55 protein-coding genes (1 of these 55 running past the window's edge) are annotated in these 57,671 nt (G+C 58.3%); 25 read left to right on the top strand and 30 right to left on the bottom strand.

The window, feature by feature from the left end:
• Window positions 1–657 precede the first annotated feature (657 nt).
• Together LC354_RS08930 and LC354_RS08935 are read left to right on the top strand one after the other, a co-directional pair.
• Window positions 658–855, top strand: coding sequence for a NepR family anti-sigma factor (locus tag LC354_RS08930; protein ID WP_223423055.1), 198 nt, complete (start codon window positions 658–660; stop codon window positions 853–855).
• A 328-nt stretch (window positions 856–1,183) separates the two neighbouring features.
• Window positions 1,184–1,843, top strand: a complete 660-nt coding sequence (locus LC354_RS08935; protein ID WP_223423057.1) for a PRC-barrel domain-containing protein — start codon at window positions 1,184–1,186, stop codon at window positions 1,841–1,843.
• Window positions 1,844–1,850: 7 nt separating this feature from the next.
• On the opposite strand, the gene LC354_RS08940 is transcribed toward LC354_RS08935, so the two are convergent.
• Both LC354_RS08940 and LC354_RS08945 read right to left on the bottom strand, forming a co-directional pair.
• Entirely contained in the window at window positions 1,851–2,210 is a 360-nt protein-coding gene (locus tag LC354_RS08940) for a DUF3140 domain-containing protein (RefSeq protein ID WP_223423059.1), read from the bottom strand.
• A gap of 465 nt (window positions 2,211–2,675) precedes the next feature.
• On the bottom strand, window positions 2,676–3,257 hold the full coding sequence (locus tag LC354_RS08945) for a YqaA family protein (RefSeq protein ID WP_223423060.1): 582 nt from the start codon (window positions 3,255–3,257) through the stop codon (window positions 2,676–2,678).
• A 263-nt stretch (window positions 3,258–3,520) separates the two neighbouring features.
• Between LC354_RS08945 and LC354_RS08950 the strand changes: the two genes are divergently transcribed.
• The 5 genes from LC354_RS08950 to LC354_RS08970 all read left to right on the top strand — a co-directional run bounded on the left by LC354_RS08950 (window position 3,521) and on the right by LC354_RS08970 (window position 8,356).
• The gene (locus tag LC354_RS08950) at window positions 3,521–4,078 is read left to right on the top strand and encodes a sigma-70 family RNA polymerase sigma factor (RefSeq protein WP_223423062.1); all 558 of its coding nucleotides are present in this window, start codon (window positions 3,521–3,523) and stop codon (window positions 4,076–4,078) included.
• A 20-nt stretch (window positions 4,079–4,098) separates the two neighbouring features.
• On the top strand, window positions 4,099–5,805 hold the full coding sequence (locus LC354_RS27880; RefSeq protein ID WP_223423064.1) for a sensor histidine kinase: 1,707 nt from the start codon (window positions 4,099–4,101) through the stop codon (window positions 5,803–5,805).
• A 61-nt stretch (window positions 5,806–5,866) separates the two neighbouring features.
• Entirely contained in the window at window positions 5,867–7,438 is a 1,572-nt protein-coding gene (locus LC354_RS08960; protein ID WP_223423065.1) for a phospholipase D family protein, read from the top strand.
• Window positions 7,439–7,510: 72 nt separating this feature from the next.
• Window positions 7,511–7,663: a hypothetical protein gene (locus tag LC354_RS08965; protein ID WP_223423067.1), complete on the top strand. Its 153-nt coding sequence runs from the start codon at window positions 7,511–7,513 to the stop codon at window positions 7,661–7,663.
• Window positions 7,664–7,717: 54 nt separating this feature from the next.
• Window positions 7,718–8,356, top strand: coding sequence for an HdeD family acid-resistance protein (locus LC354_RS08970; protein ID WP_223423069.1), 639 nt, complete (start codon window positions 7,718–7,720; stop codon window positions 8,354–8,356).
• Here LC354_RS08970 and LC354_RS08975 read toward each other — a convergent pair.
• Together LC354_RS08975 and LC354_RS08980 are read right to left on the bottom strand one after the other, a co-directional pair.
• A complete protein-coding gene (locus LC354_RS08975) occupies window positions 8,353–9,003 on the bottom strand; it encodes a potassium channel family protein (RefSeq protein ID WP_223423071.1) in 651 nt (216 codons plus the stop codon). The genes LC354_RS08970 and LC354_RS08975 overlap by 4 nt on opposite strands.
• 6 nt (window positions 9,004–9,009) lie before the next feature.
• Window positions 9,010–10,482 (bottom strand): TrkH family potassium uptake protein, encoded by a 1,473-nt coding sequence (locus tag LC354_RS08980; protein WP_223423073.1) that lies wholly within the window; start codon window positions 10,480–10,482, stop codon window positions 9,010–9,012.
• Between the two features lie 109 nt (window positions 10,483–10,591).
• Here LC354_RS08980 and LC354_RS08985 point away from each other — a divergent pair, with 109 nt between their 5' ends.
• The 5 genes from LC354_RS08985 to LC354_RS09005 all read left to right on the top strand — a co-directional run bounded on the left by LC354_RS08985 (window position 10,592) and on the right by LC354_RS09005 (window position 15,676).
• Window positions 10,592–11,464, top strand: a complete 873-nt coding sequence (locus tag LC354_RS08985) for a formate/nitrite transporter family protein (RefSeq protein WP_223423075.1) — start codon at window positions 10,592–10,594, stop codon at window positions 11,462–11,464.
• Window positions 11,465–11,491: 27 nt separating this feature from the next.
• Window positions 11,492–12,346, top strand: coding sequence for an SDR family oxidoreductase (locus LC354_RS08990; RefSeq protein WP_223423077.1), 855 nt, complete (start codon window positions 11,492–11,494; stop codon window positions 12,344–12,346).
• Window positions 12,336–13,919, top strand: a complete 1,584-nt coding sequence (locus LC354_RS08995; RefSeq protein ID WP_223423079.1) for an alpha-amylase family glycosyl hydrolase — start codon at window positions 12,336–12,338, stop codon at window positions 13,917–13,919. Before LC354_RS08990 ends, LC354_RS08995 begins: the two co-directional genes overlap by 11 nt.
• 108 nt (window positions 13,920–14,027) lie before the next feature.
• Window positions 14,028–14,990, top strand: coding sequence for an amidoligase family protein (locus LC354_RS09000; protein WP_223423081.1), 963 nt, complete (start codon window positions 14,028–14,030; stop codon window positions 14,988–14,990).
• The gene (locus LC354_RS09005) at window positions 14,987–15,676 is read left to right on the top strand and encodes a gamma-glutamyl-gamma-aminobutyrate hydrolase family protein (RefSeq protein ID WP_223423083.1); all 690 of its coding nucleotides are present in this window, start codon (window positions 14,987–14,989) and stop codon (window positions 15,674–15,676) included. The genes LC354_RS09000 and LC354_RS09005 overlap by 4 nt, the downstream gene beginning before the upstream one ends.
• A gap of 39 nt (window positions 15,677–15,715) precedes the next feature.
• Here the strand turns inward: LC354_RS09005 and LC354_RS09010 are convergent, their stop codons facing one another.
• Window positions 15,716–17,044, bottom strand: a complete 1,329-nt coding sequence (locus tag LC354_RS09010; protein WP_223423085.1) for an MATE family efflux transporter — start codon at window positions 17,042–17,044, stop codon at window positions 15,716–15,718.
• 236 nt (window positions 17,045–17,280) lie between these two features.
• On the opposite strand from LC354_RS09010, the gene LC354_RS09015 reads away from it, so the two are divergent.
• Window positions 17,281–17,544 carry a DUF7218 family protein gene (locus LC354_RS09015; protein ID WP_223423086.1) on the top strand — a complete coding sequence of 88 codons (264 nt, stop codon included), beginning with the start codon at window positions 17,281–17,283 and terminating at the stop codon, window positions 17,542–17,544.
• Window positions 17,544–17,756, top strand: coding sequence for a hypervirulence associated TUDOR domain-containing protein (locus LC354_RS09020; protein ID WP_223423088.1), 213 nt, complete (start codon window positions 17,544–17,546; stop codon window positions 17,754–17,756). Before LC354_RS09015 ends, LC354_RS09020 begins: the two co-directional genes overlap by 1 nt.
• A 299-nt stretch (window positions 17,757–18,055) precedes the next feature.
• On the opposite strand, the gene LC354_RS09025 is transcribed toward LC354_RS09020, so the two are convergent.
• Entirely contained in the window at window positions 18,056–19,030 is a 975-nt protein-coding gene (locus tag LC354_RS09025; RefSeq protein WP_223423090.1) for an SDR family oxidoreductase, read from the bottom strand.
• A gap of 191 nt (window positions 19,031–19,221) precedes the next feature.
• Between LC354_RS09025 and LC354_RS09030 the strand changes: the two genes are divergently transcribed.
• Window positions 19,222–19,377 (top strand): hypothetical protein, encoded by a 156-nt coding sequence (locus LC354_RS09030; RefSeq protein ID WP_223423092.1) that lies wholly within the window; start codon window positions 19,222–19,224, stop codon window positions 19,375–19,377.
• A 134-nt stretch (window positions 19,378–19,511) separates the two neighbouring features.
• Here LC354_RS09030 and LC354_RS09035 read toward each other — a convergent pair whose 3' ends face one another.
• The 10 genes from LC354_RS09035 to LC354_RS09080 form a co-directional block, all read right to left on the bottom strand.
• Complete coding sequence (locus tag LC354_RS09035; RefSeq protein WP_223423093.1) at window positions 19,512–19,775, bottom strand: hypothetical protein; 264 nt, start codon at window positions 19,773–19,775, stop codon at window positions 19,512–19,514.
• 65 nt (window positions 19,776–19,840) lie between these two features.
• Window positions 19,841–21,673, bottom strand: coding sequence for a Na/Pi cotransporter family protein (locus LC354_RS09040; RefSeq protein ID WP_223423095.1), 1,833 nt, complete (start codon window positions 21,671–21,673; stop codon window positions 19,841–19,843).
• A gap of 544 nt (window positions 21,674–22,217) precedes the next feature.
• A complete protein-coding gene (locus LC354_RS09045) occupies window positions 22,218–24,170 on the bottom strand; it encodes a DUF3604 domain-containing protein (protein WP_223423096.1) in 1,953 nt (650 codons plus the stop codon).
• A gap of 256 nt (window positions 24,171–24,426) precedes the next feature.
• Complete coding sequence (locus LC354_RS09050) at window positions 24,427–25,134, bottom strand: alpha/beta fold hydrolase (RefSeq protein WP_223423098.1); 708 nt, start codon at window positions 25,132–25,134, stop codon at window positions 24,427–24,429.
• Window positions 25,124–25,900 carry an HpcH/HpaI aldolase family protein gene (locus LC354_RS09055; RefSeq protein WP_223423100.1) on the bottom strand — a complete coding sequence of 259 codons (777 nt, stop codon included), beginning with the start codon at window positions 25,898–25,900 and terminating at the stop codon, window positions 25,124–25,126. Before LC354_RS09055 ends, LC354_RS09050 begins: the two co-directional genes overlap by 11 nt.
• 11 nt (window positions 25,901–25,911) lie before the next feature.
• Entirely contained in the window at window positions 25,912–27,039 is a 1,128-nt protein-coding gene (locus tag LC354_RS09060; RefSeq protein ID WP_223423102.1) for a cupin domain-containing protein, read from the bottom strand.
• A 21-nt stretch (window positions 27,040–27,060) separates the two neighbouring features.
• Entirely contained in the window at window positions 27,061–28,113 is a 1,053-nt protein-coding gene (locus LC354_RS09065) for an ABC transporter ATP-binding protein (RefSeq protein WP_223423103.1), read from the bottom strand.
• 13 nt (window positions 28,114–28,126) lie between these two features.
• Window positions 28,127–28,942: a carbohydrate ABC transporter permease gene (locus LC354_RS09070; protein WP_223423105.1), complete on the bottom strand. Its 816-nt coding sequence runs from the start codon at window positions 28,940–28,942 to the stop codon at window positions 28,127–28,129.
• Complete coding sequence (locus LC354_RS09075) at window positions 28,939–29,823, bottom strand: carbohydrate ABC transporter permease (protein WP_223423107.1); 885 nt, start codon at window positions 29,821–29,823, stop codon at window positions 28,939–28,941. Before LC354_RS09075 ends, LC354_RS09070 begins: the two co-directional genes overlap by 4 nt.
• A gap of 71 nt (window positions 29,824–29,894) precedes the next feature.
• Window positions 29,895–31,166, bottom strand: a complete 1,272-nt coding sequence (locus tag LC354_RS09080) for an ABC transporter substrate-binding protein (protein WP_223423109.1) — start codon at window positions 31,164–31,166, stop codon at window positions 29,895–29,897.
• Window positions 31,167–31,312: 146 nt separating this feature from the next.
• On the opposite strand from LC354_RS09080, the gene LC354_RS09085 reads away from it, so the two are divergent.
• The gene (locus LC354_RS09085; protein WP_223423111.1) at window positions 31,313–31,966 is read left to right on the top strand and encodes a GntR family transcriptional regulator; all 654 of its coding nucleotides are present in this window, start codon (window positions 31,313–31,315) and stop codon (window positions 31,964–31,966) included.
• 170 nt (window positions 31,967–32,136) lie between these two features.
• On the opposite strand, the gene LC354_RS09090 is transcribed toward LC354_RS09085, so the two are convergent.
• Window positions 32,137–33,288: a S8 family serine peptidase gene (locus tag LC354_RS09090; protein ID WP_223423112.1), complete on the bottom strand. Its 1,152-nt coding sequence runs from the start codon at window positions 33,286–33,288 to the stop codon at window positions 32,137–32,139.
• Window positions 33,289–33,468: 180 nt separating this feature from the next.
• Here LC354_RS09090 and LC354_RS09095 point away from each other — a divergent pair, with 180 nt between their 5' ends.
• Window positions 33,469–34,029, top strand: a complete 561-nt coding sequence (locus LC354_RS09095; RefSeq protein WP_223423114.1) for a hypothetical protein — start codon at window positions 33,469–33,471, stop codon at window positions 34,027–34,029.
• A 15-nt stretch (window positions 34,030–34,044) separates the two neighbouring features.
• On the opposite strand, the gene LC354_RS09100 is transcribed toward LC354_RS09095, so the two are convergent.
• The 11 genes from LC354_RS09100 to LC354_RS09150 all read right to left on the bottom strand — a co-directional run bounded on the left by LC354_RS09100 (window position 34,045) and on the right by LC354_RS09150 (window position 46,777).
• Complete coding sequence (locus LC354_RS09100) at window positions 34,045–34,584, bottom strand: RNA polymerase sigma factor (RefSeq protein ID WP_223423115.1); 540 nt, start codon at window positions 34,582–34,584, stop codon at window positions 34,045–34,047.
• 181 nt (window positions 34,585–34,765) lie between these two features.
• On the bottom strand, window positions 34,766–36,376 hold the full coding sequence (locus LC354_RS09105; protein WP_223423117.1) for a calcium-binding protein: 1,611 nt from the start codon (window positions 36,374–36,376) through the stop codon (window positions 34,766–34,768).
• A 357-nt stretch (window positions 36,377–36,733) separates the two neighbouring features.
• Window positions 36,734–38,212: a sulfatase family protein gene (locus LC354_RS09110; protein ID WP_223423119.1), complete on the bottom strand. Its 1,479-nt coding sequence runs from the start codon at window positions 38,210–38,212 to the stop codon at window positions 36,734–36,736.
• Window positions 38,213–38,214: 2 nt separating this feature from the next.
• Window positions 38,215–39,432, bottom strand: a complete 1,218-nt coding sequence (locus LC354_RS09115) for a sulfatase family protein (RefSeq protein WP_223423121.1) — start codon at window positions 39,430–39,432, stop codon at window positions 38,215–38,217.
• A complete protein-coding gene (locus tag LC354_RS09120; protein ID WP_223423123.1) occupies window positions 39,429–40,268 on the bottom strand; it encodes a formylglycine-generating enzyme family protein in 840 nt (279 codons plus the stop codon). The genes LC354_RS09115 and LC354_RS09120 overlap by 4 nt, the downstream gene beginning before the upstream one ends.
• A 110-nt stretch (window positions 40,269–40,378) precedes the next feature.
• Window positions 40,379–41,383: an ABC transporter ATP-binding protein gene (locus LC354_RS09125; protein ID WP_223423125.1), complete on the bottom strand. Its 1,005-nt coding sequence runs from the start codon at window positions 41,381–41,383 to the stop codon at window positions 40,379–40,381.
• A complete protein-coding gene (locus LC354_RS09130) occupies window positions 41,384–42,874 on the bottom strand; it encodes a sulfatase family protein (RefSeq protein ID WP_223423127.1) in 1,491 nt (496 codons plus the stop codon).
• A gap of 3 nt (window positions 42,875–42,877) precedes the next feature.
• Window positions 42,878–43,708, bottom strand: coding sequence for a carbohydrate ABC transporter permease (locus LC354_RS09135; RefSeq protein WP_223423129.1), 831 nt, complete (start codon window positions 43,706–43,708; stop codon window positions 42,878–42,880).
• Complete coding sequence (locus LC354_RS09140) at window positions 43,705–44,601, bottom strand: carbohydrate ABC transporter permease (RefSeq protein ID WP_223423130.1); 897 nt, start codon at window positions 44,599–44,601, stop codon at window positions 43,705–43,707. The genes LC354_RS09135 and LC354_RS09140 overlap by 4 nt, the downstream gene beginning before the upstream one ends.
• 62 nt (window positions 44,602–44,663) lie before the next feature.
• Window positions 44,664–45,935 (bottom strand): ABC transporter substrate-binding protein, encoded by a 1,272-nt coding sequence (locus LC354_RS09145; protein WP_223423132.1) that lies wholly within the window; start codon window positions 45,933–45,935, stop codon window positions 44,664–44,666.
• Window positions 45,936–45,967: 32 nt separating this feature from the next.
• On the bottom strand, window positions 45,968–46,777 hold the full coding sequence (locus tag LC354_RS09150; protein ID WP_223423134.1) for a helix-turn-helix domain-containing protein: 810 nt from the start codon (window positions 46,775–46,777) through the stop codon (window positions 45,968–45,970).
• A 366-nt stretch (window positions 46,778–47,143) separates the two neighbouring features.
• Here LC354_RS09150 and LC354_RS09155 point away from each other — a divergent pair, with 366 nt between their 5' ends.
• On the top strand, window positions 47,144–47,644 hold the full coding sequence (locus tag LC354_RS09155) for a hypothetical protein (RefSeq protein WP_223423136.1): 501 nt from the start codon (window positions 47,144–47,146) through the stop codon (window positions 47,642–47,644).
• Between the two features lie 372 nt (window positions 47,645–48,016).
• On the opposite strand, the gene LC354_RS09160 is transcribed toward LC354_RS09155, so the two are convergent.
• Window positions 48,017–49,186: a glutamate decarboxylase gene (locus LC354_RS09160; RefSeq protein ID WP_317849284.1), complete on the bottom strand. Its 1,170-nt coding sequence runs from the start codon at window positions 49,184–49,186 to the stop codon at window positions 48,017–48,019.
• A gap of 627 nt (window positions 49,187–49,813) precedes the next feature.
• The gene (locus LC354_RS09165; RefSeq protein WP_223423137.1) at window positions 49,814–50,500 is read right to left on the bottom strand and encodes a fumarylacetoacetate hydrolase family protein; all 687 of its coding nucleotides are present in this window, start codon (window positions 50,498–50,500) and stop codon (window positions 49,814–49,816) included.
• A 180-nt stretch (window positions 50,501–50,680) separates the two neighbouring features.
• Here LC354_RS09165 and LC354_RS09170 point away from each other — a divergent pair, with 180 nt between their 5' ends.
• The 7 genes from LC354_RS09170 to LC354_RS09200 all read left to right on the top strand — a co-directional run.
• Window positions 50,681–51,370, top strand: coding sequence for a FadR/GntR family transcriptional regulator (locus LC354_RS09170; RefSeq protein ID WP_223423139.1), 690 nt, complete (start codon window positions 50,681–50,683; stop codon window positions 51,368–51,370).
• Window positions 51,371–51,559: 189 nt separating this feature from the next.
• Window positions 51,560–52,552 carry a substrate-binding domain-containing protein gene (locus LC354_RS09175; RefSeq protein ID WP_223423161.1) on the top strand — a complete coding sequence of 331 codons (993 nt, stop codon included), beginning with the start codon at window positions 51,560–51,562 and terminating at the stop codon, window positions 52,550–52,552.
• A 1-nt stretch (window position 52,553) separates the two neighbouring features.
• Window positions 52,554–53,339, top strand: coding sequence for a sulfite exporter TauE/SafE family protein (locus LC354_RS09180; protein ID WP_223423141.1), 786 nt, complete (start codon window positions 52,554–52,556; stop codon window positions 53,337–53,339).
• 78 nt (window positions 53,340–53,417) lie between these two features.
• Window positions 53,418–54,419: a tripartite tricarboxylate transporter substrate-binding protein gene (locus LC354_RS09185; protein WP_223423143.1), complete on the top strand. Its 1,002-nt coding sequence runs from the start codon at window positions 53,418–53,420 to the stop codon at window positions 54,417–54,419.
• Window positions 54,420–54,491: 72 nt separating this feature from the next.
• On the top strand, window positions 54,492–55,004 hold the full coding sequence (locus LC354_RS09190; protein WP_223423144.1) for a tripartite tricarboxylate transporter TctB family protein: 513 nt from the start codon (window positions 54,492–54,494) through the stop codon (window positions 55,002–55,004).
• A complete protein-coding gene (locus LC354_RS09195) occupies window positions 54,997–56,511 on the top strand; it encodes a tripartite tricarboxylate transporter permease (RefSeq protein ID WP_223423146.1) in 1,515 nt (504 codons plus the stop codon). The genes LC354_RS09190 and LC354_RS09195 overlap by 8 nt, the downstream gene beginning before the upstream one ends.
• Window positions 56,508–57,671, top strand: partial view of an LVIVD repeat-containing protein gene (locus LC354_RS09200; RefSeq protein ID WP_223423147.1) — the 5' portion only. Its footprint extends 96 nt past the window's final position; 1,164 of the gene's 1,260 nt are visible here — the first part of the coding sequence; the start codon lies at window positions 56,508–56,510; its stop codon lies off the right edge, out of view. Before LC354_RS09195 ends, LC354_RS09200 begins: the two co-directional genes overlap by 4 nt.

The following is a 57,671-nucleotide window of genomic DNA, read 5'->3' on the forward strand; positions in this document are numbered from 1 at the left end:
CATGACCGCTGAGACATAATCAAGGGTGGGTCAAATCTCGGTGAAAATACCGGGTCACTTCTCAGCGAAAATCAACACCAGAGCACCTTCTTGCCGGTGGAGGCAGAGGCGCCGACGATGCTGATGATGGCCCAGATGTTCAGAACCAACAGGATCAGGCCCCCAATTCCATAAATCTCAAACATCTTTTCTCTCCTTGGGTTGTTTCCAGTTCCTCAGAGGAACGTCGCCGCGCGGTCCGGAGTTCCGCTGACGCTTTGTCAAAGTGGTCTTGTCACGCTTGTGTCCGGCAAAGCCGCAACCGCAATCCCGATAACCGTAGGGTCAAATTGGGCTTTCCGGGGCAGGACGCAGACCAAAATCTTTCCGCCGCCAAGGGGTCTTCTGGCCACGATACAGGCAATGCGGCCATGACTGATGGCGATCACAGCGACCGGCGTGCAACCGCCCGGCAGCCACATTCAACATCTGCAATTGTCACCGGATCTGGAAAATTTGCAGACTTACCGCGCCCTGACGCACAGCACGCCTGCACCGCAGAAGCGATAGGCTTGCCATGACCACGTGTTTGCCTTTCTCACCGGCACCCTTGACGGGACATGGGCATTGCAAGGATGATGAGCTCCAAAGTTTCGTTCGGAACACATAGGGCAAACAATGACGCGGCAACGCAAGAAGGCAATCAATCAGGAAATCGATCGCAACATGAAGCGGGCTTTCGAGGAACTTCTGCAAGAGCCGGTTCCCGACCGGTTTGCAGACCTGATCGAGCGTTTGCGCCAGGAAGAGACCACACCGCCCGGTAGCGGAGCCGAAGACATATCCGACACAGGAAATTCATCGACAGATACCTGATGACGCCCAGGTATCCTGGCGCGATCATTTTTGTGGGAACCAACGCTTCTATTTTGCGTTAAATACAAACTGCTTCGGCCACATGCGCCACGTGCGAGGTGCGATCAACGCCGAGCACCGGGCCAGAATTCAAAGCGACCCGTTCGCGTGGAACACTCTGATCTGGATGTGGACATAGCGTGACAAGCGCCCAACGATCATCCGGGGACGTCGCAGTCGAGGGACGCAAATCCTGTTGCTACGCTGCCGAGATCGCACAGAGTTGCATCGTGAGGGGCGGCAAACTGCCCGAGACCATGTGACCTTGGGACTGGAGAAAGGTGATGCGATGAAGATATCCGAAATGATTGACGCCCCGGTTTTTGACCGCGACAGCGACAGAGAGATGGGTTCCGTCACTGATGCCCTGATCGACACGCTTACCGGCGACATTCCTTATGTCTTGATAGACACCTCCATGGGACTGGGGCATGCTCCCGTTCTCGTTTCGCGCGACCGGTTCACACAGCGCGACGGACGCTGGAAAGTTCATATATCGGAGGAAGAGAGCCTGAGAAGCAAAGCTGAGGCTGATGAGCAGAGTACAACGCCACTGGATCTCAGTATGATGCCGCCCGCGCTGGTTGGCCCATTCGGTTATACCGTCTCGCCCGTCATGGCGAGCGCCCTTATCAACACTCTGACCGGCAAGAGCCGAAAAGAACGCCCTGCCATTGATCAATCTCATTCGGATTGGTTCTGGTTCGACACGCTGCATGGTCTACCGCTTTTTGATAGCTCCGGATCACTGGGGAATCTGGCGGATGTCATGGTGGATCCTGTACAGCTCGCCTGTCTGAGCCTTGTCGCACAAGGTGAGGATCGAACCTTGACCACGCATGACATGGGCACGTTGCGCCATGTTACCCGTGACGAAAACAGTATCATTCTCGAACTGTCCGATCCTCCGCCGTACTCAGCGCGCGCGATGATGTCCGGCCCAAGCTGACCCTGCCTCAGGCGCTTTCGCGGCAGCCATCCGACTTGAGCGGATCGTGCCCCCAGTTCATCAGCGAGTAGCGCCAATTGCTACTCTCTGCGTGGTCGTCGGGGCCGCCTTGGGTGCAATGACGTTTGATATACCCTACAACCTTGGCCATGTGAGACCACTGATCCTCTGATAAATCATCCTTATTGGTGCGCTTGATTGTGATTATGCGCTTGCCCGATGCGCGCCCAGTCGAGGAGGCATCACCGGTGTCGCCCACGGACTTGCTTTCCTTTGTCTCCAGCCAATCCTCGATCTGCGACGGACTCATGTTCACAAGCTCCTGGAACTCATTCCAGATTTCCAGGTTCGATTTTGATGAGGACATGGTGATTTTTCCTGAGTTGATCGTCGAGAAACCAACGCGCCCGCGCCCCGGAAGGTTCAACAAACAATCCCGACCCGTTCAGAACCGTAGCGCCGGTAGGATGGTTTGCGGTCCATGGGTACATGGTTTCCAAACCTTGCTGAAAAAGCCCTTGCAAGACACTGCTATGATTTTTTGATTTCGACGGCACACTGATCGACACTGTGGTGGCGCCGGGCGATCATGGTGCCTAGCGGTCTAACAGACCTTCTGCACGGTCTGAACGCGGCGACGGGCGGCGCGATGCAGCATCGCTGACCTCACGTCCGACCTGCCGGACACAGCACACTGGATCGCAGGATGCCATTGGGGGCGAGCGTCGGATACCTGACGGCACAGGGATGCATCTGTTAAGCAACACGCCTGAGGTGCAGAGCATCCTAGCTGCGACTGCGCAACAAGAGGCGTGGCTTGATGCCACGGTGTCTACACCAACTGCATGATGCCCCAGACTACTGCGGCCACCACCACAAGCCAAGGTATCAGGTATCGTTTCGGAATTCCGAATTCCGCGATCCGGGGCCCGACGATCTGGGCCAAAATCGCCAACCCGAAATAACGCAGACCGCGTGACAGCGCGATGGCAGAGATAAAAGTGATCACGTTCCCATGCGCAGCACCTGCTCCCAGTGTTGCCAGTTGCATCGGTGCAGGAGAGAAAGACACGAGAAATACAGTCCAGAACAAACCCTCCGATCCGAGTTTGTCACTCATGTTCACGAAGTCTTCTTCCAGACCAAGCATGGCCAGTGCCGGGCGGACAACCGGCTCCGCCAACCACGCCCCGGCCGCATAGAACAGCAGCGCCCCTCCAAGACATCCAATCCAGATCGCGGTCGCTATCGTCAACGCCTGCCTGGGATGGCCAACCATCAAAGGGGCAACGACGGTTTCCAGAGGAATCGGAACAACCGTACTTTCGGCAAATGACATCGCGGCCAATCCAGTGCGATGCCTTGCCAGGCGGTCAAGAAATCCGTGGTCACTCTCTGCGGTACTATCTGTCACGATATGGCTCCGTCGGATGTACATTTCGGGTCGTCTTCACAGGAACCAAACGCCGAAACATCGCGTTAGGTTCACCACAATCAGATTAAACATGATGGGAAAGATGGAACAGGCGCGCACGTCAAATACGGTACTCGGTCGTTCGGCGGCAATCAGCGCGCCGCTGAAGTCGGCATATTTTGCGTTGTGCAAGGATGCGCCTGTTCCGAAGTGTCTGGCAAAGCGCCTTGCGGCCTTGCGTGCGCGGTCCAAGGCTGCATGACATGCGGTCGGTGCTGGATCCCAAGAAGGAGTTGGTGACCCATCTTGCTTTTCTCCGGGCGTCTGCGCTTTCCATGGTGGATGATGTTTCAAAAGCGGACGACCTGGTACAGACCACCGTCGAAAAAGGCTGGCACAATATCCACCAGTTCGAACCTGGCACGAACATGCGCGCCTGGCTTTTCACGATCCTGCGCAATACTTACTACTCTGCCTTGCGCACGTCAGATCGCGAGGTGTGCGATACCGGTGGCCGCGCGGCGGCAAGTCTGGCTGAACATCCCGCCCATGACGGGCGTCTTGCCCTTGCCGACTTTCGGGCAGCGTTTGTGACCTTGCCAGCCGAACAACGGGAAGTCATCTTGTTGGTCGGCGCGCACGGGTTCAGCTATGAAGAGGCGGCGGAAATCTGTAATGTGGCGGTCGGAACCGTTAAAAGCCGGACAAATCGGGCCCGGCGCAGACTGGCGGAATTGTTGGATTTTGAAATTGGCGGAAGCGTTTTGACAAGAGACAAGATGATGACTGCGGTGCTGAGCGGGCGAAACGCCGTATGGTGACCGAAACAGGCGACGCCCCCGTGCGACCGACTGCGACCGGTACATCCTTGTCGGGCCGGGTCGGAATTCTTCTGACATTGGCGCTTTTGCCCTTGGGATTGATTGCCGTCTTGCAGACGTTTGCCGCGATCGAGAACGCGCATAATACGTACCGTCAAAGCCTGACCGCGCAAACCACGCGCGCCGCACGACCCGAAGCGGCCTCGATCATGCGCGCCTTCGGCGTCGCACGGGGCCTGGCGGATGCAGTTCCCGCATTGCTGGCCGTTCCGGATCTGTGCGTCAGTACGATGCAGCGCGCGGTGGACGAGAGGCCGAGTATGACCTTCGCAGGGTTTATCGACCTTGAACAAAAGACAACGTGCAATAGCCTGAATCGTCTTTTTGATTTCTCTGACAATCCTGACAGCGATCGCGTTTTTGCCGCAGGGCTTCCCGATATCACGTTCAATCCTGAGGGCAACGCGTCGGGGCAGGCGGTCGTCATCGTCAGCCAGCCTGTCCGGGGCGAAGACGGCGCTTTGAACGGTTTTGTCTCCCTGTCGTTCCCCACGATACCTCTTGCAGAAACGCGGGCGCGTGCCGAAGCCAATTCGGAACTGACACTCATCACCTTCAGCGGTGACGGGCGCATCCTGACATCCGGTCGCGACAGGGACGCGATTGCGCCGATGTTGCCTGCGGACGGGGACCTGAGCACGCTTGTCGGCACCGGGCAACGCGTGTTTTCCGCGGTTGCCACGGATGGCAAGCGACGCGATTACGCGCTGGCCCCCATCGTCGCAGGCAGCGCTTATGCGCTGGGGATATGGGACGAACCACGCCTGAGAGGGTCCGACATTCCGGCGGTCCTCCGCGCGGCCGCTTTCCCGCTTCTGATGTGGTTGGCGAGCCTGATTGTCGCAATTGTCGCGTTGCGCCACCAGGTCATCAAACCGATTCATACGCTTCGGATGCAGATGCGGAGCTTTGCTGATGGCCGTGCGGTGTTTCGCGCCAGTGCAATCAAAAACGCGCCGCGCGAATTGCAAGACATTGGCGACACTTTCGAACGTATGGCAGACAAGGTCATGCGCGATGAGGCCGACCTTGAAAACAAGGTATATGAACGTGAAATTCTGCTGCGCGAAGTGCACCACCGCGTGAAGAACAATCTTCAACTGATGTCTTCGATCATCAACATGCAAATCCGCCAACGCATGGGGCCAGAAGCCGAAGACGCGCTGCGCCGCGTGCAGGATCGCCTTGCAAGCCTCGCCAAGTTCCATCAGGACTTGTATGAAAGCTCGTCGCTGTCCCAATTGCGCGCGGATGAGCTTTTCGAAGATCTGGCACGCCAGACCATCAGCCTGAATGCGGACCCCCATAAAAAGGTCGATCTACGTCTCGATCTGGATCAAATCAAACTTGAACCCGATCAGGCCGGACCGCTGGCGATGCTTTTGACCGAGGCCCTGACCAATGCGATCAAACATGCAACCATGGAGTCGGATCGTACCATGTACGTCGCTGTGTCGATGAAATGTGTCGAACAGGACGACAAGGGCATTATCACTCTACTCATAGAGAACCCATTGACCGGTGTAGACGAAAACAACGCACCCGCCGGCAGCGGCCTCGGAAAGCGATTGATCGCCGCGTTCGCCTCCCAGTTGGAGGGGCAGGTCGAGCAAGGGCCCAAGGATAATCGCTATATCGTGAAAGTCGTGTTCGCGCGATCTGTGTGAGAGTTCGGAACCAATCACGGTGGACCACGTTCTTTGATCACACGGAAAGGCGGCAAGCAGAATGTTAAAAGCAAACGACTCAACTGTCAGCGACGCGCAAGGCTTGACAGATGTCGAACTGCTGATCACTGCGGAAGAGGTCTATCCCGCCATGGAGCGCGCCTTTCTGGCGGCGGAGACGGAAATCTGGGCCAGCTACCGCGTGTTTGACCTGTCAACCAAGTTGCGCAGCGACGAAGGCCGCGCGATCGGGACCACATGGTTTGACCTTATTGTGCATATTCTGGAACGCGGCGTATCACTGCACATGGTGCTGTCCGATTTCGACCCGATTATCGGCCCAACCCTCCACTGCGCGTCTTGGAGGGCACGCCGGGCCTTTATCGCCGCAAAGGAAGCGGCAGGGCCGGATGCCAAACTGGATGTGATCAACGCGACCCATTCGGCCCGTGTTGGCTTGCTGCCACGCCTGCTGCTGTGGCCGCGCACCGTGCGCGAAGTGGCGCGCATAGCTCGAAAACTGAATGCACTGCCGTCCGCAGATCGGGAAAAACGACTCGAATGCAGTCCGGGGATACGGCCGTGGCTCAAAGTAGGCGTCGGCGGCACACTCAGCGCGCGGAAATTTCGGCCGCCCCCCTTGGTGCCGGGCACTCATCACCAAAAGCTCGCCGTGTTCGACCGAACCCGGCTGTGTATTGGCGGGCTGGATCTGGATGAACGCCGCTATGATGACAAGGACCACAACCGGCGGCGCGATGAAACCTGGCACGATGTTCAGTTGATGTGTCGTGGTGCGGTTGTCCGCGAGGCACAGCAGCATCTGGAGAGTTTCCTGCGCTCCGTTGCGGATCGGGAACCGGCCCCTCAGATGCGGCACCTGCTGCGCACCATGTCCAAACGCCGACGCATCGAAGCGCCCTTCTTGGGTCCCCGTCCGATTGTCAGCGAACTGGCGGAGGCTCATCACCGTATGATCGGACAGGCGCGCAACCTGATCTATATGGAGACGCAGTTTTTCCGGGACCGGAAGATAGCGGATACCTTGGCAAAGGCCGCTCAGAACCATCCCGACCTTGGCTTGGTCATGGTGCTGCCGGCCGCGCCTGATGACGTCGCGTTCGAGGGCAACACGGGATCGGACGCCCGGTTTGGCGAATATCAGCAAGCGCGCTGTGTCGCGCGCGTGCAGGAGGCCTTTGGTGAACGCCTGGGCCTGTTTTCACCGGCACGGCCCGTGCGCGTCGGCGGGAGTGGGCGCGACACTTTATGTGGCTCTCCCATTATTTATGTACATGCCAAAGTGTCTATTTTTGACGATGCGCATGCCATTGTATCGTCCGCGAACCTCAATGCGCGCAGCTTTGCGTGGGATACAGAGGCGGGTGTCGCATTGGAGCGTACCCAGGACGTCGTGGATCTGCGCAGGCGCACGTTCCGGCACTGGCTTTGGCCTGACGCGGGCAAGGACTACTACGATCCAAAACAGGCCGTCGGGCTGTGGCGCGACCTCGCCCTTGCAAATGCGGAATGCGATCCGTCGGAGCGCAAAGGGTTCATCTTGCCGCATGATCCCGCACCGGCCAAAGCCTTTGGTCGACGGTTGCCCTTTGTGCCCGACGCGCTGGTGTAAAAGCTTTTCCATCGGGAACCCTCTGCCGCATTCAGCGTTGAGTGGTGAACTTGGAAAAAACCGGAGAATATAATGGATATCGGATACCTTCTGGGCATTCTGGCCCTCGGAACAATCGCAGCTGTCATCATTTTCGCACTTGTCAGCAAGTCGCGGACAGAGAAGCGCATGGCGGATGATGACGCACCCAAGTCGCGCTTGGCGAAAGACGCTCCCAACAAGTGAGCAACGAAGGCTCCTCGCAACTTTCTGATCCTTTGACAAAATAAAGGGTGCACCATGACAGACCCGAAAGACTCACCATCCGATCCCACGGCGGATCGGATAAGTCCGACGGACGACGCCTTCCGCGCCGGACGCGTAGCGGCGGAAAATCGGTGGCTTTTGCTGTTGGTCGGATGCGTTACCATTGTGGCGGGCATCATCGCATTGATGATGCCGTTTCTCGCATCCATCACCGCAGCCTTGATCGTGGGTTGGGTGCTGATCGCGAGCGGCGCGGTGGGCCTTGTCACCGCTCTGCGCCGCAAGGCGGGCTGGCCGCTGGCCGCCGCCTTCGCACTGTCGCTTGTCTCGTTGGTCGGGGGTGTGTTGATGATCGTACAACCCATCACAGGCATACTTGCACTGACCACGGTGCTGATCGCATATTTCGCCGCCAGCGGCATTGTGCGCATTTTTTACGGCGCGCGCGAATTGCGCAATGGCGGCGCGTGGATGGTGGCAATCGGTCTGCTGTCATTCCTTTTGGCGGTCCTCCTGTTCTTTGGCCTCCCGTTGAGTGCCGCATGGGTACCGGGTATCATGCTGGGTGTTGACCTTATGGTCTGGGGCGCCTTGCAGATCGCTCTTGCGTTCCGAGCGGGAAAAACTGTGCCCCCTAACAAACAGCGCCCAGAAACCTCTGCCAAAGCCTAACTTTCCTCGAAAAGGGTGTTCAGCGCTTTGGTCTGATCCGCCGCGACCACGAACAGCACACGATCTCCTTCTGCCAGTTTCACGTCCGGATCGGCAAACGTTTCGCAGTCCGATCCTGAATGGGCCACCGGCCGGGCCTGATCCGGCAGATCAAGATCCTTGATGAGTGTCCCGTCCAGCGCCTCGGTGACTGTGTGGTTCGTGATGCGCAACTCCCGGTGCAAGGCAAGGTCGGTTTCCATCTCGCTATGTTGGGTCAGTCCCTTGACGATAGACCGCGCCAGGCTTTCATGCGGTGTTATCACATCGTCCAGCCCAAGCTCGTCGGCAACTGATACCAGTTCGGGTCGCACGATTTGCGGGATGACCCGATCAAAACCGATGGATCGCCCGACCACGGTCGACAGAATGTTCACATCATCTTCGTTGGTCAGTGCAACCAGTGCATCGGACCCGTCGCCATAGGCATCGCGCAAGGTCGACGGTAACGTTCCATCACCACAAATCATCGCGCAGTCCAGACCGTCAGACAGGTCATCCAACCGACTTTCGTCAATATCGATCAGCACGACCTCGTGACCGTCTTCGACCAGTTGCCGCACAGTGGCAACACCGAAGCGAGACGCTCCCAGTACGGTAATATGCATGAATGTCTAACTCCTTGAGATCCAGGTTGAGGGCAAAAACAGAGCGATCAGCACAAAGAATTCGAGCCGCCCGAGCAACATCGCAAAAACAGTCATGATCTTGAGGCCCACATTGAGGTCAGGCCCGATGACACCCGTTGAATGGCCTACGCCGGACAGTGCCGAGACAGCGTCGAACAAGGCAGGCAGGGCCGGATGGCCCGCGATGTACAACGCGCTCCAAAAGATGAGCGCACTCAGGAGGTAGACCACCAGAAGCGCTGCGGAAAACAGGATCGCTTCGGCATCCGCGCGCTTGTTACCGATCTTGAGATGTGACACGGCGCTTGCCGGCAGGCGCAACCGCAAGAATACCAGCGCCACCATACGCGCCAGCATCGTGACGCGAGCCGTTTTTATCCCACCCGTAGTTGACCCGACATCGCCGCCCAGTACCATCGCCACGATCAAAATAAGGACAAGCGGGCTCAGCGGCATGATCGGAGACGTGGCAAATCCGGCCGTGGTCTGCGCGCTGATGTGGTTCAGAACGCCTAGAAACACGGCATTGCTGTCCCATCCCCGGAGCGCCACATGCGCCACTGCATAGAGTAGGCTGCCGATCAGGATAATACCCAGTGTTGCAGGTGCAGTGCCGCGCGACAGTGCGGAGCGCGGGCCAAGCTTGGCAGCAACCGCGTAAGACAGCAGCGACACCGAGGTGGCGATACACAAAATCATCGTAAACACCTGAGCCGCAGCGGAATACTCGGCAAGGCTGCTGTCGCGCGGCGAAAAACCTCCGGTCGACACGGCGGCCAGGGCAATCATCGGACCTTCCCACCAACCGGGAAACAATGGGATCGCGATCAACACACCCAGTGCCGTGATGATTGAATAACCCGTCAGGACAAGCCGTGCCTTGGCGCGTGTCGATGCAAAGTAATCAGTGCCGCCCACCGATTGGCTGCCCAAAATCTTGGTGGCCCGCCCCGAATCCATCAACAGCGCAACCCCGGCAATCGCGATCACGACGCCCCCGCACCATTGCATCCATGCGCGCAGGAAATGCGCCGATATGGGCCAGCTTTCTGCGTCTGTCGCCACGGAAAGACCCGTGGTCGTGATGCCCGACGCGGCCTCGAATGCCGCGTCCCAGACGGGCATGCCAAGGGTCATGAAGGCGGGAACGGCAAGTAGGGTCGAAAACACAAAGATCAGGGCGAGGGTGACGACAGCCTCGATCCGCCGCAGGTCTTTGCGGGTCTCGAACCGTCGCGACCAAGCACCCAGACCACAAAGAACAACCGTCGGAAGCAAAAGCGCGGCGGACAGATCACGTTGTCCATCAAGCAAGGCCGCCACCCCCGGCGCCCCGACGAGAATGGCCAGAACAGGCGTCTGTTTCAGCAACACCTCACCGACGACCGCCACCCGGGCGCGGACGGCGACAGCAGCCTGACCGCGGCGCAGCAGGCTTGACGTGGCGCTACGGCTCATCGGAACGGGACAAGGGCGGGAGCATGACAACGCATGTCTGACAACGCCTGACGCCCGCAGTGGTTCCGCAGATTTTCGGAACCAAACACAACACCGCGCGTTGCGTGATATGTCCGAACAAAACATCCACAACCCGAAAGCCACTTCCGGAGCGGCACACCACGAACATGAAGAGGCATCGGTCAAGAGTGCGACGCGCTTGTCGGCCAGGCTGATCTATGAGGTGATACGCCGTGACGGCGAAGAGGAACTGACGCGCCCGGCCGCATCCCTCGTGTGGTCCGGTATCGCCGCAGGTATCCTGATCAGCTTTTCGGTGCTCGGAGAAGCAATCCTGCGTACGTATCTGCCGCCGACACGCGGTTCTTTCCTGATCGAAAATATCGGATATTCGCGTGGCTTTCTTGTCGTGATCTTGGGGCGGATGCAGCTGTTTACCGAAAACACGATCACAACCGTTTTGCCGGTGATGAAACGCAAATCGCTTGCGTGTCTTGCCTCAATGCTCCGGCTTTGGGCGATTGTACTGACCGCAAATATTGTCGGGGCGTTCATCGCAGGATACTTCATGACGCTGCCCGAAGCTTTCTCCCCCGAGATGCGCGTATCGCTGACCGAATTGTCACAGCACGCTGTGGGCATGGGGGCCTATCAGGGCTTCGTGCGGGCCATTCCCGCAGGTGTCCTGGTCGCGTCAATCGTGTGGATGATGCCGTCTTCGCAAAGTGGTGGGTTCTTTATCATTCTTGCGTTTACCTGGGCGATTGCGGCGGGGGATTTCACGCACATCATCGCAGGCTCCGTCGAAATGGCCTATTTGATCTGGATGAATGAGTTGGCTGCACAACCGGCGATCTTCAACTTTTTCCTGCCGGTCCTTGCAGGGAACATTGTCGGCGGGACGGCTATATTTACCGTGCTGGCCTGGGGGCAGGTGAAAAACGAAGTCGATCATGGAACCGAGGCGGGTGAGGACGGTTGAGAAGGGAACCCTATTAAGGAGCTCGAAATGACCGAACATTTGAAGATACCGCCGCAGGAACAAGACAGCATGCCCGCCCACGAACACAAGATGGACCCGGCCCCGGACTGGAAGCCGCGCCATCCGGGCGTCGGCAAGCTCAAGGATAAATGCGCCATCATCACCGGCGGCGACAGCGGCATCGGCCGCGCCGTGGCCGTGCTCTTCGCCCGCGAAGGGGCCAAGGTCGGCATCATCTATCTGGACGAAGACCGCGACGCGCAAGACACCTGCGCAGCAATCGAAGAAGAGGGCGGCACAGCCTTCGCCGAAAAGGCCGACATCGGTGTGCGCGCAGACGCGTTTGCCGCCGTCGAGGCGCTTTGCAACAAAATGGGTGGTCTGGACATTCTGGTCAACAACGCAGCCCAGCAATATATGGAAACCGATCTGCGCGACATCACCGAAGAACATCTGCGCCGTACGTTCGACAGCAACGTCATGGGCTATTTCTTTTGTACCCAGGCGGCGCTGGGGCGCATTCCCGAGGGCGGCGCGATCATCAACACCGCAAGCGTCAACGCCTTCAAAGGCAACGCAGCCCTGGTAGATTACTCGGCAACGCGCGGGGCGATTACGGCGTTTTCGCGGTCGGTGGCGAGCCAGCTTGCAGACAGTGGCATCCGGGTGAATTGCGTGGCCCCCGGACCGATCTGGACACCGTTCATTCCGGGCACCGTCCCGGCGGACATGGTCGAGGACTTCGGCAGCCAGGTTCCGATGGGCCGCGCCGGGCAGCCTTGGGAAGTCGCAACTTCCTATCTGTTTCTGGCCTGTGACGATGGCAACTACTTTACCGGCCAAACCTTGCATCCGAACGGCGGCATGATCGTTGGAAGCTGATCCGCGGCCCACGCGCGGCCTGTGGCCGAAAAACCCCGTCATCTATCAAATCTACCCCCGCTCGTTTCAGGACACATCCGAAACGGGCGAGGGGGATTTGCGCGGCATCACGACCCGGCTGGAACATGTTGCGTCTCTGGGCGTCGATAGCGTCTGGTTGTCGCCGTTCTTCGCCTCGCCCATGTGCGACGGGGGCTACGACGTGGCCGATCAGACCGCCGTGGATCCACGCTTTGGCACGTTGGATGATTTCGATGCGCTGGTTGCCCGCGCCCACGCGCTGGGGTTGCGGGTGATGATCGACCAGGTGTTCAACCATACGTCAGATCAGCACCCGTGGTTTCAGAAATCCCTGCGCCGGGAACCGGGGTTCGAAGACATGTATGTCTGGCAAGATCCCCGCCCCGATGGCAGTGCGCCATCCAACTGGATCGCATTTTTCGGAGGTGCCGCATGGCGATGGCATCCGCAACGGGCGCAATATTGTTTGCATCAGTTTTTACCGTGTCAGCCCAGCTTGAACCACCGCAATCCCAAAGTGCATGACGCGCTGCGCGAGATAACCGAATTTTGGCTGGCACGCGGTGTGGATGGTTTTCGCTATGACGCGGTGACCAGTTTTTTCTACGACCCGGAGTTTCGCGACAATCCGCCCGCGGGTGATACGCAGGCGCGGATACCCGGACCGGCGAACAATCCGTTCACCATGCAGCGGCACGATAATGACATGCTGCCCAACGACTGCGCGGCCTTTGCACGCGATATCCGCGACTGGGCGGGACCGGACCAGTACCTGATCGGCGAAATCAACGAAGGACCGAAGTCGATCGAGGTATTGCGCAAATTCACCGGGCCGGACAGGCTGGATGCGGGCTATGTCGTCGATCTGGCCGAACGCGGCGTGTCTGGAACAGTTCTGTCCGATATGATCGCTCGTCTTGGCGCGCCGGGCCCACTCGCATGGTGGCTGTCGTCGCACGATCAGGCGCGCCATGTCAGTCGTGACGGCGATGGCAGTGCGCGCGATGCCCGTCTGTTCGCCGCCCTCACGCTTGCGTTGCCCGGACCTGTCTTGCTGTTTCAGGGCGAAGAGTTGGGCATGACGCAATCGGATCTGCCCTTTGAAGCGCTGCATGATCCATTCGACCGCACCTACTGGCCCGATCCACCCGGACGCGATGGCGCGCGCACGCCGATGGTGTGGGAGGACGACGCGCCGAATTACGGGTTCACGTCCGCCGCGCCGTGGTTGCCGATGATCTGCCCGCCGGACGGACCCGCCGACCGTCAGCTGAGCAATGAGGGCTCCGTCCTGCAGTTCTATCGGACGGCGCTGCGCAAGAGAGGCGATCTGAACCTCGCCGACGGGCGCATCGAGGTACTGCTGGCGGAGGACCGGATGTTCATCGCAAGGATTGTCAGTGTCTCGGATACAGTGGTCCTCGCGGTAAACTTGACCGATGGCCCGCAGGATGTACCCTATGCAGGAACGCTGCGCCCTGCATTGCAAAGCGCCGAGCAACCCGTCTCAGATCAGATCGCCCCGCGCAGTGCCATCTGGTATCATGCGTAACGGCCTTGGAGTACGCGCATTCGGGGGACGAAGTGGAATTGCCCGCATGTCGGCGGAACCGATATCGTGCCGATGCGTTGACGCTCGGATCGGCTTGAAGGAGATAACATGGCCGCCAGAACCAGCTTCACACCGCTGCCCTATCCGAACACATCAGAAGGCGCGCCGCGCAAGACGGGTGTCGAGGTCGAATTTTCAGGATTGGATACGGACGAAACGAGCAAGATCGTTCAAACCACGCTTGGTGGTACCCGCGAGGGCGACGATCCGTTTTGCCGTGACATCGTGGGGACCACGATCGGCGATATCACGGTCGAGCTGGACACACCGGCGACGAAGGCAAGCGACAACACGCTTGTGCGCAAGGGGTTGGACGTCGCTGCGGCCGTCGTCCCCCTTGAGATCATAACGCAACCCTTGGACCTGGATGAACTGGCCACCTTCGACGCCTTCCTGCCCAAGCTCCGGCGCGAAGGTGCCGAAGGGTCGCGGTCCGGTGCCTTGCTGGGGTTCGGGGTGCATCTCAACCCCGAGGTCGTTTCAACCACAGACGCGCACACGATGAATACCATCCGCGCCTACGGGTTGCTGGAGGACTATCTTCGCCAGTTGGAAAAGCTCGATCTGACGCGGCGGATGTTGCCATTCGTGTCGCCATGGCCAGACGCATTTACAAGCGATATTCTGGACCCGGGCGTCGAGACGCTTGAAGATCTCATTCCCGTCACCGCCCGCCACATCACCTCGCGCAACCATGGGCTGGACCTGCTTCCACTTCTGAAATTTGCCCATCCGGAGGTATTCGAACAGTGCTTTGCAGATATGAATACCAAGGCCAGACCCGCCTATCATTTCCGTTTGCCGGACTGCCGCATCGACGAGCCGCAATGGACCCTGATGCAACCATGGGCACTGTGGCTTCTGGTTGAAACGGTCGCCGCCCATCCCGAAGCGATGGCGGATTTGAGTGCTGCGTGGCGGGACAGGCAAACGGACCTTCTGAACAGACAAAGCTGGGCCGACGAAACGGCGGCCGTGCTTCACAAGCATGATCTCGAACCCGCCGCATGACCGCTCCTTTGATCGGCGTCAGCGTGTCCAGGCGCACGGGCTGGCGTGTGTTTCCAATCATGGCCTTGAATGTGCGCTGCGTGGGAGGTCGCGCCGTACGCACCGATTCCGTGCGTACGCTTGACCTTGATACGGTTGACGGGGTGATCATCGGCGGCGGCGATGACGTGGGACCAGAGCTTTACGGCGGCAAGATTGGCATCTCCGCGCGGCTCGATCCGGCGCGGGATCGCCTTGAACTGGATCTTGCAAAACGAGCCTTGAGCGAGAACATTCCCGTTCTTGGCATCTGTCGGGGCGCGCAGATGCTGAATGTGGCGTTGGGCGGTTCCCTTGATCAGGATGTGTGGAGCACATTTGCGTCCGCGCGCAAGATCACCACTGTTCTTCCCCGTCGCGAAGTATGTCTGGAAAACGAAACGCGGCTTGAGCAGCTGTGTGGCGACGCACCGATGCAGGTGAATGCCCTGCACTCGCAGGCGATTGATCGCCTCGGGGACGGTCTACGTGTGGCCGCACGGGATACGCACGGCATGATCCAGGCGGTGGAACGCGTCCGTGATCCATTTGCCATCGGCGTACAGTGGCATCCGGAATACCTTATCTATGCGCACCGCCAACGCGCCATTTTTCGCGCCCTGGTGGATGCAGCCCGTGCCTATGCGCAGGAGCGACAGCAAGTCTGAACGGCAAGTCGAAATTCAAACCGCGGCTGTGGTCACCCATCACGCGCGGATCGGGTCAAGCCCCGTACGTCTTGTGCACCAGAACGCGCCGCCAACGGCAAAGACGTTTGCCAGTACAGCCGCGCCGAGAATGCCGGGATAACCGAAGGCCAGGAGGCCGACCCATGCAAACGGAATATAGACTGCGAAGATGCGCGCGAGGCTGAGCCCCATCGAATATCCCGCCTTGGACCGCGCGTTCATCCCGGCGTTTGCCGTGACGAGGATCCCGTAGCCGAACAAGCTCCAACCGACGATGGACAGGTATTGTGCGGCATAGCTGCGCGCATCATCGCTTTCGATGAAAAGCCCGGCAAGCCGGTCTGCGAACACGGTCAGCAGGATGGCAACGATCACACCGTAAACGCCGCAGAAAATCCAGGCGTCTCGCATCCCCTGACGTGCGCGATCCTGTTTCTGTGCCCCCCAATTCTGACCCACGACCGGGCCGATGCCCGCCGACAAAGCGAGAAGCGGCACCAAGGCCACCGACTGCACCCGCGTCGCAGCCCCGAACCCGGCGACGGCCGCATCGCCCAAGGTGGCGGCAGCGGCCGTCACGAGCGACAGGCCCGCCGGGTTGATCGCATTGGAAAACGCCGCCGGGACACCCACCGCCAACACCTGTTTCAAAGAGCCAAGCACGCCTGTGAGTATGTCCGGACACCGCGACAAGACGCCGACATGATAGGCATAGACTACCGCGATCACGGCCCCGAATGCGCGCCCGATGGCGGTCGCCATGGCGGCCCCTTGCGTTCCCAGATCGAAGGTAAAGATGAAAAGCGGAGTGAGCGCAATATTGATGAGCGCCGCGAGCACCATGATCACAGCAGATGTCGCGCCGTCCCCATGTGCCCGGAATGCGGCGTTCGCGATCATCATCACCACAAGGAACGGAAACGAAACAGCCCAAAACGGGGCATAGGCCCGCGCCTCGGTCAAAGCAGCATCACTTGCCCCCATCAGGGTGAAAATCGACCCGGACAGCCACCAGAACCCGAGCGCCGTAATCAAGGCAAGCGCAAGGCCCAGACCCAGCGCATGGATCGCAAGACGCGCCGCCGCCGCGTCGTCCTCTCCTTTGCCAACAGTCTGACTGATGGCGGCATTGGCCCCTGCGGAGAGCCCGATCGACAGGGACGTCAATGCAGTTGTCACGGGGTAGATGAACCCGATCGCGGCCAGCGGTGCCTGACCCAGTTGACCCAGGAAAAAGGCGTCCGCCAAACCTACGCTCAGGACGGCCAATATGCCGAACGACATAGGTGCCGAAACGCGCGCAAGGGCGCGCCACACGGGCCCTTTGGTCAAATTTCTCTGGGCCAAATCGACGTTACCCCTGTTCCTGAATGTCAGCGACGGATACGACCTGACGGCCGTAGCCGGTAAACGCGTGGACGTCGCCACACGTTCCACGAACCCCGCATTATCCCGTGCGCCCTTGGCCATGGCCATGACCCCCCGAGTGACGGGGTGCATTCCTTTGCCGCCAACTTGCATCTTCTAGCCTTTCCCGGGAACCTCTCGGGCTTCGACGCGTTGATGCAAAAAAGGAGGCTTCGATGACGAAAGATCACGGCTCAAGCATCAAGGACGACGACACCTACGAGGCGCTGCGCGACGAAGGGTACGGCAAAACCAAAGCTGCGCGTATCGCAAACGCGCAGGCCAATGACAGTCAGAACCCGTCCCGAAAAGGCGGAAAGGCGTCGCCTTATGAAGAGTGGACCAAGAAAGATCTTTACGAGCGCGCCCAAGAATTGGACATAGATGGACGATCCGACATGTCCAAGGATGACCTGATCGATGCGCTGAGGGCTCAATAATGGCAATTGAAACAGGCGACTGCGTTACTTGGAACTGGGGCAACGGCACCGGGAGCGGGACCGTCACCAAGGTTTATACACAGAAGATCACCAAGACCATCAAAGGGTCGGAAATCACCCGAAATGCGAGCGAAGAAGAACCCGCCTTTTTGATTGAACAGGACGATGGCGACATAGTCCTCAAGAGCCATTCGGAAGTGGAAAAAGCCTGAGACAATCTGGCTCAGGCTATCGTCGGATGTAAAATAACGCGAATGGGTGCGGTGATCTTGGAGCATGTGGGTGCTCAGATCGGTCATGTGCAAACGCGCTATGAGCGTCAAAAATTGTTGATCCCTTCTTGTTCCAATTTCATCGCTGATCGGGTTTATCATTTGGCGCATCGCAGGTCCACGTTCGAAACCGTCGCGCGTTTGAGGATGAGCACGACGAACACCTTCACAGAGTTTCATGGGGCAATTCACGCCAACTTTTTGTTTATAAAACGGTTCGCCACACGTCCGTCGGCCGCTCAGCCAATCAAGATGCCCAGAACAAGTGCCAAAAGCGGCACAGAACCGAACACGACCAAGCGGGCGCGGTCCGCATCCACAATGAGTGCAGAGTCCCGTGCGTCGTCGTCAAACCGACCCTGCGCCTGTGCGCCGATACTACTGACGGGTGATGACAGGTTGTTGGGTCGATTTCCCGGTTCGTCCTCGTCCGACTTTTGCATTTCCGCACCGCTGTCTGCAAGTTTCCGATCCAGCCAGCCAGGCAACAGCATATTGCCGAACACCAATTTCAATACGGATCTGCCCACGAAATATTCGCGCCGCCCCTCTTTGACCGCCCGCATGATGGCGCGCGCCGCCACATCGGGTTGGAAGATCGGCGGGGCCGGTTGCGGTTTTTTCGACAATCGGTTCAGTGCCCAGTCAAACTGCGGCGTGTTGAGCGCCGGTAATTGCACGACGCTGATCGTTATGTTTGACCCCTCGCGAATGAGCTCGGACCGGATCGAAGAGGTAAAGCCGTTGATCCCGTGTTTGGAGGCACAGTAAGCCGACTGATAAGGCACCGACCGGTACCCCAGGCCCGAGCCTACGTTGACGATTCGTCCGCTGTTGCGCTTTTCCATCAAGGACAAAGCGGTTCGGGTGCCGTTGACGACGCCCATCAGGGTTGTGTCGACGATGCGTTGAAACTCGCTGTCCTGCATTGACGGGAATGGGGAAAAGCTGGTCATCATGGCTGCGTTGACCCAGACCGTGACCGGACCCAAGGCCTCTTCGATGGCGGCGCCCGCGCGAGACACCGCATCCGCGTCCGCCACGTCGCATTTCAGCGCGAACACCTTTTCCCCGTAGGTATCTTCCAATTCTGTCAGCCGAGCCTGTCCGCGCGCCAGCACGCCCACCCGGTATCCATCCCCGATCAGTCGCGATACGGCTGCGCGGCCGACCCCGGCGGTTCCTCCGGCTACGATAGCAATTTGATTTGACACAAGCCTACCTCCGTTATTTGTCCGCGTTTATACCCTTCTACGAGCGCTTACCGTCTCAACGTGTACTGGTCTTGTTGTGTTCCAAAAGCCTCTGTTGGAGCGGGAGCAGACGCAGAGGACAAACGCCCGAGTGGGCCTAACGGGACTGCGCGACCGTGTTGCGAAGACAGGTTTGGGGCGGAGTGATGTGTTTGCAGACGATCGCCTCGGATTTGTTCTTGCCACCCGATCTGGTTACCGGCTTGCGAATTCCGCATGTATCCCGTTTTGGTGCGCAGCTGCGTTCCGCCATTTTTATCGAAGGCAAGCGGATTTCGAAGAGCCATCTTGGCGGCTATGTGTTCTGACGCAATACGACCACCCGTTCTTGGGTTAGGTCTTCGACTTCGTGAGATGCCTTCGCCACGCCGTGGCAACAACGGGGTCACGTTTTCATATGGATCAAGCCTGCAGGCGAGGTGTCCCCGAACAGGACAGACCTCTAGTTGCTCGGCTCTGGCCCGATCTTCTCCAACAACCATTCGGCGCGCTCTATTTGCTCACCCACGGTAGACAACTTGCTCTTCAAGCGCTCGATCTTGGACGGTTTTTCTGTGTCACGGATTTCTTCTTGCAACAGCGTTTGTTTCGCCTTCAGCTTGTCAATTACCTTCTCGACATGAGAGCGCTCGATCTTGGCGGCTTTGCCGTCTTCAAGTCGGCCCAAATACGAGTCCAGCTTTTCACTGATTTTTTTAAGTCCCATAATGCTCTCCCGCTATCAGGGCTGTGTAGCACCATGGTGAAACAGCAATGTAACAGTGCCATTTGTCATGGTGACGGCCTTTGCGCATCTTCGTGCGGATCGTTCACAATCATGTCGTGCAATTCATCATCTTCCAATGCCAGAATGCGCTCGACCTCTGCCATCGCGTCCTCGGTTTCGATATAGCTGTCGCGGGCGGCATCCAGCAGGTCACGCATCGCACTGTAGGCATAGTTTGAATCGTTCAGAAATGAGGTGGCTTTGCTTGCAGCCAGTCGCCGGTCACGGATGAGAGCTTCGATCCTGTTATTGGTGTCCTGCGCGTCACTCTCGACCTGAATGCGTTCCTGATCCAGCCAAAGGCTTGAGCGATCTTCGGGATTGGCCAGTTCCAGCTTGTGAATTTCCACTAGGATACGCGCAATTTCAGTGCGTAACCCATTGTACAGATCGGTGATCACGCCCTGGGGCCGTTCGGTATATTGTGTTGCGTTGCGCCTGAGGTGCTTGATCGATTTCACGGCGCGCACGATCCGGCCCGCGGTATCGCGCATTGCGTAGATGTCGTTCATCACGTCCACAGGCATGTCTTTCGCTCCAGCCCTGGTCGCGAACTCGACAATCGCGGAATACAGTGTCTTGACGCGTTTCTCATAGCGTTGGTCAATATCGAATTCGACCGGCGTGCGGCTTCTGGCGACTGTTTCGGCGATATCCTTGGTATCAAACAACAAATGCCGGTGCAGATTGAGACCATGCGTGATCAGTTCTACGGCATTGTCGTACAGGTGTTGCACCTCACGGCGCATCGCAACCTTGGCGGTCTGTGGGAATTCGTCGACCGCTTCAGAGAGATATCTGGGTTGGCTCAGGTCTTCCTTGGGTTGGGCAATTACACGTTCGAGAAATGTGATGAGCCTGCGTATGAATGGCAACATCAAAGCAACACCCAAGACATTGAATATCGTGTGGAACACGGCAAGCTTCAGGGCGTAATCGGTCTCTGAAATGCCGACAGTGGCACTGACATAGTCAACCGCCACACGTATTTGGCTGATGAAAATCAGCGCAACGGCGGCGGTTCCCAAATTGAAAATGACGTGCGCGAGGGCCAGTCGCTTGCCCTGATAATTCGCTGTGAACGACCCGATGACAGCCGTGACCGTCGTGCCGATATTGGCCCCGATCGCCAGGGCGAGCGCATTTTCGTAGCTGATCTGATTTGCCGCCAGAGCGGTGATGATAAGCACCATCGTGGCATGGCTTGATTGCATGACGACGGTCGCTGCTGCGCCGACCAGCGTATAGACTGCCAGCCCAATTAACCCGGTCATCGCAAACCGCGTGAGGTCAAACTGGTCTTTGAATGCCTCGAACCCTTCCTTCATGTGGTGAATGCCCAAGAACAGAAAACCAAGCCCGGCCAAGACATACCCCGCGCCACGCAGATATTTGGATTTCTGGAATACCAAAACGATGGCAATCGCCAGCATCGGCAAGGCATAGGCTGATATGTTTACCTTCAGACCAAATCCGGCAACCAGCCACGCACCAGTGGTGGTGCCGATATTCGCGCCAAAGACAATGCCAACACCGGCCAACAGCGTAATCAGTTCGGCAGACAGGAACGATATGGTAATGACGGAGACCAGAGAACTGGATTGCATGATCGTTGTGGCAAGGATGCCGAACCCAAGCGACTTTGGAATAGAGCTCGTGGCCTTCTCCAAAGCGCGCTCCAGAAACCCACCGCTGAACAGCTTGAACCCATCCTCAAGCATAAGCATGCCAAACAGAAAGATGGCCACGCCGGCAGCGATCTCCTGAAAGTCACTGCTCGCCCAAAACCCGATGGACAGCATAACCAGGATGGAGGGTAGTAGCAGCCGGGTCCACATGGCTTTGCGCTCCCTGTGACATCATCAAAGGCACCGTAAACCCAATCCCCGGGTGCTTGGAATATCCGATTGCGCAGCATGGCATTTTCAATCGGGTTTTATTTTTCGGCCGCCATCGGTTTTCACCGGCCGTCATCACTCAAGCGGTTTGGCCTGATTTGTAAGTCTAAATACCCTACGCACGGGTGGTAACCCTTCTGCAACGTGAAACTCACGTGCTGTTATTGGCCCCTGGCAAAGGATCGACGGGTCGGCATGAGAGGGGCTGTCTCGGAGTGGCGATCCTTGGCCACGCCGCCCCTCCTGCTGATCTTTTGAAGCGTTCAACGCATATAGCTTGCCCGCAATGCTCACGTCCGATTTTGCAGCAGACGACTAGCCTTGCTGGATTCCGTTGGTCTTGACGCGGTTGCCAAGACGCCGGAACTGACGTCTGTTTGTTCCAATCGCTCCGTGAGCTCATCGGTGAATGCGGTTACATACTCTCCCCGGTGGAACCGTCACCCGGTATGAAACTCGGATGACGCGTAACCCCATAGCCGCTTCACTGACTACCAGGCGTGTACCAAATTGGCGAGGTGTAGGCTCTTTCCTGAGCGGTGGTCTGGGCGCCCTCGGGAATATCCTCCCCGAACCTGAAGGCATCGTAGACAATCCACCGTGGCGTCGGGATTTCCAGAACGCGCGCGTAGTACACTGCCAATTGGTCCGGATCGAAATCCGGATCAGTCCAGACAGTGCCCAATTCCGACGCGCCGATCGTGTTCGTCCAGTTGGCATTGGCCACATCCACCGTGTTTCCGACCAACGGCAATACACCATCTGCGTCTGGTTCACGGCCAGATGACCAGGCAACGTCATAAACCTTTTCCTGCGTTTCGCCTTCCGCATCGAGCCATCCCTTCACGATCTGAATACGGTCCAGATTGGCTCCGACGGGATCGCGCAAGGCATAGACCATGAACGTCGGAGCCTCATCGCCGCCATTGGGGCGCAAGTCTCCCCCCATGGGAACACCCTTTTCATAGCCGCGAAACGCCGGTTGCCGGCTGTTCAGATCGCTCGGATCATAGTTCCAGCCGCCGAAAAACCGCACGGCCATGCGCGGCCCGGTCGTGGCATAAACTTCTTTGCGCGCCATCGCGTCGAATATGGCTTCGCGTGTGTTTTCCTGCGCCCAAACCGCGGCATACCCGGACGCGACAGTTTCATACCCCTGGAAGACACCTTTGTCCGTCTCGATGAATGGATGCAGCATCCGACCAGGTTTTGGTTCCATCCCGGAGGTTTTACCGAAAAAATTATCCTCTTCGATGGCAGGCAGCGACGTGTGCGCGTCGGTGGAACCGACAAGGCCGAACTTGTAGGGGTTCGTGCCAAAGCGGGACTGCAACAGCAAGCCGTTCTTCAGGGCTTCGCGTGTATACTCGGTGCTGAGCATTTCAGGTGTCTTGGCTTCGGTGAGATCCAGATTGCCCGCGTCCCACGTCTCGTAGTCCGCAAATGCGTCATCGGGCGACAGCAATGGATGGGACTCCCCGTCGCCTTTGATTTGTGTGGCCTCGTACATCGGCTCCCACCGGGCGCGTTGCTGCACATATTCCGCGTCGATCGCACGGCCGGTGTATTGCGCATCGACCGGAAACATCAGACCATTTGACAGGTTTCCGTTATGTGCGAGGGCCAGCACCGCACCCCCTGTCTTTTCCTCGTAGTTTTCGAGCCACTCATAGAGTTTGAGCGGATCCGTCGACCCTATGGGCGCCTGGGTGGTGTAGGGTACCATTTGCCCCGCCCGGTCCGCGCCATCCCGGAACAATACGTTCCGGTGCAGGTTGTTGCCCGCCACCAGTGAGGTCCACTCGTACCCTATGATCGTGGTAAATGTTCCCGGATCGTTGAAACGTTCGGCGGCGTCGACCACCCGTTCCCAGACCGAGGCATATGCGGTTGCGCCCGGTGAATAGTCATCCAGCATTCCCTCCGGCATGGTGCCCTGAGCGAAGTTCGTAATCAGATCAATCGCAGCCGCCGCACCGGCGTCACCGCCCGCTTGGAAACCGGCATACCATTCGCGCCCCTTTTCAAACGCAAGAATGTTCGGTGATCCCTTGGCAAGATCCTCGGAAAACCCCATCGCGTCGGAATGGTCGGCGATCACCAGCCAATCCAGCGGACGACCCATTTTCGCAGGCTGACCGCTGGATGCGACCACCTGTTCGCCGCGGGCAAAGCGATAGGCGTCGTCCAGCCCAAGCGTATTGCCGAACAATCCTGCATCGGCAGACAGCCGTGTGTGCAAATGTGTGTCGCCCCAAAACACTTTGTCCGGAAAGGCGCGATTGGTGTAGGGCGAATAGGCTCGCCCCGGGTAAGAGTCTGAAAGATCCGAGAGCCTTGGAATACCCGCGTCCTGAGCATCAACCATGCCTGCAGAGGCAGCCAAGAGAATGGCGACCGAGACGCGTTGAGCGGCCTTTGCTGCATTTTGGACCATGATTATTGCGCTCCGCTTTTGAGGTTCGATTCCGGCACCAGCGTGCCAAAGAAATTCGCCAGAGTTAAGACTCATAAAGCCATTCTCCCGGGTACCGTTCTGGAGGCAGCCTAACAGATCATTTTGATCTGGCAAAACCTAACCGCATCCAAGCAGATCGGACTGCCCCGGCTTGGCGTTCAACAGCTGGTTCAAGTGATTGTTTAACTTTATGGGTTCATCTCATTGCTTTTATTTATAAAATTGAAGAAAAATATCAGGCCAAGTTATGCAGGTACTCTTCCATCCGGGCGACGGATGCGGCGCAGGCCATCGGATTTTCGAGAAGGGCGAAATGCCCCAGCCCGTCCAGCGACGCGAATTGGCCCATGGGCGCCGCTTCGGCTGCGGCGCGGCCTTGGGCAGGTGGCGCGGCCAGATCATTGGAGCCTGTCAGCGAAAAAACAGGAGCCCGGGCGCGCGACAGTGCGGGCAGTGCCCCGGGTCTGTTCAGCGCGAGTTGGGTCTGGGCATCGATCAGCGGCGCTGTCTGATCGGCCATGGCCAGCATTTTGACTTTCGCGCTCTTCCGGTCCGGTCCGTGCAGGTCAGGCAGGCGCGACCTCATCGCGTCCGCGCCGCCGAGCAAGGCGACATCGTGGGCCAGATCGCGACGTCCCTTGGCTTTGGCAGGATCGTTCGCGTAGGGATTGATGCCGAAAAGGACGAGGCGATGGGCTGTCATGCGGTCCGCCAGATGCGCCGCCACAATCGCCCCGAGCGAGAACCCGCAAACGACCGTGTCCTGTGATGCCAAAGGACAAAGATCAACGTAATCCTCTACGGAAGGTCGGTCCAGGATCAGGGGATGCCGCTGGGCTGGCGCAACAGCCAAGGCATCAAGGAAATCGTCAAAAACAGCTGCCGTGCAAAGCGTACCTGGCAGCAAGATCCACGGTCGTCCTGTCAGATCGTCAATAGCCATGCGTGGCGGCCACTTCGACCAAGGTGTTTTCAAGAACCACGCTCACAGCGTCTTTCATGCTGCGGGTCAGATGTGCAAAATCGTTGCCCGGGGTGACCAGTCGAAAACCCTGCTCGGCGCGCTTGCGGGCTTCCGAACCCGAGCTGCAAAAAATACCGGCCGGAATGCCACGACGGGTGGCCGCATCCAGGACATCGATCAACGCGGCTTCGGATTTGGGGCGGGGGTGGCCACAGTGGCCATCCAATTCAAATGCCAAATCGTTCGGGCCGACGTAGATCATGTCGACCCCTTCGACATCCAGAATTTCTTCGATCCGCGCGACGGCCTCTGCCGTTTCGATCATCGGGATGGCCATAACGGTTTCGTCGGCACTTGCGACATAATCAGGACCGCCATAAAGCAACCCGCGCGAAGGACCGAAGCTTCGCTGGCCCAAGGGCGGATAACGACAGGCCGCAACCAAAGCTGCGGCTTGTTCAGGCGTTGAGATCATGGGGCAGATGATACCATAGGCCCCCGCATCCAGAAGATGCATGATCTGCGCGGGATCCAGCGCGGGGACGCGAACCATCGGGGTGGCGGGCGTCGCGGAAAGCGCCTGCATCATGGCAAGCGCGTCGGAAAATCCCAACATCCCGTGCTGCAAATCGACAGTGACGGAATGGACGCCACTGTGCCCGACGCCTTCGGCCGCATAGGCGGAGGCAATGGACAACCAGCCGTTTACAACCACTTCGGACGCGGCAAGGCGGGTGCGAACCATGTTCGGCCGCATCAGCCCGCCCGCCCGTAGTTCGGCAGGAGCGATGCCTTGGCGACGTATCCACCCGCATCCAGACCCAGCCCGGCGCTGCGGGCAGCGTCCAGTACTTCCGGTGCGAAGGTCGGCCTTTTTCGATGATCGCCGCTGAGCACGACAAGCACTTCCACCGGGGCTTCTCCGATCGCCGTGAGGGTCCGGAACACGCCGCCCGGGATGGAATAGGTGTCCCATGCGTCGATCTCTACCGAGGCGTTGCCACCGTCTTCATAGTCCAGCCGCACGCGCCCTTCATGCATCATCAAAACCATCTTTTCATCAACTGCAAAGGGGCCCACCGACTGGCCGGGCTCCAGCCGCATCCATTCCGCGGAAAAACCGTGCGGGTTGGTGATGGGGGCTTTGTGATCTCGGTTCTGGGTCATGCCAAAACCAATGACAGGTGCGATCTGCGCGCCGCCTCCGGTCAGTCGCTGGTCGATGAAGGCCGGTTTGAAATCACGGTCCGCGCGGGTCACGACGCGCGACATCATCTCTTCTCGCGATACCTCTCGCAGGCTCGCCACATCGGCGTCGGGCATCGGTGGAATGCGGCCTTCTTCCGGGGGAATTTCGTCGCCGCGCGACACGTCGATCAGACGGTTGTCGGATGAAATATACAGTCCGTAATCCGCAGCCTCGCGAATGATCTCGGGATGGAAAATCACGCCCCCCGTGTTATCGCCGCCCAGAATGGTGAACAGCCAACCATCGTCCGGCCCCGCATTGGTGAAGCCCCGGAAAATCCACGTAGGCACGGAGACAATATCGCCCGCCTTGCCGGTCACCTCGTTTTCACCGTTCGAGCCCCATCGGAAGGTCCATTCGCCCTTTTGGACGATAAACACTTCGGCGGTGAAATGGATGTGCAGGTTGTTGGTGATACCATGCGGCATGGCCGCCGCCCCGATATTGAACCCATGCGCTTCGGGCAGGTTGATGATCTGGTCATCGGACGAGGTGACGCCCGGTCCGATGATGGAATAGTTTTCTTTCTTGTCCGAGCCAGGCTTCTTGCAGTCTATGAAGGCCACGGTGCAGGACACGTAGTCGTCCCGTTTGACGTGGCGTGCTTCGGCGATGTCTTGAGTGATTGGGGTCATGTTCAGGGTCCTTATGTTCCGTCAGCCAAGCCGTTCACCGGACGCACGATCAAACAGATGAAACCGTGCGCCGTCTTTCGGGGTCAGATGACAGGGGGAATTGATGTCTGCTTCAAAATCGGCGTGACCGCGGGCACACACCGAGGTTGGCCCGTTGCGCAACGTCACCAGCGTGCTTTCGCCCGTCAGTTCCAGAGCATAGAGCTTGCCGTTTATGGGCGCGTTCGGGCCTTGGCTGATGTCCAGTTCTTCCGGGCGAATACCCAGCACCACGCCGCTCCGATCTTCAAGCGGGACCGGAATCTCGACGCCATCTGCGCGGAAAACGCCGCCTTTCACGCTGCCGTCAATCAGGTTCATCGACGGAGATCCGATAAAGCCCGCGACGAACAGGTCAGCCGGTTCGGCATAGATTTTCTTGGGCGTGTCCAGCTGGACGATCTTTCCCTCGCGCATCACCGCCACGCGGCTGGCCAAGGTCATTGCCTCCATCTGGTCATGGGTCACGTAGACGGTCGTGACGCCCAATTCGTGGTGCAAATGCTTGAGTTCCGCACGCATCGTGACACGCAGCTTTGCATCGAGGTTCGACAGCGGTTCGTCCATAAGAAAAATCGACGGAGTGCGGACGATGGCGCGGGCCAAGGCCACGCGCTGGCGTTGCCCGCCAGACAACTCGGACGGGCGGCGATCCAGAAGGGCGCCAAGCTCGACCTTGTCAGCGGTCTCCTGCACGCGCGTCTTGCGCTCGCCGCGTTTGACGCCCCGCAGTTTCAGCGGGTATTCGATATTCTGGCGCACGGTCATATGCGGGTAGAGACCGTAGTTCTGGAACACCATCGCGATGTCGCGGTCCTTGGGCGGCTTGTCGTTGATCCGCTCGCCTTTGATCATGATATCCCCGGAGGTGATATCCTCCAACCCTGCGATCATGCGCATGGTCGTCGTCTTGCCGCAGCCCGAAGGGCCGAGCAGAACCAGAAACTCGCCGTCATGGATCGTCAGGCTTTGCTTTGAAACGGCCAGGAAACTGCCGTATTTCTTTTCGATATCGACGAGACGGACTTCGGCCATGTGGAAATTCCTCTTATTTGACCGCGCCGGCCGTCATGCCGCGCGTGAAATGTTTCTGAATGAAGAGCGCCATGATGAAGATCGGCACCGTAATCATGACGCCGGCCGCAGACATCAACTCCCATAGATCGCCCCGCTCGGTTCGGAAGCTGACCAGGCCAACGGGCAGGGTAACCGCGTCACGGCGCGACAGGATCAGGGCGAACAGGAACTCGTTCCATGTCAGGATGAAGCAGAAGATCGACGACGTCAGAATGCCGGGTGCTGCCATGGGCATGACGATATCCTTGATGACCCGCAGGCGCGACGCGCCGTCGATCATCGCGGCTTCTTCGCTGTCAGTGGGGATCGCGTCGATGAACCCCTTGATCATCCAGATGACAAACGGCGTCACGATGGCCAGATTGACGATGATGAGCGCAATCCGCGTATCCAACAGGTCAAGCTGCCGGAACATCAGGAAAAACGGTAACACGATCACGACGGCCGGGATGAACTGCGTCGACAGGATCAGGAAAAACAGGAACTTGCGCCCTTTCACCCGAAACCGGGAAAACGAATAGGCGGCCAACGCTGCGCAGGGCACCGCGATAACCACTGTTACCGTCGCCACGATCACCGAGTTCATGACCATGGACCCCAGATTCCAAGGCTCGGAGAAAACCGTGACGAAATTCTGCAACGTCGGCTCGAAATTCAGCGACAGCGAGTAGGCGTCGCGCGGCTTTTTGAACGCCGTCAGGAACATCCACGCAATCGGGAACAGCACCACGACCGAGATGAAAATCAGAAGGGCGCGTTCGCCCACATATGCGAGGGAGCGTTTCATGCGGTTGTCATCTTTCTTTCGCTCAGCAGCATGCGGACATACCAGATGGAGATAAACATCATGATGGCGGTCAATATCCACGCCAGTGCCGAGGCATAGCCCATGTCGAACCACCGAAAGCCCACGTTGAAGATGAAATAGGCGAGCGTTTCGGTCGAGGTGCCGGGCCCGCCGCCTGTCAGCGTGACGACCTGATCGAACATCTTGAGCGCAAAGATCGTTTTGAGGACCGCCATGACCAGAATGACGCCGCGCATCTGCGGCAGAATGATGCCAAAGACGATGCGCAGATTCGAAGCGCCGTCGATGCGCGCGGCCTCTTCGGTTTCGCGCGGGATCGAGGCGAGGCCGCCAAGGCACATGAACGTCATGTAGGGTGTCCAGTGCCACACGTCCGTCAGCACGAGGATGGCCATGGCCAGATCGGGGTCGGCCAGCCAGGGCACGCCTTGCAAGGCAGGGAAAACCGCGCCCAGACCCTGGGCCAGGACGCCAAATTCAGGGTTGAACATGAAACGATAGCTGACGCCGATCAAGGCAGGGCTCATCGCAAATGGCAGGATCAGAATGATCCGCGTAAAGGTATGCATCGGCCCCTTGCGGCGCAGCAGCAGCGCCAGCGCCATGGCAAGGATCACGGTCAGGATGACGCTGGTGATCACGAAAATGAATGTCACCCAGAGGGAATTCAGAAACGCACTCTCCGAGGCCGCATAGATGTAATTGTCGAAGCCGACAAAATCACCCGGTCGGCGGCTTTTGGTCAGATCCCACTCACGAAAAGAAGTGATGAAGGAATATGCCAGCGGGTAGATGGTCGTCGCCAGCACGATGATAAACGCGGGGATGAGCAACCAATATGGGAGCAGCCGATCTTGCACGCATACACCTCGATTCATAGGGAAGGATGAAAAAGCGGGCCGGACGACGCGCGCCGTCCGGCCATTGGGTCTTAGCGGATCGCGGCGATCTCTTCGGCGGCGTTATCCAGCGCTGCCTGCACATCGGTTGTCTCTCCCGACGCAAGGCTGGAAATCGCGGTTTCGAGGATCAGAGCGATGCGGGGCCAGTTGTCCCCGAATTCGATACCCTCGGCCGTTGCCAGCGCGTCCGCCGCAGCCTGATGCATGCCGCCCCACCTTGCGTTGACCTCAGGGTCCGTCAGATTGGACATATGCACGGCCACCACTTCGGACAGGTCAGGATCCATCAGCACGTCGCGCTCGAGCGCGGGGTCGGTCAGCCAGCCGAGGAATTCCGTCGCCGCACCCTTGTTGTCGGACTCCTGCGTCACACCGAAAATCCAGGTGTTGGTGAATGTCGTCCGGTCCGCGCCTTCGACAGACGGAAGGGCGGTAAAACCGACCTGTTCCGGCGTCAGCGTCGATTGCTCCGGGTCTGTCAACTGAGACCGGACCCACCACCAGACGGGCAACATGGCGGAATTGCCCTGCTTGAAGCTGTTCACCGCATCCTGTTCAACAAAAACAGCCGATCCGGCGGGCACGATCTCTTCGGCCAAATAGCTGATATAGGTCTCGGTCGCGGCCACACCTGCCGCCGAGTTGAAGGCCGGGTTCCCCTCTGCGTCAAACAGATCGCCGCCATTTCCCCAGAGCAGGTTGATCCAGACCATGAGGTTCTGGCCGTTCAACTTGCCATATGGCAGGGCGATACCCGCAGCATCCGTGCTGTCCTGGATTGCTTTGGCCGCCGTGACCAAACCTTCCCACGTCGTGGGAGGCGTTACGCCAGCGGCTTCGAGCAAGTCTTTGCGGTAGAACAGCAATTGCACGTGACCACGGACAGGCAGACCGACCAACTCGCCGTTCAGCATGCCATGACGCATATGCGCGGCCGGGAAGTCGCTCAGATCCGTGCCTTGGGCTTCGATCTCGGGGCCAATGGGTTCCATCAGCATTTGCAGTGACGTCACCCACTGATCCATCACCGACACGACATCATAGTCGCCGCCTGCAACCATTTCGGTGGTCAACGCTTCTTTCATGTTCGGAAAGGGAACGTAGTCGTAAACCACATCGATGCCTGTGGCGTCCTCGAATTCCGCAAGCCGGGCCTCGTGGGCCTCGAACTGGCTGGATTTGACGGCAAGCACATTGACCGTCTGACCTTCATAGGGCCGACCTTCGGTTGCCTCCCATGCAAGCGCCTGGGCGCCATAGAGCGAAGCTGCGATCGCAATCGCACTGGTAAATCGTTTCATCAGTTCCTCCCTTGTCTGCCTTACGCTAATCGCAACGGATAAGTTTCGTCAATAATATTATTGATAATTTGGAGTGGACAAGATTTGGCAGAGTGTTACGCTTGGTTTAACACACTGTTTCCAAGAGCCCGGAGGGATCAGAGACAATGCAAGACACACTGGTTACTGACTTGGAAAATGACGTCATCTTCGGCGTCTACGCCCCCGGGAGCCGAATCGTTGAAGATCGTGTGATGGAGCGCCACGGCGCAAAACGACATGCGGTCCGGAACGCTTTTGCCGAGCTTGAAGCCCGTGGTTTACTTGTCCGTCGGCCAAATCGCGGGGTCGAGGTTGTTGATTTCACGCCGGACGAGGTCGACGCTCTTTATGATGTGCGCATCATATTGGAAACATCGGCGGCCGAACGGACGCCGTTGCCTTGTGCTCCGGATGTCATTGCCACCCTCGAAGATATCGCCCGGCGGCATGAAAACGCGGTGAAGCAGCAGGATTTCCGCGCCGTGTTCTGGCTCAATCTTGAGTTTCACGAGGTGCAGTATGCGTGCTGTGCCAATCCACGACTGGCAGATCTGATCGGCAATCACGCCCGCGCGGCGCAGCCCATTCGCGTCGTGAAATATGATGACGTCGAACATATGCGCCGTGTCGTTGCGCAACACTTTGATATTATCACGGCAATGCGCGGAACCTCCCAAGACGCTTTGGTGGCTGCCGTTCGCGCGCACTTGCCTGCTTCGGCAGAGGCCTACCGCACCTTGTACAACCGTCGTTTCGGGTCGCGCGTTCAGACAGCCTGAACGAAACCGGTATATGTATGCGCCTCACGGTTGATTTCCGCATGCCGGGTGCTTTGACCAAAGCGAGGTTCGGCTGACGTCTTTGTATGATCCTGAAGGCTGCAACTAAGTTGGCAAGGCACTTCATCCATCGGCGCAGAGGCAATCCGAATTCCAAACCAACCAAAAGATCAACTTGGACAGACGTTCTCAGCCAAAGACAGGCCGTAGCCATATATGGCGTCCCTACCCATTGGTCCCAGTTCCGTGCTGGTTTCAGCGAGGCGCGTTCTGACTTGCTCCACCGTGCGAGCACCTGCAAGCGAGGCATCTGCGGCAAGTCTGGCCGTCACGAAAGGCGTCGCGATAGAGGTCCCCGTCACGAAGCGCGTTCGGCCGTCGGATGTCACCATCACGTCCACGCCGGGGGCCGCCACATCAACATGTGGACCCCGCACGGCGTTTCTGTAGATCCGCCCGGTGGCGTCCACGGCTGTGACGGCGATGACGCCGTCAAACCCGGCAGGGTAGAGCGGCGCAACATCCGGCCCGTCATTCCCGACCGCCGCAACAAGGATCAGGCCACGTGCCACAGCCCGTGTCACCGCCAGATCCAGCAGCTTGTTATAAGGCCCGGCGAGGGCGAGGTTGACGAAGCGCACCTCCTCCTCTGCCAACCAGTTCAGCGCCCGTACCAATGCGTCCGCGCCTGCGACCAGCCCCAGCGCGTTTTGCTGGCCAAAGACGTTCGCGCCATAGATTGTGACATCCGACAAGCGGTCCGGGTTTGAAAGAACCGATGCGACGTCGGTGCCATGGGTGGCCGGCCCGGCCCGGCCTGAAAAGAACGCGCGGGTCACGATACGGGCTTCTGCGAGTGCAGGCGCGTTGATGTCGATGCCCGTGTCGATGATGCCCACCGCAGCACGTGCGCGACACCCGCCCTCGGGCCAGCGCATGAGGTCATTCGCATAGTCGAGCGACCTTTGGCCGCTTGTCTCTTGTTGCAATCGGTAGACATGGTTGACGCCAACCGTCGCAGTGGGCACTGCATCTTCCAGCGTGAAGATGGCCTGCGGCGCGGTGATCCCAGCAGGTATCCTGAAATCCAGCATGGTCAGGCCCAGTCCGCGCAGCCGCGCCTCGCGGGTCAGCTCATAGCCACCGGCGTCTGCAAACTGTCGCAAATCAGCGGCAGAACCTGCATCAGGCACCAGCGCATACACCATTTGCGCATCAAGTATGTCTGTCTCCGTGCTCCGCTGGACCGCCGTGCAACCGGCCAACAGTGCCAGCAACGCTGAAACTGCGATGACGTGGCGTATCTTCATCACGTTGAGCATATGCGCCTCCCTTGATCGCCAGAGATCCGTCTCTCGAACACCCTGCTTATTGTCCGTCGTTCGAGAGGCCAAAAAGGTTCAAAAAATTCGATGAACCCGGCGCAACGCATTATTTTTTGAACCTTACCGCAAGACTGTGCGACAAAGATGTAAGTACTGCAACGCTATGGATATCGCGACATGGAACGGGACGACGCAATCCTCGAATACCTGCAAGACCGGATGGGCCGGGACGACCGGGACCTTTTCGAGGCAGACATGGCTGAGGACGCGGCACTCGCAGCCGAGGTCGAGGTCATGCGATCGGTCCGAACGGCACTTGCCTCCGGGCCAATCCATGAAAACAAGGATGCGGTCTGGGCGCGCGTCTCGCGCAGCATTGACCAGATGCAGGAACCCGCCAATGTCAATCGCGCACCATGGGGTGCATTGTTGCGCTACGCGGCTGTGGCGGTCGTCGCTGTTTCGGCGTGGCAGGTGGCCATCGTGCCGCGCATATCCAGCGCACCGGATACATTCCGGCCGGCCAGCGAGCAGACAGCGGGCGTGGCACTACAGGTCAAGTTCACCGACGCGGCCATGTTCACCGATATCGCGGCATTGGTCTATACGTTGAACGGGACAATCATTGATGGGCCCGGCGCACTGGGTATTCTGCATCTGTCCTTTCCAGACACTGACTTGCGTGCACAGGCGATTGACGTGCTCGAACGCTCGGATCTGGTGGAATTTGTTCAATGACGGTGATGCGCGCACTCAGCGTCGCACGGCGGCTTGCAGACAGCGCATCAATGCTTGTTTGGCGTGGAAAATTCGTGTCTTGATCGTACCCACAGGCACGGCTTCGATCCGGGCAATCTCCGGATAGGTCAGATCTTCGAGAAACGCGAGCCGGATGGCCGCGCGATGGACGTCCTTCAGTCCTTCCAGGCATTTGTGCAAACGCTGACTTTCGGATGCGGCGATGGCTGCGGCTTCCGGGTCGGGTGCGGTGTCGGCGGTCTCGGGAACCTCATCGACAAAGGAGAGCCTTCCGCGTTTGCGCAGCGCATCGACAAGCTTGTTGCGCGCGATGGAAAAGAGCCAGGTCTTGACGCTGGACTGCCCGGCAAAGCGTTGCGCTGTGCGCCAGACGTCAAGCATGGTGTCGTGTACGCAATCCGACGCCAATTCGCGGTTGCCGCACTTCGCCATGGCAAAGGCGTAGACCCCGCCGTTATGGCGTTCGTAGAGCTGGTGCATCGCGGTTTTGTCGCCCGATGCGATAGCTGTAATGAGATCGGTGTCATCCATCATGTGCTTGGCGCATCGCTCCGGCGCATTTGTTCAACCAATGAGTGTCACTGGTGCGCCTCTGACACAACAGGCAAGGCGCGAAAAGGCTTTCGGCGCGGGCCGACCCGGCAACTGCCCGCCAAAAAACCCCGCCAGCTTCACAAAGCTGACGGGGCCTCACGCCGAACCGGAACTTTTTACATCATGCAATCATGAAATCATCGGCGTGAAAGTCGGAAACTTCGGCGTTGTCGAAGGTAATGACCTTGTTGTTGAGCGCGAGTTCGACACCGTCCGCGACCTGGGTCAGATTGCCCAAGAGCGCATCTGCCGTCACTGTCGGGTCGTTGGTGACGAAAAGCAGGTTGTCTGTTCCGAATTCGAAGTCGAGGATGATATCGACACCCGCATCTGCCTCGAAGAAGACAAACGTATCGGCGCCCGCTCCGCCGGTCATGGCGTCGTTGCCGGATCCGCCCCGGATCACGTTCGCCTGATCGTTGCCCACGATGATGTCGTCAAAATCAGAGCCGGTGACCTGTTCGAAGTTGGTCGCCATCGAAATTTCACCGCCAGCCGGGATATAGCCCTGTGTGGCGAAGGTGCCTGCCGCGAGATCGACATTAACCGCCGCCGCCGCGCCACTGAAATCAAGCAGATCGATGCCCGCGCCGCCATCAAGATCAAGCTTGATCACATCCGACACATTGCCTTCGATCACCGCGGTATCGTCACCACCCCCAAAATTCGTCTCCAGTGTTTCGGTGTTGCGAATGTCGAGCTGAAACAATCCTGCTTCCGTCTGATCGTTGAGTTCGATCCGCGCGAACGCGACGCCGTAGTCTGTGGTCGAGAACGACGCAACATCTTTGTTTTGCAGGTCATCATTCACCAGATCGGTGTCAAAATTGACCTGCACCAGGTCGTCACCCGAGCCACCATTCAAAAGGTCCGAACCGTCGCCATTGTTCCAGACGAGGCTGTCGTCACCGCCCCCGGCAATGACAACATCATCGCCCTTGTTGCCGACCAGAAGATCATCGCCGCCGCGGCCAAGAATTTTGTCGTCGCCGCTCCCGCCGGATATTTCATTGTCTTGCTTGTCACCCTTGATTTTGTCTTTGAAGTCGGTCCCGACAACGTTTTCAAAGTTCTCAGCTGTGGACTCGTCCAGGGCGTCTTTTTTCAGGTCGACCGAGACGCCGGCCGCGACTTGCGACAGATCAAGCGTATCCACGCCATCCCCCCCATCAAGATTTAGCGCAATGGCCTCCAGTATGGCACCTTTCAGCACGGCGGCGTCGTCTCCGGCGCCGAAATTCGTCTCCAGCACCTCTGTTTCGCGGATGTCGAGTTGAAAGAGGCCGAGTTCGCTCTGATCGTTGAGCGCGATCCGCGCAAACTGAACACCCTGATCGGTTACAGAGTATTCGGCGACATCTTTGTTTTGCAGGTCATCATTCACCAGATCGGTGTTGAAATTGACCTGGACGCTGTCATCGCCTTCGCCGCCTTGCATCAGGTCGGAGCCATCGCCATTGTTCCAGACCAACAGATCGTCGCCCCAGCCTCCAAACATGAAATCGTTGCCTTTGTTGCCGACAATGATGTCACTGCCCAATCCGCCGAACAGGTAGTCTTCTCCGTCGCCGCCTGAGACCGTGTCATGACCTGAGAAAGCAAAGATCAGGTCATTGCCGCCATTGCCATTGATGTGGTCGCTGCCAAACGATCCGAAAATCAGATCGTTATTGTCGGAGCCATCGATCTCGAGGCCGAGTTCGTTTGGGTTGAATTCGCTGAATACGGGCATTGGATACTCCAGTCACAAAATTTGAGTTGCCGCTTCTCCCGACTTTGACGCGTCGGAAAAGGCTCTGATTGGTCCCTCGCAACCAGCGAGTTACCAGTCAGTCGCGCCACCACACGCAAAGGTTCAAATTTATTTTGGAAACTGTTTTGTATGTCCGCTTCGGGTCTTGGATGCGGCATGCCCATTGCCACTGATCAAGAACAAAATCCGGCGCGTCGCCCCATGTGCTTTGCCTTGGCTGACCCGTTGCGGCGTTCGCGGGTGCGTTTGTCAATGGATGGGGTAGGGCGCGTTCCTCTCCGTCAAGCTAACGTCGTACGAAAGCTGTCGGGAAAGGGAACAACAGGGCTTGCGCGCTCACCAGGGCCGGGATTGGTCAGGTGTTCTGTCTTCTGCTTCGGCCATGGCGTCCAGCAGAAGCTGTTTCATTGCCCGTCGTTGATCGGTGTGATCGGAAGACTGATAGAGATTGTGCAACTCACCGGGGTCGTCAGCCAGATTATACAACTCGCCCGCGCGGGTGTTTCCACACGCGGGCGATCCATGCCAGATGATGAGTTTCCAGTCGCCTTGGCGCAGCATCGTCGTCATGATCAGCGGTTCAGTGTGAAAACCCGAGTAGCGGTATTCGCTCAGCGCCCAGGTCCGAAAACCCGCGTCCTCCCCAAAGACCAGCGGCAAAAGGGACTGCCCTTGCACCCCCGCACCCGGCGCGCAGCCCGAAGCGGCGAGGATCGTCGCGCTCAGGTCGATCCACTGCACCGGATTGGCAATGCGCTGCCCCGCGGGGATCTGGCCGGACCAGCGCGCGATAAGCGGCACACGACAAAGATCGTCATAAAGCTGGGGACCCTTAAGCAGCTGTTGATGGTTGCCCAGCATTTCGCCGTGATCCGACGAGAAAATGACCAGCGTGTTTTCCAGTACCCCTGCCTCTTCCAGCGCCCCAAGCATGCGCCCGACTTCATAGTCGATCAGCGCAATCATGGCCCAGTACTGTGCCCGGATCTCGTTGATTTCCGCCCCGGTATAGTCCTGAAAGCCGGGGGCCGTCCCGCTGTAGCTTTTCTCCGAACATGCGCGGTGGTCCTTTGGTTTTTCATCCAACTCGCCGGGTTTGGTGTTGGGTTCCGGGATGGCATCCGCATCAATCATATCCCGGAATTCCTGCGGTGCACCAAAGGAATGGTGTGGATCAAAAAAGCTGGCCATCAGGAAAAACGGTTTGGATTTGGCACGGTCATGGGAGATGAAGTCGATCGCCCGCTCGGCCACCCAATGGGAATAATGTGCCTCTTTCGGGACGTGGTCGATGGGTGTCCCGGTGCGCGCTCGATTGGAGTATTCCGTGTTCTCGTTGGCGCCTGTGTCGGGAAAAATGCCTTGATAGACATCGGGATGCGTTTTGCGCAGCCAACGGTGATAGTCGTTTTCCAAAGCCCGGTGATTTGGTCCATGCGCCCATTCAAACACCCTGTAGCCGTCATTCTGGCGCGGTTCCGTCCGCCACGTGTCGCATGGCGCGAGGTGCTGTTTGCCGATCATGCCACAGTCATATCCCGCATCCGCCAGCGTTCGCGTGAACATGTGCTGGCCCTTGGGCAGTGGCACCCCATTGGCATAAAGACCGTGGTTTGAAGGGTATTTCCCGGTAAAGAGCGAAGCCCGCGACGGGCTGCATAGCGGGTTCTGCACATAGCAGTTTTCGAACAGTGTCCCGCCCGCTGCCAATCTGTCCAGGTTGGGTGTTACCGCCCAGGAGGCCCCGGTGCAGCCCAGACTATCACCGCGTTGTTGGTCGGTGCAGATAAGCAGGATATTGGGGCGATCGCTCATCTTCAGAACTTCGCGATGCGTGGTTCAGTGCGGTCTTCAAGTGCGACACGGGCATCCATCATATGGTCGAGCATCTCTTCAAGCCTGTCTTGATGGGCGGGATCCGCCGCGAGGTTCTTTGCCTCTTTCGGATCGGAACTGAGGTCATACAAGCGTGTTTCCCGGGGCTCGCCATGGGTCAAAACCAGCTTCCAGTGCTTTGTGTTGAGCGCCGTTTGATGCGGGTGCCCGGGGTGGCGTAAACGGCTGAGTGCCCAACCGCGCGGCGTTACTGAGGTGAGGCACTGGCCTTGGAGCCGTTGGGGCCGTCGCACCTGGGCGAGATCACACAGTGTCGGTACAACGTCCATGGTCGACACAAGGCCCCCTATGCTTTGTTGTGCAAGATGTGGGGCACACAGCAGCAAAGGGACGTGGATCGCCGCATTGTTCAAGGGTTGCGCCGCAACGCTGCCGACGCAACCACGCCCTGCCGTCACGACGATCACCGTGTTCTGCGGCACTCCCGACAAGACCGTGGCTAGGGCCGCATCGGCTTGCCGCAGGGCTTTTGGGTCCAATGCCTCAACAAGGGCGGGGCCACCGCCCATGCTGTGCCCTACAACAAACCCCGCCACGCCGAAAAACGGCCCGCCCAGTTCAACACGGCCGCAGACTTTTGTGCCCACCCACGCATTAAAGCTCAGATGATCCGGCACGTTGGCCATCGCCTCATGGTGTGCCTGCGGGATTTCGGTGTCATCCGGGTCCGCCTGTCGCGGGAACACCTCGGTATAAATCGAAGGGGCGGTATGCTCCAGCCAGCTTAGGTAAGCGTTCTGCCGGGACCGATGAAGCGGGCCATGTGCCCAGTCAAAGTGATGATATTCGTTAGGCCGCGCATGTTCTGTCGTCCAGTTCGACACACCGGCCAGATGCCTGCGTCCGACCAGCCAGCTGTCGTATCCGTTCTGGGCGAAAACTTCGGGCAGTGGCGTTTCACGTCCCGGCAACGCGACGCCATCTGTCCAAAGATTGTGGGCCGCGACGTCAAGCCCGGTGAATAGGCTTGCCCGCGCCGGGCTGCTTTCGGGGGAGCAGGTGAAGGCTTGTGAGAAATGCAGGCTGTTGCTTTGCAGTGCACGCAGTGTCGGCAGAACGTCGATGTGCTCTTGCAAAGCCGTTTCACCAAGGCTGTCAAACACCACCATGAGGATGTTGGGGCGGGCGGGCGGGGTCACGGCGCATCCCAAACGATGCGAAAGCCCTGATGTGGCGTCGCACTGTCGGGGGAATTGCCGCTGCGCGCGGCGATACGGTACCGATAGCAATAACTGCGATGGCACAGATAGGACCCGCCCTTGAGCAACCTGAATCCGCGCATGCCCGCCATCTTGCGCTCCACGCTCTTTTTCAGCGATTTGACGCGGTACCGGTCCGCAGTCCATTCCCAGACATTGCCAACCATGTTGTAGAGCCCGTAGCCGTTCGGGGCAAACGAATGCGCCGGGGCGGTATGTGCGAACCCGTCTGCGCCGGTATTTTTCGCAGGAAAAGATCCTTGCCAGATGTTGCATGGCATATGGGTTTCGTCATCAGGCTCCGCATCGCCCCATGGATACCGCACATCACCCAAGCCGCCGCGCGCGGCATGTTCCCATTCCGCCTCGGACGGCAGCCGACCGCCGCACCAGCGCGCAAACGCAACCGCGTCATTCCATGAGACCTGCACAACAGGATGATCGGGCGCGGGCTGCACAGTCCCCGGTCCATGCGGTGCCAGCCAAGTCGCGCCATCGACCCTGCGCCACCATTCCGTGCCCAAAACCGCTTGCGTTTCGCGCACATCCGATGGGACGTCCGAGAAAAAGACAAAGGACCAGCCGATACGCTCGGCCTCGGTGACATAGTCCGTGGCTGCCACAAATTCGGCGAATTCCGCGTTCGTCACGGTGTTCGGAGCCATGCGAAAGGGTCTCAGCTTTTTGCGGCGCAAAGGCCCTTCGCCATCATCGGCAATCAGTGGCGCGCTGGTACCGAGCAACGCCGTACCGCCGGGAATGTCAATTTTCACCATGGGATTTGCTGGCTTGCTCTTGAAAAGCAGGACCTCGGATGGCGCGTTCGTTTTGGTCTCTCTTGCGGGACTGCAACAGCCCTTTTGTCCTGCGTCCATATTCTGCCGCCTTACTTGATCCGTAAGCCTGTCTTATCAAATCTATGCAAGTTCTCCATATCCGGCGTCAGAAAAACGGTGTCCCCCGCCGCAAGCCGCAGCTTGCCCGGCGCGCGGACGGTCATCGTGTCGACGACACCCGCGACGTCAACGCGGATGAACGTATCGCTGCCCAGATGCTCCGATATGCCAACGATGCCTTTCCAGTCGCCACTCCCCGAGGAAATTGTCAGATGCTCCGGTCGAATTCCGATTGAGGTGGCCTGTCTTTCCTCCGCATGCGCACCAGTGATGATGTTCATCTTGGGCGATCCGATAAACTCGGCGACAAACCGGTTGCGGGGGTTGTCATAAAGGTCGAGCGGGCTGCCAACCTGTTCGATGACACCGGCGTTCAAAACGACAATCTTGTCGGCCATCGTCATCGCCTCGACCTGGTCGTGGGTGACATAGATCATCGTGGTCTCGAGACGTTTGTGTAATTCGCTGATCTCAAGTCGCATGCCCATACGCAAAGCTGCATCGAGATTTGAAAGCGGCTCGTCGAACAGAAAGGCAGAGGGTTCACGCACGATGGCGCGCCCAATGGCCACGCGTTGACGTTGCCCGCCCGACAGTTGCTTGGGCCGCCGGTCCAGATAGTCCGTAAGGTTTAGCACGTCGGCCGCATTGTCGATCCGGCGGGCCTGTTCATCGCGGGTGAGGCCCGCCATACGCAGCGGAAAGGCGATGTTCTGGGCAACTGTCAAATGCGGATAAAGTGCATAGGACTGGAACACCATCGCCAACCCGCGCTTGCCCGGCGACTGATCGGTGGCATCAGCCCCGTCAATTTCGATCACACCACCCGTGACATCTTCCAATCCGGCGATCAGGCGCAGTAACGTCGATTTTCCGCAACCCGACGGACCAACGAAAACCACGAATTCGCCTTCGTTGATTTCAAGGTCCAGCGGTGGAATGACCGTGACCTTGCCAAAGTCCTTTTGAACGCCTTTGAGCTGAATACGTCCCATTTACCGGGTTCCTTCCCTGTGCTGGCCGCGGGCGATGTGCAAGGGCGGGGACATCATCGCAAGTGCGCCGCGCACGCAAGCCTGCACGAACCCTTGTGTTTTCAGTCCACTCTCGGAGCGCCATTTGAGGATGTCGGTGATCATACGCGCCTTTGTTACGGCATGGGCGGGATCATCCCACAGGTTGATCTGCTCGCTCGGGTCGGTGGCGAGGTCAAACAGTTGCCCTGCCTCGCTGTCGACGAAATGCACCAGCTTCATTCGGCCATCGAGCAGCATCGTCATCAGCCGTGTCCCGGTCAGTAACGCGTCGTTGGAATGCTCGGCAAAAACCTGACTGCGGACCGGATCCGGTCCGTCGTCAAGATAGGGGCAAAGCGTCTGCGCCTCCATCCAGTCCGGCACGGGAACACCCGCCCAGTCCAGAATGGTCGGCCCCAGATCGAACAGCGCCACATTGTCGGAAACCCGTTTGCCGGCAGGAACGCCCGGACCTGCAACAATGGCGGGCACGTGCACGGTGGATTGATACATGTTCCATTTCTGCGAATGGCCGTGATCACCAAGGGCGTCGCCATGATCGGAGGTGAAGACGATCATCGTGTTCTCCAGATCGCCACGGGCCTCCAGCGCGTCGATGATCTCGCCCACCTGAGCATCGATCATGGTGACGTTTGCATAATAATGCGCGCGTTGCCTGCGTGATTGTTCCGGTGTCGGCGCAGGCAGGTGCACCACGCCGTCCGCATCATCACGCAACATGAACTCGCGCAAGCCTTGCAGGGGCTCCGGCTGGGCTTCGGGGTCAGGTGGGATCACCTCGGGCAGATCCCTCCCGTCATACAAGTCAAGATAGGGCTGCGTCGGATCATATGGCGGGTGCGGTCCGGGCAGTCCGATTTGCAGGAAGTAAGGACCATCGCCGGTGTAGCGGTCCAGCCACCATTTGGCCATTTGTCCGGTGAACACATCCGGGTGGAGTTTTTCGTCGTGCTCCCAGACCCAGGCCCCCAATTGATCACCGTAATCGTTCTTGCGCCGCTGGGTCACGCGCGAGGGTTTTTCCTGACCACTCAGGAAATATGCCTTGTCCCAATTGTCCAGATAGAATGGCAGGTTCGGGTGGTCGCGATCCTTGTTTTCGGTGACATGGCGTTCATGAAAGCCAAAGGCACCTTCGATGGGCATCGTGTGCATCTTGCCGACATTCACGGTGCGATAGCCTGCTTCGGCCAGATCCTTGACCCAGCAATATTGCCAGGGCTCGTCGTTGCGAAAGACACCGTTGGTATGCGGGTACGTGCCCGTGAAAAGTGACGCCCGCGAGGGCGCACAAGAGGGCGATGTGATGTACATGTTCTCAAACGCCGTGCCGCGCTGCGCCAAGCGGTCGAGATTGGGCGTTAACATGTGATCCGCCCCGAGCGCCGCGATGGTGTCATAGCGCTGCTGATCGGTAATGATGAAAACGATATTTGGGCGTTTGGTCATGGGCTACCCTTTCACCGCGCCAGAGAGCGATTGAACGATATATCGGTTGGCAATCGCCATCAGCGGCAGGATCGGCAAGGTCAGCGCGATGCTGGCCACGGCGATCGAGGCCCAGTCGACGCTGTCATAAGATATAAAGTTCATCACCGCGACAGGGGCCGTGGCCGTGCCTGAGCGGGTGATGATCAGCGCATAGAAAAAGTCGTTCCACGCCACAAGGAAGGCAAGGATTGCCGCCGCGACAGCACCGGGGCGCGCGGCAGGAAGCGCAATCAACAGAAAAGCCTGCATCAGGTTTGCATCGTCCATGATCGCCGCCTCGATCAACTCATCGGGGACCTGGGCGAAGGAGTTCCACATTGACCATGTCACCAGCGGCAGGGTCAGCGTCATATAGGCGAAAACGAGGCCCATATAGGTGTCGATCAACCCCGCGTTTACATAGAGCAGGAAAAGCGGGATCACGAAGCCCACCGGCGGAGCCATCCGCAGCAACAGCAGCACCCAGGACGCGACGAATTTGCCCGACAGCCGCGCCTTGGCCAGAGCGAAGCCTGCAGGCACACCCACGATCATGGCAAAGGCCGTCGAAAGGCCCGCAGTAATGAAAGAGTTCATCAGCGCGCTTGGGAAGTTTGAGCGGGTGATCTTGAAGAAATTGTCCAGCGTCAACGCCAACGGGCTTTCCCAGATCGGTTGGAAAATGGCCATGGGTGCCCGAAATGACAAGATCAGCACCCACAGGGTTGGCACAGCGGCGAAGGCCAACAGCACCAGCATCAAGGTCAGGCCAATGCCGCGTTTCACCCGGAACTCTGGGCTGTTGTCGATCATGTCGTCACCCGTTGATTAAGCTTGGCCACGTAGTAGCTGATCAAGGCCGCCATCAGGAACAGCATCACCGCGATTGCCGCGCCGTAAGCCACGTTGGAGTTTTGAAAAGTCTGCACATAGGCATAGAAGTTCGTGGCCTGCGTTGACCGACCCGGCCCGCCCTTGGTCATCACAAAGATCATGGGAAAATGTTTCAACGAGTCGATGAAGCGGAACAGTGTGACCATCAGCAGGGCCGGGGCGAGCAGCGGAAGAGTGATGTATATAAAGGTCTTGACCCGCGTCGCCCCGTCGATCGCGGCGGCTTCCTCCAGATCGGGGGAAATGCCTTGCAATGCGGCCATGATGATCAGCATCGCAAAGGGAAAATTCGTCCATGTGTCGGCGATCACGATTGCCGTGATCGCGCCCCATTGGCTGGTCAGGAATGCCGGCACGGTGATCCCGAACAGATCAAAGAAGGCGTTGATGGGCGACAGTGTCGGGGTGAACAGCGACAGCCAGATGAGCGCCACGGCCACATGAGGGACGGCATAGGGCAGCAGGAACAAAATGCGCCCGACCCGCCATTTGCCCGTGATCTTTTGCAACCCGACCGCGACAGCACTGCCGATCAGAACCTGCAACGCCACGCCAAAGAAAGACAGCGCGGCCATCACATAGATCGAGTTCATCAGCCGCTTGTCCGACAGCATCTTGGCGAAGTTCTGGAAGCCAAAATCCCAGTTCGTGCCACGGATCAGATGGTAGTCGCTGAAGGCCAGCCCGAACATGCCCGCAAGCGGGACGATGGCGAATATGCCCACGGCCAGGATGGCGGGCACCATCATCAGGCGGTAGCCGCGTTGCAGCTCATATGTGGCACCCCTGCGGGGCGTTGCATGCGATGTCATGACGATCCTCGATCAATGGTCCCGACGGGCAGCAGCCCGCCGGGTGCGTTCAGCTGTGCCGTCTACAGGCCGAGGATGTCGCGCATATCCGCATCTGCCTGTTCCAGCGCCTCTTCGGGCGTCATCAGCCCGTTGATCGCTGCATTCACGCTTTCACCGATTGCCTGACCCAAGGCGGGCCATTCGGGGATCAACGGACGGTAATGGCCTATGGCCAAGTCCAAGGCCGCGACCCGCATCGTCAGAAAATCCGGGTGGATTGCAGCATATTTCGCGATCACTTCGGGGTTTTGAGCGACGGAGGCGGTGGTGAAATCCGGAAAGGATTCAGACATGGCAATCTTGGCCACGGTCTCTGAGCTCACAGCCCATTCAATGAACCTGGCGGAGGCTTCCGGGTTCGGAGCACTGGCCGGAATACCCATGCCGTGCACGCCGATTGCAGGGGACCGTCCCGCAGGACCACCCGGTGGCAAGGCGATACCGGTGACGTCAGCAAATTGACTTTTCGCCGGATCGACGAGCTGGCTGATGATCCCGGTGCCCTCGACCGTAAAGGCGACCTGACCGTTTTCCGCCGCTGCCTTGACTTCGGCGAAGTTGAAGTTGCCGGCGCCTGCCGGACCATAATCATTGATCAGTTTGACATAGACATTCAACGCTTCAAGGTTCTCGGGCGAATTGATCGCAGGGGTCAGATCGCCACCCTCGTAGTCGGCAAAGAACGTCCCGCCATAGGCGCGCATGACCATCGGAAAGATGAACATGTTGAAGCCCTGACCGGGCACCGCACGCAGTGCAATCGCGGCCTGATCATCGGTCGTGATCTTGGCCGCTACGTCCAGCATCTCTGCCCAGGTCTGCGGTACTTCGGCGCCTGCGGCTTCCAGAAGATCCTCGCGGTAGCTCATCAGGCCAACACCCGCGAAAAAGGGCAGGGCCCATTGATCGCCATTGACGTCATAAGCGCCAAGCGGGCCTGCCAGAATGTCGGATGTGGTTTCTTCGGAAACCAGATCGGTCATCGGCTGCAACCAGCCCGCCTGGATCCAGCGCTGCACCTGAATGACAGGGGTATGAACGACATCGATGTCGCCGGTGCCACCGGTAAACGACAGCGTGATGCGGCTCTCGAAAACGTCTTGACCAACCACGTCGATATTTGCCTTGATGCCGGTTTCGGCTTCAAAATCATCGGCAAGTTTCGCCAGACCGACGGTATAGGGCATTCCGAACATCAGCACGTTGATTTCTTCTGCCTGCGCCGCCGTTGGCGCGACGGGTGCCGCAAGTGCAAAACTGCTGACAAGGGCCGCTGTAAATAAGTGTTTCATAAGTTCCTCCCGGTTGATTGAGCCCGCCGCGCTTATCCTCCGCGCAGCGGCATGGCGTGATATTTCGGCTGCAAACGGGCAGCCGCAGTTTCTTGGTAAACAAGCTCTGAAAGCTCTTGGCGCGCCTTGAGCAGCGCGTCTTGATATTCATTGATCGGCGCACATACCCTTTCGGCGGGTTCGGCCAGGGCCAGAAGATGCAGAAACTTGCCATCAGGATCCTGGATCACGGTCGCGAAACGCCGGATGCCGACATGGTTGCCCTGCAAGTCGGCCGCAAACACGTCCTTGCGCCGATCAGCAAGCAATGTCCTGACGCGCGCAGCAGACAGGGGCGTCCCGGTTCCCCCGCGTGCGCGCAGGGTTTCGAAAAAGCCATCGGTGAAGAAGCGCGCCTCGACCTCGTCCCAATCGAAACGGCTGAGATAAAGCTGTGACAGCACATCAAGCTCATAAAGCGAACGGCGAAAGCCCACGCTTGCCCGGATCACAACATTGGGGTCTGGATAGTCTGTTTTGGAATGCCAGAGCAACTCGTGCCCCGCGACAACAACCACTTCGGCAGAGACGTTCAGACGTTTGGACAAGGACCGCATCGTCTCGTCCAGCTTGGCGAGATAGATTTCGGACATGGGCACGTTTCGGTCCAGTCTGAAGTTGCGAACAACGTATTTTTCGCTGGTCCGAAACAGATATCCCCAATCCGACAGGGAACGGATGATGCGGTTGAGGGTCGCGGGCGGCAAACCACAATCTCGCGCAATATCCACCTGCTTCAGCGGCCCGGGACCAGCTGCCATGATATACTCCAAGACCTGCAAAGTTCGTTCTGTCGGATTCATTCAAGTATTTCATATTAGGAATCACTAATTCCATATATGGAATCATTGATCGAGACTGCGGTGTTTGCTCTGACCTGTCAATTTTAATTTGCGAGACCGAAAGTGTTCACGTCTGAAACGCAGATCATGTCGAAAGAAAGCGGACCTGGATGTGGATGGAATCAATGCCTGTGAAGACCGATGCGCTTTCCGCGTCGCGGGCGTTTTCGAGTTTGTCAAAGCCCTGTGGGCCAGCGCCGTCCACGGCATGAGGCGAAAAACCCAGACCAACCCGCATCTTGCATCACGTGCCCACGGGCATTCAGGCATTCGGGTTGGCACGCGCACCTTTATCACTTGAAACGTCGCAAACCCCACCCACGAAGCATGATCGTTGTTCAGTGCGAGGCCGCCAAGGCCTCCGGCACGGATAGCGCTGCGCCGATAAGAAAGCTCAATGAACCAATCAGCGTGAAGCCTGTGGAAAGAGCAATGATCATAACCGATGGTCCAGTCGGTGGCACAAAAGCAAAGATGGCCGAAATCATGAATGCCACGCAACCGACAAAGTTGATCATGACGATCCACCAGGCAAGCGATCGTGGTTGCCACGACCACCAGTTGTGGGAGGTTTCGACCAAAGCCAGATACCCCGAAATCAAAAAAAGCACGGACCCCAAAAGGTCCGGCGCCCAGATCAAACCATCTTGGCGCATCCATCTGCCAACGCCGAGCCAGGCGTCAAAGGTGTTGATATTGAAAAGCAGCGTTCCGGCGAACTGGGTAATGCTGGCAATCCATCCGGGGTCGTCAGGCCGCCAGCCGATCAACACCCGCGAACGGGACGGCGTGGTGATTCTGCTGAGCGGTGGCGCATTTGCAGATTGAATGAGCTGGAGGTACGCGCCAGACGTGAACAGGACAGACCCAATAAGAAAAACAAGATTGATCTGTGTCTGCGTCAATGACACCCCTTGCGCCAGAGATGGGGTAAGTGATACCGCAGCCCCAAATGAGAACAGCAGCGCGCCGATTGCGAAACCGAAGGCGATCAGCAAATTGAAGGTCAGCGACTGAAAAACAGTTTTCGGCACAAATCTGGTGCCAAGACCCTTTCGATGGTCGCGGGCCTTCCAGATCCTGGGCCCACGCTCCGATGAAAAATGGCGCAGAGTCACAAAAGGGCCCGCGCCTTGGGCGCGGATCAGCGCCTCTTTCGGAGCTTTATCCTGCATGGATGTCGATGTGGTGACCGGCCCCTTAATGGTGAAATCCTGATGCATCATCGTTTGCGAGGGGTATTTTCGTCGGGTTTTTATCCATGTGGGCAAGCGCATCGCGCATGTGGTCAGGCAAGAGAGAAGCGAGGTCGCGGCTTACGCCGTTGCGGACCAAAATACGCTGGATTGCCGTTTCCTGCTGATTTGCGGGCAAGGTGTATGCCGGAACCTCCCTGCCACGCGCTCTCAAACGCTTTGCCAGATCAAACAGTGAAAACCTCTGATCCATTTCGGTCTGCATTGTCCAGCACACGCAGGGAATACCTTTGTCTGAAGCACCGCCATACAGGATATTGAAGGGACCAATTTTGGCGATTTCTTCCGTCAGAAATTGCGCGGTTTCGTCACAGGCAGTGTGGTCATCAGCATAGCCACTGCGCCTCAACCGCAGGAAGTTGTAATATTGGCAGACGATCTGCCCGCCCGGTCGTGAAAAATTCAGTGCGTTGTCGCGCATATTGCCGCCGAGATAATTGACGTAGAAGACCATTCCATCGCGAAGATCGGCTGCGCTGCGCCAGATGACCCAGCCAACGCCCAGCGGGGCCAGACCGATTTTATGACCGGAAGTGTTGATCGAGCGGGCTCGTGGCAGGCGAAAACCCCGTTCCAGATCCGGCGGGCAGAACGGAGCACGAAACCAACCACGGGCACCATCGACATGGATCGGGATGTCGAGACCTTTGTCTACTTGAAACGTATCAAGCGCATCGGACATAGCTTTGAACGGTTCGTACTCGCCGGTAAACGTCACGCCCAATGTGGGCACAACGCCGATCGTGTTTTCATCGCAACGGGCGATGACCTCTTCGGGGGTCATCAAGAGGCGACCATCTTCCATCGGAATTTCGCGATGCTCGATGTCCCAGTAGCGGGTAAAATTATGCCAGCAGTTCTGCACAGGCCCGTTGATTATATTGGGTTTTCCAGTGGGCTTTTCGGCTGCATGTTGCCGCGCCTCCCAGCGCCGTTTCATCGCCAGACCGGCCAGCTTTCGCACGGAGCGCGCCTTGATCTCCGCTGTTTGAGGATACTCAACCTTGTCGACCATTTTCTTGTCAATGCAGTCATCCATCAGGCGATACAGTTTTGGTTCGTCAAAAGTCTGGCAGAAAGTTGCGACATTCTGGCGGGTATTCCTATCACGCATCAGTTCATCACCGACAGTAGCCTAAGCATGACGCGGGTCGCGCCCTTCGATGGAAAAATCGGTCTTTGGCAACGAAAACGACATATCCCGCGCCCCGTAGATTTCCGAACCAGTGTCCTCGCGCGACGGCTTTTGCATTGCTATATCTTCCAATATGACGAGTTGTTCCGACACGTAAGGGCGGTTTCTTTGAATTAAGGTGCCACAGAAGTACCGAAGTTAATACGCACGTTCGCACGGACGGGAATTTTCTTGCAAAATCATACAGCCCAGCAAGCGCAGGAGACGTCTGTCGTGGACGGCAACAAACGGTACAACAGTGATGCAGGTGGTGCGCAGTGTCGGTCGGACGAAGGAATTGCGCCCAAAGAGCAAGTTTAGTCAACGGCTTCAGCAGCTGTTTCAGTTTATTCCGGTTCCGTTCACTAACCGCATTGGCCGAGCCGGAGAGATGCCTCACGACCTTGATCAAGGATCATATGCAACTGGCCGTAACGCTTTTCTGACGCGTCATCCCAATGTTGTTCGCCAACGGCCAAGGCTCCGCGTACCAACAGATCTTGTAAATTCCTATTGTCTGATGGATACATCCGACGCGCAGGGTTGGATGTATCGATTTGCGCATTGTCAAGAGACGGTTACGATCAAGTTGCCCAAGCCTTCAATGGACAACTCCATGGTATCGCCCTTGGAGACGGGGCCCACGCCCGAAGGTGTTCCCGACAAGATGACATCGCCCGGCGCCAATTCGAAATATTCCGACAGGTAGGAAATCATTTCCGGCACCTTCCAGATCATCTGGTTCAGGTCGCCTTCTTGACGGATTTCGCCGTTGACCTTCAGCTCAACCCGACCTGCGTCGGGGTGCCCGATCTCGGACGCCGGAAGCAGCGGCCCGCAGGGCGCGGATTGTTCAAAAGCCTTGCCGATCTCCCACGGACGTCCCGCCTTTTTCGCAATTCCCTGAAGATCGCGGCGCGTCATGTCCAGCGAAAGACCGTACCCGAAAACATGATCCAAAGCCTTTTCGACCGGGATGTTCGTCCCGCCGGTTTTCAGCGCCACAAGCATCTCTGCCTCGTGATGCACGTCCGATGTGTGGGGCGGGTAAGGGAAGGTCCCTGAGGTGTCGAGATTGTTGGGGTTCTTCTGAAAAAAGAACGGGTCTTCACGGTCCGGATCATGACCCATTTCAATCGCATGCGCTGCATAATTCCGCCCGATGCAGTAGACGCGACGCACCGGAAATAACGTATCCTGCCCCGCCACGGGAAGAGTCACCACTGGCGGTGTTTCGATTGCGAATTGGGTCATGTTTGCTCCGGTTTCTTCATAAAATGTATCAGGGGCTTAGCCCACCATCGATTGCAAATCAATCGCAACCATTGGAATCCTTCAAAAGAAAAACATTGATTGATCGACCAATTTGCGCGTATTACTGGCCCTCTATCCGTTTTGTGACGGAAATTGGTATACCAATAAAGGGTCCAGTTCATGCTGATGAATGCTGTATCTGTCGATGCGGATGACGTTGTCGCCAAGCTGCGCTCTTTCATCGAGGACGGCGGGTACAAGCCCGGCGACCGCCTTGACTCCGAACGTGAACTGATCGTGCGACTTGACGTGACGCGGGCTCGGCTGCGCAAGGCGCTCGACACGCTCGAACATGAGGGGGCCATTTGGCGTCACGTCGGCAAAGGAACGTTTATCGCATCACCGCGCGTGATGTCCGGGCCCGGCAATCTGGCAATTCTCAGCCAGCAAGTTACACCCGTGCAGCTCATGCGCGCGCGCCTGTCGCTTGAGCCGGAGATCGCCCGCGAAGCTGCGCTGAATGCGTCGCAAGAGGCCGTTCGCCAGCTACGCGAAAGCCGTGACCGGGCCATGAGCGCCACGACCTGGGACGCGTACGAGGCGCAGGATGACAACTTCCACAGAGCACTTGCCGAGGCCACGGAAAATGTTCTTTTACTATCGCTTTTCGACCACCTGAACGCGGTGCGCCGCGCGGTTGCCTGGAATACGGTTATGCGCAGCTCGACGAGCCCCGCGCGCACACATTCTAGCTTTGCAGAACACGATGCCATCGTGGCAGCGGTTGAGGGACGAAATCCGACGGAGGCCCACGCTGCAATGCGGACGCATCTCGGGTCCGTCGCCGCCCGTTTGTTTGGAGAGACCTGACCCAGCGTCGAACAGATATTGGGAGAACAAAAAACTGCACGCAATATCATAGGAAACTTTTCTCGGGGAGGAGGATATGTTTAATTTCAATGCTTTCGCAGAAAATACGCTGATCGGATCAGACTGTCTGTTGGCGATGTCACCAGTTGTACAACCGATGAAATGCTCCTCCCAAGGTGTGTCGTGCGGGTGTCGCATTTGGAACTGACACTCGCCACTTGGGATCATGACCGCGTGATGGCGCTGCATGATGAACGTGTGACCGTGCCCGGCATCACGTTGCAAAGTCACATCCACCCCACCTCCAAACTGTTTCCTTGGGCGGTGCAGGACGCGCGCTTTGATATCACTGAAATGTCGGTCTCTAGCTATGTGCTGCAACTTTCACGGGGCGGATCGGACTACACCGCGATTCCCGCCTTTGTGAGCAGGGCGTTTCGTCACAACGGCTTTTTCGCCCGGGCCGGATCGGGCATCAAAACACCCGCCGACTTTGCCGGTCGCCGGATCGGCGTCCCCGAATACCAGATGACTGCCGCCTTGTGGATGCGCGGCATCCTCGCAGACGAATATGGCGTAAAATGCGATGACATACTCTGGCGTACGGGCGCACTGGACGAAGGCGTGCGCCGCGAACGGCTGGAACTGGCATTGCCGGACGGCATGGTGGTCGAACCGATCTCCGAAGGCGACACGCTTCAGGATATGCTGCTGCGAGGTGAAATTGACGGATTGCTTGCGCCAAAACCTCCAAAAGCGTTTCTTGAGGGCAGCCCGGATCTCGTGCGCCTGTTTCCCGACTTCGAAGCGGCGGAACAAGCCTATCATCGAAAAACGGGGTTCTTTCCGATCATGCATTTGATTGGCATCCGCAAGTCCGTCGCGGATGCCAATCCCGATTTGCCACGCAAACTGTACGACGCGTTCGTCGAAGCCCGCGATCTTGCGATGGCGCGGTTGCGGTCGGTGTGGCTGGGGAATGCAAACCGGATGACGCTTCCCTGGCTCAACGCCGCGATGGAACGTACGCGCGACAGCATGGGACCGGACTACTGGAGCTATGGCTGCACCGCCAACATGGCCGAGATGGATGCGATCTGCCGCTATTCGCTGACCCAGCACCTGTCTGCGGCCACGGTTAACCCGAAAGATCTGTTTCATCCATCGGTACTGGATACCTGAGATGATAGAGATGTGGCATGCAGGACTGGGATGGCCGACCGCAGCGACGCTGCTGGCGTTCAGCTTTGCCAGTTCGTTTATCACGATCGCCTTCGGTATAGGCGGTGGCGCTGTCATGCTTGCGGTGTTGGCGACATTGCTGCCTGCGGCGGCAATCATTCCGGTTCATGGCATGGTGCAACTTGGCTCCAATGCCGGGCGGGCCGCCATCATGACGCGGTACATGCGGCTGGATCTGCTGGCGCCCTTTGCCATCGGTGCGTTGATCGGCATTCTGATCGGCGGGTCGCTCGTTGTACAGCTCGATGCGGGTTGGATTCAGATGGGTGTCGGGCTTTTCATCCTTTGGTCCGTCCTCTCCAAACCACCTTCGTTTCTGCGCCGCTCCGGGATGATCACCGGCGTTTTTTCAAGCTTTCTGACGATGTTCTTTGGCGGGACCGGCCCGTTTGTTGCCACATACGTGCGGGCGCAGGATCTGGAGCGGCACGCCCATGTCGCGACCCACGCAATGTTCATGACGCTGCAACATCTGCTCAAGACGGTGGCCTTCGGTATCCTCGGCTTCGCATTCAGCGTCTGGGCCTGGCTGATCATCCTTCTGATTGCGGCCGGTGTTCTTGGGACGCTGGCCGGGCGGGTCATGCTGTCACGCATTGACGACCGGCGGTTTCGGATCGTGCTCAACGTCATTCTCGCACTTCTGGCAACGCGGCTGATCTATGCCGGTGCCACGGATATCTATCTTGCCAACGCCGCATCGGCGCAGACAGGAGGAGGAAACTAATCCACGGGGCAGGTGCGCGACCCCCTTGGAAAACCAAAAAAGCGCTTGCGAATTTCAATATGAAAATGGGAGGAAACCATGTCTATGAAACCGATCATCACCCGCCGTACCCTGCTCGGAACAGGGGCGGCCGCAGCTGCCATGACGCTCGCGACACCCGGACTGGTGCGGGCCAACACATTCCCGGACCGCAACATCGACGTTTATGTCCCGACCTCAGAGGGCGGTGGTGCGGATCGCAACTTCCGCGCCTTTTCCAGTGTCTGGAAGGAAAAACTCGGCGCCGATTTCGAACCCGGCTTCTATCCCGGGGCGTCGGGCCGCGTAGGCTACGAGATCTACATGGGCCGCGCCGAACCGGATTGCTACAATCTGATCTTTGGCAACATGGGTCCGGAAGTGTTGAATTGGGCCATGCAGGAACCCGGCTTTGACGTCGACGATTATTTCTATTTCGGTCAGGTCGACAAAGACCCATGCTGTCTGTTCGTCGGCGCCGAAAGCCCGTTGCAGACAATGGATGACATTGTCGCCGCCGCCAAGACACGCCGCCTGAACGTTGGCACCAGCCGCATGGCACACCCCGCCTCGATCGGTCTGCTGTCGCTTGGCGAAGAATTGGGGATCGATTTCAACCTCATCCCACTTCAGGGCGGAAAAGGCACCGTTGCAGGTGCCGTGACCGGCGAGGTCGACTTCTCGGTGCTGACATCCGGTTCCGTGATCGCGGCGGGCGAAAGCGTCAAGACGCTTCTGGTGTTTGGCAATAACGTCGTCGGCGATCGTTTGAACGATGCGCCCAGCATCAACGACGCCTACGGCATGGACCTGCCCGAAATGCTGTCGGCGCGCGCCTTTGGCATCCACAAGAAAGCGGCAGATGACTTTCCGGATCGTTTCGACATCCTGACCACCACCTTCAAGGACACCTTTGACGATCCCCGTTTGATGGAGGCCTACATCGCCTCCAAGGGCACACCGGAGTACCTCAGCTATGCGGGTGTCGAGGAATGCGCGGCCTTCAAGCAATCGATGCTGGAACTTGGTGCACGCTACAAGTCGCTTCTCAGCGGCGCCTGAAGCCAAGCGGACCGGCGGCAAATTCGCCGCCGGTCCATGATCCCATAAGATCGCAAGTAGGACAGCATACCCATGGCTTCGGACCAGAATAATCAGCCCCGCCAAATCGGAGGGGAACTTGTCATCCCCATCATCGCGGTGGTCTTTACGTTATATTTCTTCTCGACGATTTGGAATTCGCCCTGGACTGCGCAGGTCAGTGCGTTCCTTGTGGGCGGCGTGCTGCTTTTGGTGTGCGCGATCTTCTTCGTGCGTTGCGTGATGTTGCTGCGGCGGGGCGAGGGCACGCTTGGGTTCGCCAATCTTGTCACGATGGAAGATATCCGCACCGGGCGCGTCGGATTGTTGTTCACGACGATCGCCTATGTCGTGCTCATCGACCGGCTCGGCTTCACGCTGACGACCTTTCTGTTCTTGACCTCGAGCATGTTGATTTTGGCCAAAGGACGTAATCCGGCGTTCATCGCGCTGATTTCCGGGGTCATGGCGCTGACGGGCTGGGCCGTGTTCATCTGGGCGTTTGACACACGGTTCCCGCATGGCCTGTTCGAAACGGCGATGAAGGCGGTGTTGACCGATGGATAGTAGCACAGCCGCCATTCTGAACGAGGTCTTCTTTGACACCATCGGTTATTGGTATGTCATCCTGCCCACAATCTTTCTGGGCCTGATCGTCGGCGGAATCCCCGGATTTTCGGCCGCCAATACCATCATCATCCTAATGCCTTTAACGCTGGCGATGGACCTTCAAACCGGCCTGATCTTCATGATCTCGCTCTATTGCTCATCCCGGATGGGGGCGGGCATTCCCGCTATTCTGGTCAACATTCCGGGCACTGCGGGCGCGGCGGCCACGCCGCTTGACGGCTATCCCATGGCCAAGCAGGGCAAAGGACAGCAAGCACTGGCGATCTCCTTCGTCGCATCCTGCATCGGCGGGTTGCTGACGACGTTGATCGCATTGGCGACGATGCCATTGCTCGCACGGGTCGGGTTTTACATGCACTCGGTCGAGATGATCGTGGTGATGCTGTTTGGCATTTCGCTGATCGCGTCAATCGCCGCACAGGATATGGTCAAGGGACTGATCGCGGGCTTTCTGGGTCTTATGATCGGCTCCATCGGAACGGACGTCGTCTATGCCACGCCGCGCGGCACGTTCGGGTTCCTCGAACTGTATGACGGGGTGCCCCTGATCCCCGCGCTGGTCGGGCTGTTTGCGGTGTCTGAAGCGTTAATAATCATTGAAAAACGCATCATCATCAATCACGAGGCCGAGATCAAAAAAGCCAGTTGGCACGATACGTTCGAAGGTGTCTCGATCGCGCTGAAGCGCTGGTGGCATATCATGTGGACCTCTGTCATCGGGCTGGTCATCGGGGTCATCCCCGGTGCCGGAGCCTCGATCGCCAGCTTTGTCGCCTATCAGCAATCGCGCAGTTTCTCCAAAACGCCCGAGCTGTATGGCACGGGCCACCCGGAAGGACTGATTGCCCCGGAATCTGCCAACAACGGTGTCACGTCGGGGACGTTGGTGCCGCTTTTGGTTCTTGGTATTCCGGGGGGCGCCACGGCGGCCATCATGCTGGTGGTAATGCAATTTCACGGTGTCAGCTTCGGGCCGTCCCTGTTCGAAGACCAACCCAAAGTCGGCTATGGCATGTTCATGGCAATGGCCGTTTGCTACGCTGTGATGATCTTCACCATTTTACCGCTCAGCCGCTACATGAGCCATGTCACGACCATCCCGACCATCTATCTGGCTCCAATGATCATCAGTTTCACACTGGTGGGCGGCTTTGTGCCGCGCGAGTACATGTTCGACATGTATCTGGCGCTTGGGTTTGGCGTGCTGGGCTATATCGCACGCCGCACGGGATATCATGTGGCCGCAATCCTGATCGGCGTCATTCTGGGGCCGCTGCTGGAGAAGTACTTTCTTTGGTCACTCAAGAAGTCCGATGGCGACATCATGGTTCTGTTCTCCTCGACGCTGGGCAACATCCTTTGGGTGGCCTTCGCGGCGTCGATTATCCTGCCCATTGTCTTTGGCATGCGGCGCAAACGTAAATCCGAGGTGGTGATCCAATGAAACGTGAACTCGAATGGGAGCTTGAGCGCAACATCCGCCGCATCGGGCAGTTGGATATCGCCGGGGGCGGGCAAGTTGTGGTGCAGGATGGCTATGCCTATGTCGGCCATATGGACCCGCCGATGGGGACCTCGATCATCGATGTGAGAGATCCGAAAAACCCGACGGTCGTGTCTCATGTCGCCCCACCTGACGACTGGTCCCACACGCACAAAGTGCGCGTCGCCGGCGACATCATGATCACCAATGTCGAACAGGCCAAACGCCACTTCTTGCGCAAGGGAGAAAAGATCGCAGGCCTGCGTGCACAGGGCCTGGAGGATAGTGCGATTGCCGACACCCTCGGCGTCAAACCATCCGATATCTCCGTTCTGGAAGACGCGCAGGCGCGTGGCTACAGCGACGGCGGCTTTCGCGTTTGGGATATTTCCGACAAGACGGCACCCAAACTCCTGTCCTACGTGCGCACCCACGGCTTTGGTGTGCACCGTTTCGACATGGACGCGCACTATGCCTATATCTCGACCGAAATGGAGGGTTATGTCGGAAATATACTGGTGATCTATGATCTGGCAGATGCCACAAATCCCACCGAAGTCTCGCGCTGGCACATGCCCGGCCAGCATCTGGCGGGTGGTGAAACCCCCACATGGACGGGGTACGGCGTCCGTCTGCATCACGCCATGCGCTGCGGCGATGAATTGTGGGCCGCCGTTTGGAATGCCGGGTTTCGCGTTCTGGATGCCAGTGACATCACGAACCCGACCGTCGCAGGCAGCTACCGCTTCCCCGAGGCCATCCCGGAGCCGACCCACACGGTCATGCCGCTGCAACATAAGATCGATGGCAAACGGTTTGCCATCGCCATTGACGAAGAACATGCGCACCAACCCGGCCGTTTGCACGGCTTTATCTGGGTCATGGATGTGACCGACCTGAACAATATGGAGCCGATCGCGGCATGGGATCTGTCGGAACGGGCTTGCCCTTGGGTCGGTGATCCGGGTGCGCGCTTTGGCGGGCACCAGTTCCGCGAAAAACTCGACAGTACCCTGATCTATGCGACGTGGTTTGCGGGGGGCTTGCGCGTTTTGGATGTAGCGGATCCCTACCACCCGCAAGAGGTCGCGCACTATATGGCCCCTCGCTCTGACGGCGCC

Origin of the sequence: Tateyamaria pelophila, assembly GCF_019966495.1 — a bacterium.
Lineage (GTDB): Bacteria > Pseudomonadota > Alphaproteobacteria > Rhodobacterales > Rhodobacteraceae > Tateyamaria > Tateyamaria pelophila.

Bases quoted from the DNA above. Each gene is read 5' to 3' on its own strand.
- LC354_RS08930 (WP_223423055.1), top strand. From the start codon at position 658: ATGACGCGGCAACGCAAGAAGGCAATCAATCAGGAAATCGATCGCAAC.
- LC354_RS08935 (WP_223423057.1), top strand. From the start codon at position 1,184: ATGAAGATATCCGAAATGATTGACGCCCCGGTTTTTGACCGCGACAGC.
- LC354_RS08940 (WP_223423059.1), bottom strand. From the start codon at position 2,210: ATGTCCTCATCAAAATCGAACCTGGAAATCTGGAATGAGTTCCAGGAG.
- LC354_RS08950 (WP_223423062.1), top strand. From the start codon at position 3,521: ATGCGGTCGGTGCTGGATCCCAAGAAGGAGTTGGTGACCCATCTTGCT.
- LC354_RS08960 (WP_223423065.1), top strand. From the start codon at position 5,867: ATGTTAAAAGCAAACGACTCAACTGTCAGCGACGCGCAAGGCTTGACA.
- LC354_RS08965 (WP_223423067.1), top strand. From the start codon at position 7,511: ATGGATATCGGATACCTTCTGGGCATTCTGGCCCTCGGAACAATCGCA.
- LC354_RS08970 (WP_223423069.1), top strand. From the start codon at position 7,718: ATGACAGACCCGAAAGACTCACCATCCGATCCCACGGCGGATCGGATA.
- LC354_RS08975 (WP_223423071.1), bottom strand. From the start codon at position 9,003: ATGCATATTACCGTACTGGGAGCGTCTCGCTTCGGTGTTGCCACTGTG.
- LC354_RS08980 (WP_223423073.1), bottom strand. From the start codon at position 10,482: ATGAGCCGTAGCGCCACGTCAAGCCTGCTGCGCCGCGGTCAGGCTGCT.
- LC354_RS08985 (WP_223423075.1), top strand. From the start codon at position 10,592: ATGTCCGAACAAAACATCCACAACCCGAAAGCCACTTCCGGAGCGGCA.
- LC354_RS08990 (WP_223423077.1), top strand. From the start codon at position 11,492: ATGACCGAACATTTGAAGATACCGCCGCAGGAACAAGACAGCATGCCC.
- LC354_RS09000 (WP_223423081.1), top strand. From the start codon at position 14,028: ATGGCCGCCAGAACCAGCTTCACACCGCTGCCCTATCCGAACACATCA.
- LC354_RS09005 (WP_223423083.1), top strand. From the start codon at position 14,987: ATGACCGCTCCTTTGATCGGCGTCAGCGTGTCCAGGCGCACGGGCTGG.
- LC354_RS09015 (WP_223423086.1), top strand. From the start codon at position 17,281: ATGACGAAAGATCACGGCTCAAGCATCAAGGACGACGACACCTACGAG.
- LC354_RS09020 (WP_223423088.1), top strand. From the start codon at position 17,544: ATGGCAATTGAAACAGGCGACTGCGTTACTTGGAACTGGGGCAACGGC.
- LC354_RS09035 (WP_223423093.1), bottom strand. From the start codon at position 19,775: ATGGGACTTAAAAAAATCAGTGAAAAGCTGGACTCGTATTTGGGCCGA.
- LC354_RS09040 (WP_223423095.1), bottom strand. From the start codon at position 21,673: ATGTGGACCCGGCTGCTACTACCCTCCATCCTGGTTATGCTGTCCATC.
- LC354_RS09045 (WP_223423096.1), bottom strand. From the start codon at position 24,170: ATGGTCCAAAATGCAGCAAAGGCCGCTCAACGCGTCTCGGTCGCCATT.
- LC354_RS09050 (WP_223423098.1), bottom strand. From the start codon at position 25,134: ATGGCTATTGACGATCTGACAGGACGACCGTGGATCTTGCTGCCAGGT.
- LC354_RS09055 (WP_223423100.1), bottom strand. From the start codon at position 25,900: ATGGTTCGCACCCGCCTTGCCGCGTCCGAAGTGGTTGTAAACGGCTGG.
- LC354_RS09060 (WP_223423102.1), bottom strand. From the start codon at position 27,039: ATGACCCCAATCACTCAAGACATCGCCGAAGCACGCCACGTCAAACGG.
- LC354_RS09065 (WP_223423103.1), bottom strand. From the start codon at position 28,113: ATGGCCGAAGTCCGTCTCGTCGATATCGAAAAGAAATACGGCAGTTTC.
- LC354_RS09070 (WP_223423105.1), bottom strand. From the start codon at position 28,942: ATGAAACGCTCCCTCGCATATGTGGGCGAACGCGCCCTTCTGATTTTC.
- LC354_RS09080 (WP_223423109.1), bottom strand. From the start codon at position 31,166: ATGAAACGATTTACCAGTGCGATTGCGATCGCAGCTTCGCTCTATGGC.
- LC354_RS09085 (WP_223423111.1), top strand. From the start codon at position 31,313: ATGCAAGACACACTGGTTACTGACTTGGAAAATGACGTCATCTTCGGC.
- LC354_RS09090 (WP_223423112.1), bottom strand. From the start codon at position 33,288: ATGCTCAACGTGATGAAGATACGCCACGTCATCGCAGTTTCAGCGTTG.
- LC354_RS09095 (WP_223423114.1), top strand. From the start codon at position 33,469: ATGGAACGGGACGACGCAATCCTCGAATACCTGCAAGACCGGATGGGC.
- LC354_RS09100 (WP_223423115.1), bottom strand. From the start codon at position 34,584: ATGATGGATGACACCGATCTCATTACAGCTATCGCATCGGGCGACAAA.
- LC354_RS09105 (WP_223423117.1), bottom strand. From the start codon at position 36,376: ATGCCCGTATTCAGCGAATTCAACCCAAACGAACTCGGCCTCGAGATC.
- LC354_RS09110 (WP_223423119.1), bottom strand. From the start codon at position 38,212: ATGAGCGATCGCCCCAATATCCTGCTTATCTGCACCGACCAACAACGC.
- LC354_RS09120 (WP_223423123.1), bottom strand. From the start codon at position 40,268: ATGGTGAAAATTGACATTCCCGGCGGTACGGCGTTGCTCGGTACCAGC.
- LC354_RS09125 (WP_223423125.1), bottom strand. From the start codon at position 41,383: ATGGGACGTATTCAGCTCAAAGGCGTTCAAAAGGACTTTGGCAAGGTC.
- LC354_RS09130 (WP_223423127.1), bottom strand. From the start codon at position 42,874: ATGACCAAACGCCCAAATATCGTTTTCATCATTACCGATCAGCAGCGC.
- LC354_RS09135 (WP_223423129.1), bottom strand. From the start codon at position 43,708: ATGATCGACAACAGCCCAGAGTTCCGGGTGAAACGCGGCATTGGCCTG.
- LC354_RS09140 (WP_223423130.1), bottom strand. From the start codon at position 44,601: ATGACATCGCATGCAACGCCCCGCAGGGGTGCCACATATGAGCTGCAA.
- LC354_RS09145 (WP_223423132.1), bottom strand. From the start codon at position 45,935: ATGAAACACTTATTTACAGCGGCCCTTGTCAGCAGTTTTGCACTTGCG.
- LC354_RS09150 (WP_223423134.1), bottom strand. From the start codon at position 46,777: ATGAATCCGACAGAACGAACTTTGCAGGTCTTGGAGTATATCATGGCA.
- LC354_RS09155 (WP_223423136.1), top strand. From the start codon at position 47,144: ATGATCGTTGTTCAGTGCGAGGCCGCCAAGGCCTCCGGCACGGATAGC.
- LC354_RS09160 (WP_317849284.1), bottom strand. From the start codon at position 49,186: ATGCGTGATAGGAATACCCGCCAGAATGTCGCAACTTTCTGCCAGACT.
- LC354_RS09165 (WP_223423137.1), bottom strand. From the start codon at position 50,500: ATGACCCAATTCGCAATCGAAACACCGCCAGTGGTGACTCTTCCCGTG.
- LC354_RS09170 (WP_223423139.1), top strand. From the start codon at position 50,681: ATGCTGATGAATGCTGTATCTGTCGATGCGGATGACGTTGTCGCCAAG.
- LC354_RS09180 (WP_223423141.1), top strand. From the start codon at position 52,554: ATGATAGAGATGTGGCATGCAGGACTGGGATGGCCGACCGCAGCGACG.
- LC354_RS09185 (WP_223423143.1), top strand. From the start codon at position 53,418: ATGTCTATGAAACCGATCATCACCCGCCGTACCCTGCTCGGAACAGGG.
- LC354_RS09190 (WP_223423144.1), top strand. From the start codon at position 54,492: ATGGCTTCGGACCAGAATAATCAGCCCCGCCAAATCGGAGGGGAACTT.
- LC354_RS09195 (WP_223423146.1), top strand. From the start codon at position 54,997: ATGGATAGTAGCACAGCCGCCATTCTGAACGAGGTCTTCTTTGACACC.